At 35.0% G+C, this 57671-nt stretch carries 44 protein-coding genes and 1 tRNA gene (2 of these 45 only partly in view); 29 read left to right on the top strand and 16 right to left on the bottom strand.

Annotated elements, in window-relative coordinates:
* The 14 genes from rfbA to BGO84_RS17800 form a co-directional block, all read left to right on the top strand.
* Positions 1-852, top strand: the 3' portion of a protein-coding gene (rfbA, locus tag BGO84_RS17865; protein ID WP_135105964.1) for a glucose-1-phosphate thymidylyltransferase RfbA. The gene continues 33 nt to the left of window position 1, outside the view; the window shows 852 of its 885 coding nt (coding positions 34-885); its start codon lies off the left edge, out of view; its stop codon occupies positions 850-852.
* A 6-nt stretch (positions 853-858) separates the two neighbouring features.
* Entirely contained in the window at positions 859-1449 is a 591-nt protein-coding gene (gene rfbC / locus BGO84_RS17860; RefSeq protein WP_283687557.1) for a dTDP-4-dehydrorhamnose 3,5-epimerase, read from the top strand.
* Positions 1450-1503: 54 nt separating this feature from the next.
* Positions 1504-2568, top strand: coding sequence for a dTDP-glucose 4,6-dehydratase (rfbB, locus tag BGO84_RS17855; protein WP_291031182.1), 1065 nt, complete (start codon positions 1504-1506; stop codon positions 2566-2568).
* A 33-nt stretch (positions 2569-2601) separates the two neighbouring features.
* Complete coding sequence (locus BGO84_RS17850; protein WP_135105970.1) at positions 2602-3225, top strand: acyltransferase; 624 nt, start codon at positions 2602-2604, stop codon at positions 3223-3225.
* Between the two features lie 7 nt (positions 3226-3232).
* The gene (locus tag BGO84_RS17845; RefSeq protein ID WP_291031180.1) at positions 3233-3820 is read left to right on the top strand and encodes an acyltransferase; all 588 of its coding nucleotides are present in this window, start codon (positions 3233-3235) and stop codon (positions 3818-3820) included.
* A gap of 63 nt (positions 3821-3883) precedes the next feature.
* The gene (locus BGO84_RS17840; protein ID WP_291031178.1) at positions 3884-4717 is read left to right on the top strand and encodes an NAD-dependent epimerase/dehydratase family protein; all 834 of its coding nucleotides are present in this window, start codon (positions 3884-3886) and stop codon (positions 4715-4717) included.
* Positions 4718-4719: 2 nt separating this feature from the next.
* Entirely contained in the window at positions 4720-5943 is a 1224-nt protein-coding gene (locus tag BGO84_RS17835) for an O-antigen ligase family protein (protein WP_291031176.1), read from the top strand.
* Between the two features lie 5 nt (positions 5944-5948).
* Positions 5949-6914 carry a hypothetical protein gene (locus BGO84_RS17830; RefSeq protein WP_291031174.1) on the top strand — a complete coding sequence of 322 codons (966 nt, stop codon included), beginning with the start codon at positions 5949-5951 and terminating at the stop codon, positions 6912-6914.
* A 44-nt stretch (positions 6915-6958) separates the two neighbouring features.
* Positions 6959-8221, top strand: a complete 1263-nt coding sequence (locus tag BGO84_RS17825; RefSeq protein WP_291031173.1) for a hypothetical protein — start codon at positions 6959-6961, stop codon at positions 8219-8221.
* The gene (locus BGO84_RS17820) at positions 8214-9167 is read left to right on the top strand and encodes a hypothetical protein (RefSeq protein WP_291031172.1); all 954 of its coding nucleotides are present in this window, start codon (positions 8214-8216) and stop codon (positions 9165-9167) included. Before BGO84_RS17825 ends, BGO84_RS17820 begins: the two co-directional genes overlap by 8 nt.
* Positions 9168-9172: 5 nt before the next feature.
* Positions 9173-10132: a hypothetical protein gene (locus BGO84_RS17815; RefSeq protein ID WP_291031171.1), complete on the top strand. Its 960-nt coding sequence runs from the start codon at positions 9173-9175 to the stop codon at positions 10130-10132.
* 28 nt (positions 10133-10160) lie between these two features.
* Positions 10161-11207, top strand: a complete 1047-nt coding sequence (locus BGO84_RS17810; protein ID WP_291031170.1) for a Gfo/Idh/MocA family oxidoreductase — start codon at positions 10161-10163, stop codon at positions 11205-11207.
* 2 nt (positions 11208-11209) lie between these two features.
* Positions 11210-12085: a hypothetical protein gene (locus tag BGO84_RS17805; protein ID WP_135105986.1), complete on the top strand. Its 876-nt coding sequence runs from the start codon at positions 11210-11212 to the stop codon at positions 12083-12085.
* Between the two features lie 99 nt (positions 12086-12184).
* Positions 12185-12391 (top strand): hypothetical protein, encoded by a 207-nt coding sequence (locus BGO84_RS17800; protein WP_291031168.1) that lies wholly within the window; start codon positions 12185-12187, stop codon positions 12389-12391.
* A gap of 235 nt (positions 12392-12626) precedes the next feature.
* Here BGO84_RS17800 and BGO84_RS17795 read toward each other — a convergent pair whose 3' ends face one another.
* On the bottom strand, positions 12627-13505 hold the full coding sequence (locus BGO84_RS17795; protein ID WP_291031167.1) for a helix-turn-helix domain-containing protein: 879 nt from the start codon (positions 13503-13505) through the stop codon (positions 12627-12629).
* Positions 13506-13675: 170 nt separating this feature from the next.
* Here BGO84_RS17795 and BGO84_RS17790 point away from each other — a divergent pair, with 170 nt between their 5' ends.
* From BGO84_RS17790 to BGO84_RS17780, 3 genes are read left to right on the top strand one after another with little or no spacing between them, the layout of a single operon-like run.
* Complete coding sequence (locus BGO84_RS17790) at positions 13676-14728, top strand: efflux RND transporter periplasmic adaptor subunit (protein WP_291031166.1); 1053 nt, start codon at positions 13676-13678, stop codon at positions 14726-14728.
* A gap of 9 nt (positions 14729-14737) precedes the next feature.
* Positions 14738-17833 (top strand): efflux RND transporter permease subunit, encoded by a 3096-nt coding sequence (locus BGO84_RS17785; RefSeq protein WP_291031165.1) that lies wholly within the window; start codon positions 14738-14740, stop codon positions 17831-17833.
* A 41-nt stretch (positions 17834-17874) separates the two neighbouring features.
* Positions 17875-19116 (top strand): TolC family protein, encoded by a 1242-nt coding sequence (locus tag BGO84_RS17780; protein WP_291031163.1) that lies wholly within the window; start codon positions 17875-17877, stop codon positions 19114-19116.
* A gap of 137 nt (positions 19117-19253) precedes the next feature.
* Here the strand turns inward: BGO84_RS17780 and BGO84_RS17775 are convergent, their stop codons facing one another.
* From BGO84_RS17775 to BGO84_RS17765, 3 genes are all read right to left on the bottom strand, one after another.
* On the bottom strand, positions 19254-19724 hold the full coding sequence (locus BGO84_RS17775) for a pyridoxamine 5'-phosphate oxidase family protein (protein WP_135105997.1): 471 nt from the start codon (positions 19722-19724) through the stop codon (positions 19254-19256).
* Positions 19725-19890: 166 nt separating this feature from the next.
* The gene (locus BGO84_RS17770) at positions 19891-21489 is read right to left on the bottom strand and encodes an ATP-binding cassette domain-containing protein (RefSeq protein ID WP_291031161.1); all 1599 of its coding nucleotides are present in this window, start codon (positions 21487-21489) and stop codon (positions 19891-19893) included.
* Positions 21482-23128, bottom strand: coding sequence for an ATP-binding cassette domain-containing protein (locus BGO84_RS17765; protein ID WP_291031159.1), 1647 nt, complete (start codon positions 23126-23128; stop codon positions 21482-21484). Before BGO84_RS17765 ends, BGO84_RS17770 begins: the two co-directional genes overlap by 8 nt.
* A 260-nt stretch (positions 23129-23388) precedes the next feature.
* Between BGO84_RS17765 and BGO84_RS17760 the strand changes: the two genes are divergently transcribed.
* The 8 genes from BGO84_RS17760 (at position 23389) to BGO84_RS17725 (ending at position 33337) form a co-directional block, all read left to right on the top strand.
* Positions 23389-26355 (top strand): carboxypeptidase-like regulatory domain-containing protein, encoded by a 2967-nt coding sequence (locus BGO84_RS17760; protein WP_291031157.1) that lies wholly within the window; start codon positions 23389-23391, stop codon positions 26353-26355.
* Positions 26356-26407: 52 nt separating this feature from the next.
* The gene (locus tag BGO84_RS17755; protein ID WP_291031155.1) at positions 26408-27739 is read left to right on the top strand and encodes a DUF4876 domain-containing protein; all 1332 of its coding nucleotides are present in this window, start codon (positions 26408-26410) and stop codon (positions 27737-27739) included.
* Positions 27740-27752: 13 nt separating this feature from the next.
* Positions 27753-29366, top strand: a complete 1614-nt coding sequence (locus BGO84_RS17750; RefSeq protein ID WP_291031153.1) for a DUF6850 family outer membrane beta-barrel protein — start codon at positions 27753-27755, stop codon at positions 29364-29366.
* A gap of 49 nt (positions 29367-29415) precedes the next feature.
* Positions 29416-30291 (top strand): ABC transporter ATP-binding protein, encoded by an 876-nt coding sequence (locus BGO84_RS17745; protein ID WP_291031151.1) that lies wholly within the window; start codon positions 29416-29418, stop codon positions 30289-30291.
* 23 nt (positions 30292-30314) lie between these two features.
* Entirely contained in the window at positions 30315-30986 is a 672-nt protein-coding gene (locus BGO84_RS17740) for a hypothetical protein (protein WP_291031149.1), read from the top strand.
* 87 nt (positions 30987-31073) lie between these two features.
* The gene (locus tag BGO84_RS17735) at positions 31074-32249 is read left to right on the top strand and encodes a DUF4857 domain-containing protein (protein ID WP_291031147.1); all 1176 of its coding nucleotides are present in this window, start codon (positions 31074-31076) and stop codon (positions 32247-32249) included.
* A 7-nt stretch (positions 32250-32256) separates the two neighbouring features.
* Complete coding sequence (locus BGO84_RS17730; RefSeq protein ID WP_291031145.1) at positions 32257-32805, top strand: hypothetical protein; 549 nt, start codon at positions 32257-32259, stop codon at positions 32803-32805.
* Positions 32774-33337 carry a PepSY-associated TM helix domain-containing protein gene (locus BGO84_RS17725; RefSeq protein ID WP_291031144.1) on the top strand — a complete coding sequence of 188 codons (564 nt, stop codon included), beginning with the start codon at positions 32774-32776 and terminating at the stop codon, positions 33335-33337. Before BGO84_RS17730 ends, BGO84_RS17725 begins: the two co-directional genes overlap by 32 nt.
* Before the next feature lie 203 nt (positions 33338-33540).
* Here BGO84_RS17725 and BGO84_RS17720 read toward each other — a convergent pair whose 3' ends face one another.
* The 4 genes from BGO84_RS17720 to BGO84_RS17705 form a co-directional block, all read right to left on the bottom strand.
* The gene (locus BGO84_RS17720; protein WP_291031142.1) at positions 33541-36465 is read right to left on the bottom strand and encodes a hypothetical protein; all 2925 of its coding nucleotides are present in this window, start codon (positions 36463-36465) and stop codon (positions 33541-33543) included.
* The gene (locus BGO84_RS17715) at positions 36462-37004 is read right to left on the bottom strand and encodes a hypothetical protein (RefSeq protein WP_135106021.1); all 543 of its coding nucleotides are present in this window, start codon (positions 37002-37004) and stop codon (positions 36462-36464) included. Before BGO84_RS17715 ends, BGO84_RS17720 begins: the two co-directional genes overlap by 4 nt.
* Positions 37005-37037: 33 nt before the next feature.
* A complete protein-coding gene (locus BGO84_RS17710; RefSeq protein ID WP_291031140.1) occupies positions 37038-37721 on the bottom strand; it encodes a hypothetical protein in 684 nt (227 codons plus the stop codon).
* An 862-nt stretch (positions 37722-38583) separates the two neighbouring features.
* Positions 38584-38657: transfer RNA gene (locus BGO84_RS17705), tRNA-Arg, on the bottom strand.
* Between the two features lie 222 nt (positions 38658-38879).
* Here BGO84_RS17705 and BGO84_RS17700 point away from each other — a divergent pair.
* From BGO84_RS17700 to BGO84_RS17685, 4 genes are all read left to right on the top strand, one after another.
* Positions 38880-39260 carry a VOC family protein gene (locus BGO84_RS17700; protein WP_291031137.1) on the top strand — a complete coding sequence of 127 codons (381 nt, stop codon included), beginning with the start codon at positions 38880-38882 and terminating at the stop codon, positions 39258-39260.
* A 107-nt stretch (positions 39261-39367) separates the two neighbouring features.
* On the top strand, positions 39368-40711 hold the full coding sequence (locus tag BGO84_RS17695; RefSeq protein ID WP_252637464.1) for a hemolysin family protein: 1344 nt from the start codon (positions 39368-39370) through the stop codon (positions 40709-40711).
* Positions 40712-40724: 13 nt separating this feature from the next.
* On the top strand, positions 40725-41855 hold the full coding sequence (tgt, locus tag BGO84_RS17690) for a tRNA guanosine(34) transglycosylase Tgt (RefSeq protein ID WP_291031135.1): 1131 nt from the start codon (positions 40725-40727) through the stop codon (positions 41853-41855).
* Between the two features lie 13 nt (positions 41856-41868).
* Positions 41869-42966, top strand: coding sequence for an LptF/LptG family permease (locus BGO84_RS17685; RefSeq protein ID WP_291031132.1), 1098 nt, complete (start codon positions 41869-41871; stop codon positions 42964-42966).
* 325 nt (positions 42967-43291) lie between these two features.
* On the opposite strand, the gene BGO84_RS17680 is transcribed toward BGO84_RS17685, so the two are convergent.
* The 8 genes from BGO84_RS17680 to BGO84_RS17645 form a co-directional block, all read right to left on the bottom strand.
* Positions 43292-48754 carry an Ig-like domain-containing protein gene (locus BGO84_RS17680; RefSeq protein WP_291031130.1) on the bottom strand — a complete coding sequence of 1821 codons (5463 nt, stop codon included), beginning with the start codon at positions 48752-48754 and terminating at the stop codon, positions 43292-43294.
* Between the two features lie 116 nt (positions 48755-48870).
* Positions 48871-49809, bottom strand: a complete 939-nt coding sequence (locus BGO84_RS17675) for a fimbrial protein (RefSeq protein ID WP_291031128.1) — start codon at positions 49807-49809, stop codon at positions 48871-48873.
* A 12-nt stretch (positions 49810-49821) separates the two neighbouring features.
* Entirely contained in the window at positions 49822-51120 is a 1299-nt protein-coding gene (locus BGO84_RS17670) for a fimbrial protein (RefSeq protein WP_291031125.1), read from the bottom strand.
* A gap of 37 nt (positions 51121-51157) precedes the next feature.
* On the bottom strand, positions 51158-52129 hold the full coding sequence (locus tag BGO84_RS17665) for a FimB/Mfa2 family fimbrial subunit (protein WP_291031122.1): 972 nt from the start codon (positions 52127-52129) through the stop codon (positions 51158-51160).
* A gap of 97 nt (positions 52130-52226) precedes the next feature.
* Entirely contained in the window at positions 52227-53861 is a 1635-nt protein-coding gene (locus BGO84_RS17660; RefSeq protein WP_291031119.1) for an Mfa1 family fimbria major subunit, read from the bottom strand.
* Between the two features lie 65 nt (positions 53862-53926).
* Positions 53927-55390 (bottom strand): DUF3868 domain-containing protein, encoded by a 1464-nt coding sequence (locus tag BGO84_RS17655; RefSeq protein WP_291031116.1) that lies wholly within the window; start codon positions 55388-55390, stop codon positions 53927-53929.
* A 6-nt stretch (positions 55391-55396) separates the two neighbouring features.
* Positions 55397-55984, bottom strand: a complete 588-nt coding sequence (locus BGO84_RS17650) for a DUF3575 domain-containing protein (RefSeq protein WP_252637454.1) — start codon at positions 55982-55984, stop codon at positions 55397-55399.
* A gap of 1201 nt (positions 55985-57185) precedes the next feature.
* A protein-coding gene (locus BGO84_RS17645) for a helix-turn-helix domain-containing protein (RefSeq protein ID WP_291031113.1) crosses the window boundary here: on the bottom strand, positions 57186-57671 show its 3' portion. It continues 102 nt past the right edge of the window; the window shows 486 of its 588 coding nt (coding positions 103-588); its start codon lies beyond the right edge, outside the window — the gene reads right to left on this strand; the stop codon is at positions 57186-57188.

Raw genomic sequence — 57671 nt, 5'->3', positions numbered from 1 at the left:
ACAAGATTATATCCGATAACGAAGGGTGTAAGCAAACAACTCCTTCCCATTTATGATAAGCCCATGATTTATTATCCCATATCGGTATTGATGCTTGCCGGAATACGAGAAATATTAATCATATCAACCCCTGTCGATTTACCCGGATTTAAACGCTTATTGGGCGATGGGTCAGATTATGGTGTGCATTTTGAATATGCAGAACAGCCTTCACCTGACGGGCTGGCACAAGCCTTTATTATCGGCGAAGAATTTATCGGAAATGATGCAGCTTGTCTGGTACTGGGAGATAATATTTTTCATGGAACAGGTTTCTCCGCATCACTCAAGGAAGCAGTACGAGACGCAGAGGATGAAGGTATTGCTACAGTATTTGGATATCGGGTTGATGATCCGGAACGATACGGTGTTGCCGAATTTGATTCAGAGGGTAATTGTCTCTCTATTGAAGAAAAACCTCAGAAGCCTAAATCTAATTATGCGGTTGTAGGACTCTACTTTTATCCAAACAAGGTGGTAGACGTCGCAAAAAATATTAAGCCATCTGCTCGTGGAGAGTTGGAAATCACGACTGTTAATCAAAAGTTCCTTCAAGATAAAAGCCTTAAAGTAAAGACTCTGGGGCGTGGTTTTGCTTGGTTCGATACCGGTACTCACGATTCATTAGCCGAAGCATCTATTTTCGTTGAGGTTATAGAAAAACGACAAGGCTTGAAGATTGCTTGCCTTGAGAGTATTGCTTTGCAAAAAGGATGGATTAACCAAGAACAGATGTGTACTCTGGCTGTACCAATGATCAAAAATCAATACGGGCAATATCTACTGAAAATGATAGAAGAAATAGAACAATAAGCAATGGTGAATATAATAACAACTCAAATAAAAGATGTAGTGATCCTAGAACCGAAGATATTCGGAGATGACAGGGGATACTTTTTTGAAAGCTACAATCAAACTGAATTTAATACATCCATTCGCACAGTGCGTTTTGTGCAGGACAATGAGTCTAAATCGTGTTACGGAGTTTTAAGGGGATTGCATTTTCAAAAACCACCCTTTGCACAGAGTAAGTTGGTACGTGTCATCGAAGGAGAAGTATTGGATGTGGCGGTAGATATACGCCGCAATTCGCCTACATTTGGTAAACATGTTGCTGTGAAACTATCGGGTGAGAACCACCGTCAGCTATTTATTCCTCGTGGTTTTGCTCATGGTTTTGTCGTACTCAGCAATGAAGCTGTATTTCAGTATAAATGTGATAATTCTTATTCACCGCAATCGGAGGGGGCTATTGCATGGAATGACCCGGAGATTGGTATCGATTGGATTGTAGCTCCTGAAGATATAATTCTTTCTGAAAAGGATACTCGGCACCCATTTCTCAAGGATGCAACTGAACTATTTGATTACAACATCGATTACTATACCGAGACATCCGTAAGTATATAAATATACCTATCCTGATAGTATATTATTTTAACAAACAATCAATTGATTATAAAAATGAAAAATATTATAATTACCGGAGGGGCTGGTTTTATAGGTTCACACGTTGTTCGTCTGTTTGTGAACAAATATCCCGAATACCATATTATCAATCTCGATAACCTGACCTATGCCGGCAATTTGTCTAACCTCAAGGATATAGAAGATAAATCCAACTATACGTTCATAAAAGGAGATATTTGCAACTTCGATTTCGTTATGCAGCTATTAAAGCAATATAACGTAGATGGTATTATTCATTTGGCTGCTGAAAGTCATGTTGATCGCTCAATCAAAGATCCATTTACTTTTGCTCGTACTAATGTGATGGGTACTCTTACCCTGCTGCAAGCGGCAAAATTATATTGGGAAACATTGCCCGAAGGTTATGAGGGTAAGCAGTTTTATCATATCTCTACCGACGAAGTATATGGTGCTCTGATGTTTGACGATACACTGTTTACAGAAGAGACCAAGTATGACCCTCATAGTCCATATTCAGCATCCAAAGCTAGTAGCGATCATTTTGTACGTGCATTTCACGATACTTATGGAATGCCCGTAATAGTAACAAACTGCTCTAACAATTATGGTCCTTATCAATTTCCGGAGAAGTTAATTCCTTTATTTATCAATAATATTATTCACCGGAAGCCACTACCTGTATACGGAAAAGGCGAAAATGTACGTGACTGGCTCTATGTTGTGGATCATGCCCGTGCTATTGATGTTATATTCCATCATGGAAAAAATGCTGAAACCTATAATATAGGAGGTTTTAATGAGTGGAAAAATATAGATATAATCAAGGTTATTATTAAGACTGTCGATCGTTTATTGGGTAATGCCGAAGATCATTCTCTGGATCTGATTACATACGTAACCGATCGTAAAGGACATGATTTACGTTATGCTATTGATTCAAGTAAGCTCAAGCGCGAACTCGGGTGGGAGCCTAGTCTCCAATTTGAAGAAGGCATAGAGATTACAGTGCGTTGGTATCTTGATAATAAGGAATGGATGGATAATGTCACTTCCGGAGAATATCAAAAATATTACGAAAGCATGTATAATGAAAAATAAAATTCAAATACTTACTTACATTTTAACATATTTATGAAAGCGAATTTATTTGATATATATTATTATGGAATTATAAAGATTAATAGTTTGCTATATAGAACTATCTGGCGATCTTTTTTTGGGTCATTAGGCAAAGGTACGACTATTATTAAGCCTCGGATTATGAATCCCGCTCGTATTTATATAGGTCAGAATTGTGCAATAGAACATTTTGTGTGGTTAGGTGTCGTTCGACAGTTTTATTCAAAAGTCAAAAATCCGTATTTGATACTAGAAGATGAAGTCAAAGTCGGACGGTTTTCCGAGATATTTGCACATACCTCAATTACGTTACATAAAGGAGTCCGAGCTGCCGACAATGTATACATTTCTGATAATACTCATACTTATGATGATATCAATATCCCAATTGTTAAGCAAGAGATCAAATTTGTAAATGCTGTTGAGATAGGAGAATACTGCTGGATTGGAAGAAATGTTTGTATAATAGGTTCCACAATAGGGAAACATTGTATTATTGCTGCCGGAGCATTTGTTAGCAGAATGAATATTCCTGATTATTGTGTAGTTGTCGGTAATCCTGCCTATATAATAAAACGTTACAATACCGAGACTGAAAAATGGGAAAAGACTGATAAAAAGGGAAATTTTATCTGAAGATATTATGTTACACGAAAAATTACGAAAGTTAAAATGCAAAATATTCATTTTACTGAATCAACATAATTTCGCACAATTTGGGAAAAATGTTTTCATCTTTGATCCTCAAGTTTGGAATCCTCAGCGCATATATCTCGGTAGTAATTTATGGATAGGAGACAAGGTTTGGTTTGCAGTATCTTCGAATCGTTCCGATTCAAAGCTTGTTATTAAAGACAAGGTAAGGATTGGTCGATTTTCTGAGATATATGCCCTACAAAGCATTATTCTTGAAGATGGAGTTGAGACTGCTGAGAATGTTTATATTTCTGACAATACCCATGCATATAATGATATAAATAGGTTTATCCGGGATCAAGAAGTTAGATATACAGGAGCGGTTATTATTGGTAGCGGAACCTGGATTGGGCGTAATGTGTGTATAATAAGCTGTAAAATTGGAAAAAACTGTGTCATAGGTGCTTATTCATTTGTTAAACAGGATATTCCTGACTATTGCGTTGTTGTAGGTAATCCCGCCCGCATCGTAAAACGTTATAACCCCGATACTCAGAATTGGGAAAAAACGGACAGAGACGGTAATTTTATTTAATATACTTTCTTCTCTGTCTTTCTACACATATAATATTCCTAGAATCACAAAATCGTTTTTAATATGAAAATCTTAGTTACCGGAGCCAATGGTTACATTGGTCGTCACGTCGTGTGCAAATTATTGGATCAAGGACATGAAGTTACGGCTTGCGATGTTCGATTGACAGAAGTGGACAAGCGTGCCACTTTGCTAGAATATAATATTTTATCAGGTTCATATATTAATGCTTATGAGGACCTTGGAAGCCCCGACGTTTGTTTACATATGGCATGGCGCGATGGGTTTGTACATAATTCATCTAATCATATGGGAGATGTATCAAATCATTACAAATTTATGTGTTCGTTGATTGATGGTGGATTGAAACAGCTTGCTGTAATGGGTACGATGCATGAAGTGGGTTATTATGAAGGTGCCATTGAAGAAGACACACCTTGTTATCCAATATCACCTTATGGAATAGCAAAAGATGCTTTACGCCGTAGCATACAATTATATGCCAAATCTAACGATTGTATTTTGCAGTGGATCAGAGCATACTATATTGTAGGCGATGATTTGAAGAGTAATTCTATATTCGCTAAAATCAGAACAGCGGTACTTGAAGGAAAGAAAAGTTTTCCGTTTACATCGGGCAAAAATAAATATGATTTTATTGAAATTGAAGAGTTAGCATTACAGATTTCAGCCGTAATTACTCAGAAAGATGTTTATGGTATAATTAATTGCTGTTCAGGCAAACCTATGAGTTTAGGCGAGCGCGTGGAAACCTTTATTAAAGAAAACAACTTGGATATCAGCCTTGAATATGGTGTGTTTCCGGATAGAGACTATGATTCTCCATGTGTTTATGGCAACGATACCAAAATCAGAATGATATTATCTAATAAATAAATATGACTTCTAGTCCACTTGTTATAGAGAGAAGAGATTGGTTTGGAGTCATCCTATTATTTTTAGTGATGATGATCAGTGGCGGTAACCATTTGTTTCCTCGAAATCCTATATGTTTGTTGATAATAGCCGGATATGGTCTGAAAATTTACAGATTGAATAATGGTATAACATTAAAATATGTTTCCTCAAAATTATGGCTATTCATAACAACATTTCTTGTAATAATAGTATCACAAACTATACTGAGGCGGGATCTTGATAGTGCTGCATTAGCCGCATTATCCAGCGTTATTGCAGGTCTGTTTGTCTATACTTATTATAAGTATGAAGGAATAAATGCATTGATTGCCGATGTTACTATTTTATTAAAAATTTTCATCGTTTTAGGATTGATTTCTTTTTTACTTTATACTTTTACCCCTGATCTTTTTTCAAAGTATACATTTATAGATAGTTATGGGGATAAAAGATCCGTAAGTCATATTGCTTTTCTTTTTTATAAAGGACTGGATATCGAAGGTTTATCTTCGAGGCTTTATGGTTTTTTCTGGGAGCCGGGAATTTTTCAAATATATCTTAATATCTTTTTATTAATCCAGATCTTCTATTTTAGGCAGAAACTATGGATTGTAGCAACATTATTGACTATTTATTTGACAAAATCTACCACAGGATACTTTATCGCCATTATCATTCTGGGATATATTTCGGCTCGTTTCTTTTATAAAGAGCGAAATCTGTACAGTTCTGTATCTATCCTTTGTACAACTATTATTGCACTTTTTTTTGTGTGGAATAATATTGTGTCTGTAAATGTTGAAGAAAAAGTTGCTGGTGCCCAGTCCGGTTCTTTTTTTGCTCGTCAGGCAGATATAATTGCAGGATTGAGTATCGCAGCCGAGAATCCTGTGATTGGGATTGGCGCCAATACCGATCGATTTAAGCAGATGAGGAGTAAAATTGCTTGGCAAGGTAAATTGAGTGGTTCAAAAACGAAAGATAGCGGAACAACAAATGGCATAATAAGTCTAATGTACATATGGGGAATCCCGTTTTCTTTGTGGTATTTATGGGCATTAATAAGACAGAATATCTTATACAAGAATCGCTGGCTAATGGCTATTCTCCTGATTTTATCTCTAAGCTCTGAGCCTTTGGCTATGACTCCGTTTTTTTTACTTTTCGTTTATTCGGGACTGGATGCAAAGACAATAAATAATTAATTGTTATGAAAAAACTATTGTTCATCGGTTGGGACTATCAAATATATACGCGGGAAATGATAGAAGAGTTTCAGATATCCGGATATGATGTCACGTTTTATAATGTTGTATCATTTTCTCCGGTTACGAAACTAAGAAATCTGATTTCTAAGAAATGGGATAAGGAAGTCCAGCATTCGAGACATCAGGAAATTGTTGTAAAAGAAAAAGACAATAAATATGACATTGTATTTTTGTTATTGCCATTTTTCTCTTTCGATTGCTTACAAAACTTAAGAAATGATCATCCGAAGGCAAAATTTATATTGTATTTATGGGATGCTGCCAATGGATATATAAGAAAGGGAATCAATATATCTGATTACTTGGGCTGTTTTGATAAAGCATACACTTTCGATAGACAAGATGCAATACAATATGGCATAAACTATTTACCACTCTTTTGCGTACGGAAGTTTCAGAATCTAAAGCAAAACGAAGTTGAATGGAATAATGTATATATGGTCGGGAACCTAGCTAATTTCAGACGGTATGATGCAATTAAGCAATTTGAAGAATATTGCAGAAAAGAACAAATCAGTTTTAACTGGTATTTAAAAGGAACACTACGTAAAAATATAAAAGTTTTGCTGCAAGGGAAGTCTCTCAAGTATCTTCATACATCATCAATTAGCAATAATACATTTATCGACATGATGCAACGCTCATTAACTGTATTTGATTTTGCAAACCACATACAAGATGGCTATACGATGAGAGTAATGGAGAATTTGTGTGCCGGAAAGAAAATCATCACAAACAATCGGAATGTTTTAAATGAGCCTTTTTACTCTCCTGACAGATTTTTTGTCTATGATGATTTAGATTTTAATGGTGTAAAAGAATTTCTGAAGACACCATTATCTGATCCGTCTGCCAGATTTGAAGAATTTTACTTAAGCTCTTTTATAAAAAAGCTTGTTTCGGAATGATTTGTTTAATTATACTGAAACTAAAAGCACCTATTTAGATCAAAATGTCAATAAATATCAAAGCAATAAAGCGGATTATATTTAGTTCAAGTTCCTTATTTATTCTAATAAATTTATTTACTTCTGCCATCAACTTTATCCGTTCTATGGTATTCATGCGTGTTATGGATATGAGAGAACTGGGTATAATCAGTCTCATTCAAACATGTATAATGTTTATTGGACTCTTACAGTTTGGGTTCCTAAACGGTGGATATAGGGTTTTTGCTTATAAGAAGACCAGTGATCAAACGAAGGTTAATAATATTCTCTTTAGCCTTTTTGGTGTCATAGCATTAGCCTTATTGCTTATATGGATTATATTAAGCATATTAGATATTGAATTACTGATCAGCCCCCGGTATCTGATTTTAACGTTCATTGCAGGCCTATTTTCTTTGATATCTACTTGGCTGACAAATACCATGACTGTGAAAAAGATGATTAAAGATATTAATATCAGAAATCTCATCTCAGGTATTATATCTATAGCCTTAATTCCTCTTGTCTATCTTTACGGTATTATGGGTGGTATCATTAGTATTATGATGCAACCGATAGTTTTTGTTGTCCTGGCATTATTAATGCATAAAAGTTTAAGACCGGATAAAATATGTTTTGACAGAAAGGTAATTAAGTATATTCTATCGTTAGGATTTGTCCCATTTATGATTGGAATATTTACAATTGTCAATATTCAGATCGAACGTTGGTCTATAGCATATATACTGAATGTGGAAGAATTAGGTAATTTTTATCTTGTTTTTATATTCTCTTCTTTATTTGTTTTAGTCCCGACATCCATTAATTACCTCTTCCTTCCCAATATCATTTATTCATATGAAAATGGATTAATGGCAGAATTCAGGCGGCATGTACGTAATTATACATTAGTCTTGATGGGATATGGTATATGTGTAGTTCTTGCCGTACTTACTTCACTTCAACCATTGGTAGATATATTATTTCCAAGTCACTCAGGCAATACTCACTATGTGTTTTTGTTGATTCCGGGTTTAATGTCACAATTATTATACTACTCGGTATCTGCTACTTTAAATGCATGGAAAAACTTCACTTCATTGCTAATATCTGGACTTGTAGGAGTATTTTCTGCTATAGCAATTATCGCTATAACTGGCTCTATGCACCTGTTTAACTTAACAATAATGGTGTATATTAAGAATATATCTTATTTATTGCCGACCCTTTTCGGTGGAGTTTATATTTACAAAAATCGTAACAAGTTTAAAACAAAAAATGGGTAAAATATTGTTTATCGGGCTACCTTACCATAATTATGTAAAGGCGCTCACTGAAGAAATGGAATCACAAGGACATTCAGTCTCCTACTATCCTTTGGAATTACGTAAAATAAAAGATAAAATTCTACGCACATTGTCAACTGAAGCATATGAGAACAAGCATGAGAAGTATTATGCTGAAATAATAGAGCAGGAAAAAAATAACCAATATGACTATATTATATTCCTGCATATTCGTCTATTTTCTCTCTCCAACATGCTGAAATTGAGAGAAAATCATCCAGAGTCGAAGTTCATATTATATACATGGGATGCTTTATCTCCTGTGTTTAATTATATTCCTTATATTCCATACTTTGATAAAGTTTGTACCTTCGATCCTGTAGATGCTAAAAACTATGGACTGAACTATCTACCGTTGTTTTGTGTAAGAGACTTTCAGAATCTCCCTATTGTAGAGCCGGATACTGATGTATATATGGTAGGGAATTTGGTTAAACCAGATCGGTATAGGGCTATTCAGGCATTCGAAAGATATTGTAAAGAAAACGATATTCGCTTCAAGAAGTATATTAAGTGTACACCTGTTGTAATAATTCAATTATTGATTAAAGGTTTTATCCCTAGAGGACTTAAGCTAAGAAGCATTTCTCGATCTCATTTTATTCATTTACTACAATATTCAATAGCGACATTCGACTTTGCCAATCATAAACAGTCTGGATACACAATGAGATTCATCGAAAATATGTGCGCAGGGAAAAAGATCATAACGAATAACAAGCGTGCTATTGGTGAGTCATTTTATTCTTCCAACCGCTTTTTTGTTTTTGACGAATTGAATTTTGATGGTATCAAAGAATTTATACAAGAACCTATAAAAAATAGCGACGTTCGTTTCGATGAATTTTCTATACAATCCTTTATCAGCACCCTGCTAACAATATAAATAAAATGAAAAAGAGGTGTTTACTCATCATGCCATTAAGTTTTTATTCGATGGGCAATCAGATAATATCCGGATTGAACGAATGTGGTTATGATGTGAGAATTTGCAATGATCGTTATCCGGATAATTTATTCACAAAAGTTCTGTGGAAAATAGGCATAACTAAAACGTTATATAGAAAAACATACAATCATATAACTCGCCACTTCCTTCAAGACGAAAGATATGATATCTGTATCATTTTGAAAGGATACGGAATAGATAAAAAACTGATAGATGAAATATATAAAAAGTGTTCATGTATAGTTGGTTATAATTTCGATTCTTTTGCCTTTCATCCTTTATCACTCTCTTGGTATCGCTTGGTCGATAATTTTTATACGTTTGATTATCATGATGCAAAGAGCTATGATGTCAAAATAATAGAATTGTTTTCTGCAATAGAAAAGCAGGAGAAAAATGTAGAAAGAGTATATGATATATCTGTAATACAAAAGATACATTCCGAACGCTTGTCATATACCAATAAAATATTGCATCTGTTCCAGCCCGCGAATTCATACGTATATCTACATGAAAGTAATTATGTAACAATGGCTCTGAATTTTATCAGACATCCGTTTACGTACATTAAACTACGACGATATATACATCTTAAAACATTGTCGTATGACCAATATGTAGATGTATTATATAAATCAAAGTACACGCTTGATTTTGCTCATCCTAAACAAAGTGGTATTACTATGAGATGCTTTGAGGCTTTGAGCTGTGGAACAAAAATAATAACGAATAACAGAAATATATTTAAAAGCGGATATTTCAATCAAGAGAATACAATCGTATGCGATAACTCGTCTGTAGTCGATAATGAAATAATCGAAAAATACAAGCAGATGTTGCCTTCAGATGTAATACCCCGGAGGCGAAGTATTATAGATTTCGTAAAAGAAATAATCCAATAAATAATTCTGTGTTTTTAATAAATTCACAATGAAAGAAATAAAATTATCTATTATCGGAATGGGGCGAATGGGTATTACCCATTTCTCTATTATCAATTCACACCCTAATGTAAATATTGTATCAGTTTCCGATACTTCAAAAATTACATTGGACTTATTGAAAAAATACATACCATCGCTTCAAGTATTTACAGACTACAAGGAGTTGATTGATAAAACAGTGCCGGATGCTATTATCGTCTGTACCCCACCTAATTATCACTATGCAATATGTAAATATGCTTGTGAGAAGGGGATTAATGTTTTTTGCGAAAAACCCTTTACTCTTTCCACCGAAGAGGCTAATGAACTACAAGAAATGTTCGACAAAAAAGGTTTAATTAATCAAGTTGGGTATGTAAACCGCTTTAATGATATGTTCACAACAGTCCGCGAATATGTGAAAGAAGGCTTACTCGGTGATATTGTGAGGTTTAAATCGGAAATGTTCAGTTGCACTATTTCAAAACCCGAAACAGGTGAGAGCTGGCGTGGTAAAAGAGAGAGTGGGGGCGGGGCTGTTTATGAAATGGCTGTCCACGTATTAGACCTTATTAATTATATAATAGGCGTTCCAAATAAAGTTATTGGTACCAGCATGAACCAAATATATTCGAAGCATGTGGAGGATATGGTTTCAAGTACTTTAGTATACGATAATGGGTGTGTTGGGACATTATACGTGAATTGGAGTGATTCGAGTTATAGAAAACCTAGTAACAAAATTGAAATATTTGGTACAAATGGAAAATTACTGGTAGACCAGTACGAAATGAAGATATTTTTAAATGAACCTGTCTTAGGTCATAATTATAGAAAAGGTTGGAATACTATATACATCACAGATATCTTTAAACCTGTTCCTTTCTACGTTCGAGGAAATGAATTTACTAGACAATTATATCATTTTGCTGACAGTGTTTTAGCCGGTAAGATCGTTGGTGCTACCCAATGTACATTTGAAGACGGATATAATACGCAACGTTTGGTGTACGACATGTTCAATGACTATGATAATAAAAATAAACAAGATTAAATATGGAAAGAATAGATAAAGTCATCTTTGGGGATAATCAGTTTTTCGGGATTAATCACATGTCACAAGAGAAAGCTCAGCAACTTTCCGAAAAATTTCATGATATAAAGAATATCTACAAAGTATATGATCTTGCTTTCAAAAATGGTATTGGAGCTGTTATGCTTAATAGTAATGATCGCGCAAAAGATATATGCGAATATTTTCGTCAGAATAAATCAAAATATAATGATATTGTATGGTATCCTTCAATTCCTTATCCACACAAATATGCAAATCTGGTTGCAGAAAAAGGGATATTTCCTGCAATCAATGAAGTAATATTTTCTAATAACTCAGCAGTAGGAGCATTGTCTATGATTGCCAAAGGAGGAATGGCTGTATTAGGAAAAGATCCTATAAAGATGATGCAGATGTTGATAGATGCCGAAGTAAAAATGTTTAAGGGGTTAAATGTTAAAGTGTTATTCCTGCAAAACATCATAACAGATCTTCTTCTTGGATATGGAACAAAAGATATATTTGAAGCATATTGCGACTATGTTCGTAAGAAATATAAATTGATTCCGGGGCTTATTACTCAAAATATGCCTTATTTGAAGCAAAAACTATCTGAGTGGGGAATAGAGGAGGTTGTTATATGCAGTTCTATTAATAAGATAGGTTACCTTATGTCCCCTTCGGTAGAAGCGTATGTTGATACAATTCGAAATAATGATTCTTCAAAATATCAACTTATGGCAATGAGTACACTTGCTTCCGGAGCAATTAGTGCCCCTGAAGCTTATGAATTTATTAATGCTCTGAATATACAATCCGTTGTTTTTGGTGCTTCTTCAGAAAGAAATATCAGAGAAACTGTGAGTTTAATAAAGTAGAATTGTTTTGATTATCATTAGTTTACTGTTTAATCTCTGTTTGTCTGAATAGAAATTGATTACCATTAAAAACGAAATAAGCAAGAATTACACTGAAATATGAATTATGCAAATTTAGACCGCCTCAAGATTCTGGATTATCTTGAGAGGTGCGGTAATGAGGCTTCTGTTGTTGATATAATAGCATATTCAGGAGCAGAAAAATTGAGGGTATACAGCTTGATAACTAAAATGGAACTGAATGGGGAAATCAAAATTTTGGAAAAAACCTCTTTTGGTGCTCCTATGTATATTAAAATAGTCTAAAATATATGTCTATTCCATTATTATACATTTATATATAACCGATCAATTAAATAATTAATCAGATCTCGTGTAGAATCAAAATAGTCTCCAATCCAAGAAATACAGAAGTTCGACTATATTTTCTTACGCAAATTTGAATTTAAATTATTCTAGCCGTCTTGCTTGTGATAAGTAGGGCGGTTTTTTTTATTTTAAGGATTATCTATATAACGTTCGATATATTTTATTGAAAATCTTAATTCTTCTTATATTGTAAAGGTGTCAGGCCAGTTCTCTTTTTAAAGTAGGTGCCAAAAAAGGAAGAATTTGGAAAATTCATCTCCTCCGATATCTGTAAGATAGTCATATTTGAGCTCTTCAGTAAAGCTTTAATTGCCATAATAACCATATCGTCTATCCATTGTTGGATATGTATACCACTAGCATCCTTCACTATTTGGGATAAATATTTGGGCGTAATAAACATTTTATCTGCATAGAAACGAACACTACGTTCTTTCATATGATATTCAAATAATAAGCTGATGAAAGTTTGTAAGTATTTTTCTTTGCGGGTCAATACCTTATAGTCAATCTTCTTGTCCTGATATAGCTGCAAAACTTCAAAAATTAATGTCTGCAATAAACTTCGTGCAATTTCTTCTTTGTAAAGAAAATTTGTTCTTTTGTAACGCTTTACAATAAAGGCATGCAATTCCAATAAGTCATTCGTTTCTTCTTCACTTATCTTTAAACAAGCCATCTGATCTATTTTTTTAGGAATATCAATATCTATAATTAACTTGATATCGGAAATAAAGTCAAAAGAAAATAATAAGAACTCTACAACTAAATCTTCACTTTGCTCTACCAATTCTAAAATATAATTAGGCAGAACAACAATAATAGTACAAGGCTCAATCTTGTACTCACGTAAGTTAATTTTGATTCGTCCGGTACCTTTCACACAAATAGCAAAAGCTATTCCTTCCATAATTTGCGGATATCTGAAATCAAAAGCATAATCATCAATATTAGCACCATCATCGGATATAACAAAGTTCTTTATTCCGTGATTTGAGGTTTGATCTTTAAAGTCATCCAGCGATATTTTAGCATAATTTTCCTTATTCATGATCTTATATGTTTCATTTTGACCCTAAAAATATAAATAAATGTTGAAAACTGCATAAAAAACGAAGTTTTGAACATTTTTGGCGTAGTATTGATTTAGACAGAACCATATTATAAAGAGATCTTTGCGACAGAAATAAATAGTTGTAAAATTACTTTTTAATGAAAGTTATGGATAAATTGAAATTATTTTTTAGTAGATCGGTATTGTGTCTTCTATTTTTAGGAATGGTTTCCTGTTCCGCAAAAAAGAGTGAAGAAGCCAATTCAAGACCTGTTCCCGTAAAAATACAAACAATAAAGTATAGTGATGATATATACCAACAAGAGTATATAGGAACTGTAGAAGGTGAGAATGCGGTTGATGTTAGTTTTCAAGTAAATGGAAATATTGAACAAGTATATGTACAGGAAGGGCAAAATGTTCGGAAAGGACAATTGTTAGCCCGATTGAATACAAGTTCTATTGAAAGTATGCACAATGCAGCAAAATCGACCCTTAATCAGGCACAAGATGCATATAATCGCTTGTCTATTCTCTATAAGAATAACAGCCTTCCCGAAATAAAATATATAGAGGCGAAGACTCAGTTAGAGCAGGCGCAAGCTAATGAGCAAATTACCCGTAAGAATTTACAAGACTGTAATTTGTATGCTCCCATATCTGGTGTAGTAAGTCAACGCTATCAAGAAGCAGGTGCTAATGTCGCTCCTGGTACTCCAATTTATAATTTGGTAACTATAAATTCGGTGAAAATAAAAATAGCTATTCCCGAGAACGAAATTTCAGCAATAAAGATTGGTGAATCTTCACGGATAAAAATATCTGCGTTGAATGATGCTGAGTTTGAAGGCAAGATTCAGGAGAAAGGAGTATCTGCAAATCCGTTATCACATACTTATGATATCAAGGTACAGGTAAATAATCCCAACTCACAGATTATGCCGGGGATGGTGTGCAAAGCTTATCTAATAAATCCATCAGAAGCCTCAGGTCAAAAGAATATTATAGTTCCGTTAAAAGCCATACAGGTAGACTTTTCCGGTAAACAATTTGTTTGGTTAAAAGACGACCAAAATAAGGCCGTATATAGAGAAATAACTCAAGGTAAACTGATAGGTAATGGAGTTGTAATAGAGGATGGACTGCAAGATGGGGATAACCTAATCATTGAAGGCTATCAGAATGTAAGTCCGGGTGTAACAGTCGAAATAGCTAAATAAGAAGAAGATATGAAATCAGAATCTGGTATTATCGGCTGGGCAATGAAGTATAATAAGATTATATTGCTCATTGTAATAGTGTTAAGTCTATTTGGAATTTATGCCCTTAATGTGATGCCCAAACAGGAATTTCCTGTATTTACAATCCGTCAGGGAGTTGTAGTGGGAGTGTACCCCGGAGCCACTTCTGCCGAAGTAGAAGAGCAATTGGCTAAACCTCTTGAGAATTTCTTGTTTACATACAAGGAAGTAAAGAAATCGAAGACATATTCACATTCCAAAGATGGGATTGTCTATGTATATGTAGAGCTGAATGATGATGTAAATAACAAGGACGAGGTATGGTCAAAAATAAAACATGGATTAATGTTTTTCAAAATGCAATTACCTTCCGGCGTTTTGGCTCTTATTGCTAATGATGATTTTGGAGATACTTCGGCATTACTAATAACGCTTGAATCGGAGACCAAAACTTATCGTCAATTGGAAACTTATTTAGAAAATCTCGAAGACCGTTTACGAACTATCGAATCTGTTTCCAATCTGCGTCGTTATGGTGAACAAAATGAACAGATAAGTATATATGTTGAAAAAGAAAAACTGGCAGCATATGGTATTAATATATTGAACCTCTATCAGACGCTCATCACGAAGGGATTTATTACTACTGCAGGTAAGATTGATAATCGTGATATGGATGTGCCAATACATATCGAGAGACCCTATCAATCTGAGAAGGATTTGGAAGAACAAATTATCTATTCAGATGCTCAGGGAAATCATATTCGATTGAAAAATATAGCGAAAGTTGTTCGGGAATATCCTAAGCCTACCAGCTATACTACCAACAATGGTAAAAAGTGTCTCGTTCTATCTACTGAAATGCGTGAAGGGTATAACGTTATTCAATATGGAAAAGATGTCGAAAAGGTTCTCGAGCAGTTCCAGAATGATATTCCTAGTGATATTCATATCTATCGTGTAGCCGATCAACCTCAAGTTGTGGCTCATTCTATCACAACTTTCCTAAAAGAGTTAATGATTGCTATTGTAGCTGTTATACTCGTAACAATGATATTATTACCCTTACGGGTTGCCGGCGTTGCGGCATCTTCCATTCCTATATCTATCTTTATCTCTTTAGGGCTGATGCTTGCTTTTGGCATGGAGCTTAATACGGTGACATTGGCTGCCCTAATCGTGGTATTGGGTATGATTGTAGATAATTCGATCGTAGTTGTAGACAGCTATCTTGAAAAATTGGATCATGGTATTCCTCGTTGGCAGGCATCGATAGAAAGTGCCAAAGAATATGCTAAAGCAATCATCTCGGCAACACTGGCAATCAGTCTAACTTTCTTTCCATTCTTGGTGATGCTTACAGGGCAGTTTCTTGACTTTGTAAAGCTCTTTCCTTGGACTGTACTTATTACGTTGGGTGTATCTTTGGCTGTGGCTGTTCTTTTTATACCATTCCTACAATATTTCTTTATACGTAATGGATTACATCAGCCCGGTAAGAAGCAGAAAGAAACATTCTTAGATAAATTACAAAACGGATATAATTGGCTATTGGAAAAAGTATTTCAATACCCGAAGATATCCCTTACGATAGGTATCATTTCTATCATATCGGGTATTTACATGTTTGCCAATGTTCCACAGAAACTCATGCCTATTGCTGAAAGGAACCAGTTTGCAGTTGAAATATATTTACCGAACGGCAGCTCTCTGGAACAGACCGAAGTAATAGCTCAGGATCTTGAAAAGATTTTGAGGAAGGAGAAGACTGTCGTTTCTGTAACGTCTTTTATCGGAACGGGATCTCCTCGTTTTCAGACAGCTTATGCTCCTAAAGTGGGAGGACCTAATTTTGCTCAGTTTATTGTAAATACAACATCGAATGAAGATACAGAATTGTTGTTGGATAAGTATTCCACTGAATATGCCTATCATTATCCGAATGCCTTTGTAAAATTCAAACAATTAGAGTATGAATCAGTAGATGCTGACATTGACGTTCGTATATCGGGAGAGAATATAGCCGATCTGAAGAAAGTGGCAGACACTTTAATGACTAAATTAAAGAAACTGGATGAACCGATCAGAATTTATACAAATTATGAGGAGCCGTTGCCCGGTATAAAGATAACACTAGACCCTGTAGAATCTAATCGGTTGGGCGTAAATGAAGGAACTTTGGCGTTAGGTTTGGCTTCCCGTTTCGGGGGAACACCAATCACTAATATCTGGGAAAATGATTATTCATTGCCTGTTGTATTGAAATCCAAATGGGAGAATAAAGATCCTGTGGCCGAGGATGTATCGAATGAGTATGTTGCAGGTTTATTATCACCAAGTGTCCCTTTACGCCAGATAGCTGATGTTTCAGCAAACTGGACTGAAGGTCAAATCAACCGAAGGAACGGAGTACGCACCCTATCCGTTTTCGTTGATCTAAAGAGAGGCGAAAGATCGGGACTGGTTCAACCAAAGGTAGAGGAGATTGTGAATGCAGTGACTGCAAAATCGTTACCTAAAGGTGTTTCTATTTCATATGGAGGAGTGAAGGAATCTGATGGCGAGACAATGCCAAAACTGATTAAAGCTCTTTCTATCTCAATCGTTATTATCTTTTTCATACTTGTGTTTCACTTCAAGAAGATAAGTTTAGCTACACTCGTTTTGGCCTCTACCTCTTTGAGCATTTTTGGTGCGGCTATTGGTTTAAAGGTTATGAATGTGGACTTTAGTATAACGGCTGTGTTGGGAATTGTGAGCCTAATTGGTATTATCGTTCGTAATGGAATTATTATGTACGATTACACCGAGGAGTTAAGGCATAAACACGGTAAAACAGTATTTGAAGCATCATTGGAGGCTGGAAAACGACGGATGCGCCCTATATTCCTTACATCAGCTGCTGCATCTATGGGCGTTATTCCTATGATCATAAGTAAGAGCCCGCTTTGGTGTCCGATGGGAACAGTTATCAGTTTTGGAACTATTTTCTCCATGATATTCATCCTTACATTATTACCCCTTGCTTATTGGCTTATTTACAAGCATGAAGATAAAAATATATCTAAAGACGAAACCGAATAATTATGATCAAAAAATATATAACAATAATAGTAACAATGTGTATGATAACTGTATTTATATCTGCACAGACGAAGTATAGTCTCGAAGACTGCAAGCAATTGACTATCGAGAACAATCGAAAAATTAAAAATAGTCGGTTGGAAATCGAATCATCCAAGGAAACGAAAAAGGATGCATTTACTAATTATTTTCCATCGGTCAGTGCTTCAGCATTTGGATTCTCGGCTAAAGATCCTTTGGTTACGATGAACATGGGAGGAGCCCCGATCGGATTTCTTAAAAATGGTATGAGTGCTGGTATTACAGCGACGCAACTGATCTTTGCCGGAGGCAAAATAATCAATGGCAATAAATTGGCTGACTTAGGAATTCAGGTAAGCCAATATCAGGCTAAACTATCCGAAAATGATATGTTGCTGAATACAGAGAATCTTTACTGGCAATTGGTTTCTTTGTATGAAAAAAGAAAAACTTTGGATGTTATAGACAGTCAGATAGATCAGTTACTGAAAGATGTAGAATTGTCTTATCAGACAGGAATGATTACCAATAACGATGTTTTGAAGGTAAAATTAAAAAAGAATGAAGTCGTAAGTAATCGTATTAATCTAGATAATAATATCAAATTGGTAAAAATGTCTTTGTGTCAGCAAATGGCTATGGATTTGAGTTCAGCAGATTCTTTAGATATACAGGTTCCTAATATTGAAGACGTAGAATCACCTATAAAATATTATGTGGATCATAAAAATGTTTTACCCAATAGAGCAGAAGCAAAACTCCTTGATAAAAACGTAGAAGCCTCGAAGCTACAGACTAAAATAAAAAGAGCTGATTATTTACCCACAGTGGCTATTGGCGCAACATATTCCAGAGATAACTTTATGGATAAATGGAATACAAATGGGGCCGTTTTTGTTTCTGTCAATATTCCAATCTCCGGATGGTGGGGTGGTTCTCATGCTATCAAGCAGCAGCAAATACAAGAAAAGATAGCATTAAACAATAAGATAGATATCGAAGAACAACTGTTGTTACAAATGCAGAATGTAAAAAATGAATTGGATAATACTTATAAGCAAATATTGTTGGCTAAAGATGGTGTTGAGCAATCTACAGAAAACTTGCGTCTTAATAATCAGTATTATAAAGCCGGCACAGTAACTCTTACGGATGTATTAGATGCCCAGACATTATTACAACAGAATCGCGATAAGTATGTTGAATCGTATGCTAATTATCAAAAGAAACGGATTGAGTATTTGCAAGTAACCGGGCGCTAATTTTTTTATTTAATACCTGTTTTTGATAGGGCTGTATGATCTTATATAATAACTCATTTCATTGATAATGAATGAAAATATTTAGATTGTTACAAACCCCCTTGATGGTAAAAGGACATTTAATAAAAAATGTCCTTTTATTTATAATATTTCCCTGTGATTTCAATTGGATTTATCTCTATAATACCCGTTGCTTTCAGCATTTTTTCAGGAAAGCTCAAATGAGATAATTGAGGGGTATATTTTGAAACAACAGCATGTAGCACATTTTCTTTGAGCGATTTATCTTCTACCATTTTGGCTGTACCCAAGATAATTACACTTCTGAATGCAGTATTTGTATCACAAACATTTTCGTTATCAGGAATGATTGCACCCATTTCATCCACTTCAAATCCAACCTTATCATTCTTAGTCAAGTTTGAAATCTTTTGTCCTTTGATCAGTCCGTGGATATATATTTTTTCATCATAGACGATGAAATGTACAGGGACAACATATGGATACCCATTTTCATTGTGTGTACCTATGCGTCCAACTTCTGCTTTTTTCAATACATCATCTATCTCTATCTTCGATAACTGATGATGCTTCATTCTTCCTTGCATGATAATAGTTTTTTATATTAGTATATTACAAAAATATTTATTTTTAGGATTGTCTTTATGGTGCAGATATAATAAAAAATGATAGGCCAGATGTTGCGATCTCAGGATATAACTTGAAAAAAGGAATAAAAACCTTAAGTAAATATTTATAACTGTCTAAGAGCGTTTATATCCTTACAATTTTATCTGATACATATTCAAAATCTTTTAGGTGAGTCGCCATTAAAATTGTAATGTCTGGATATTCACGTTTTATATTCTGAAATATAGCAATAGCATTTTCGGAGCTAATACCGGCTGTTGGTTCATCCACAACTAATAGTTGTGGCTTTTTAAGCAAGGCTTGTGCCAGAAGTAATTTCTTACGCTGCCCACCACTCAGAATTTCGCCGTTCTCTCCCAACCAGCTATCTAGTCCATCGGGAAGCGATAAACGCCAGCTAGTAAGATCTACTGTATCTAGTACGTGTTCAATAGCTTCGTCCGGATTACCTTCAAAATTTTCGCGCAATGTTCCCGTTAATAAATAAGCTTTTTGGGTAACATAAATACATTCAGGAACAGGTAGATGAGACAATTCAATATTGTTATTCCAGACTAACGATCCACTTCTATGGTATTCAGGATAAAAAAGGCTGTTTAATAAAGTCGTTTTTCCTTTTCCAGTCTCTCCGAATAGTGAAATCCATTCACCTTTTCTTATTTCTAATGACACCTCTGAAGTAGTCACAGATGTCTCAGGGATCATTGCACTCACATCTTTAAGACTTAGGCTCTCCATTTTTGAATGTACGATTACAGTTTCCAGAGGTTTCTCCCCATCCTTGATAATTCTATCAACATCTTCAACTTGATGAGCAACAGCACTCTTTTCCGATTTTCCCGAAAATAGCATTTCTGCCAATTCGGCCTGTGCCATAATACCGAAAAATATCCCGATGGCTGTAGGTGCATCTATGCCATTACCATCTGAACTCCATAGTACAAGCGATGCAATATAACTAAAACCGAGTCCCGCAATTAGCTGCAACCAAAATGAATTGGTTTGTAACTTGTCTTCCAATTCTTCGAGGCGTAATAGCCGTTGTTCGTATTGTCCGATAACTTTCTCTTCCAAACTGTATTTCGATATTTCTATTCTCCCTCTAAAGCTTTGTATAAGAACTTGATTGTTCTCTTCGCGGCATATCTTTAGTTCTTCATAGAGTCTTCTGTTTTTCCTAAAAATTAATTGAGGAATAATAAATAAAAGAATAGCAGATGAAATCAAAAATTCTATTGCAATAGTTTGAGAAAAGACAATAAGAAAGAAAAAATATATACTGAGTGAAATGATTAGTGCCGTAAAAGGTAAAAGCCACAAAAGAATGTGGTTCAATATCTGGTCGATTCCATGTGTACTGTTCTCGAGTAGTGTAGAATTATTATTTACCTGTTTTTTGAAATAGGGAAATCTGGCTACGGACTGAAAAATTCTTAATTGCAAGCTCTGCTGAGCGTCTAGTGTGGCTTTGTGGTTTTCTAATCGCTCAAAGTATCTTGCAGCCGTTCTGAAAAATGCCATTAAACGGATTATAGCAGATGGTACCAGATACGAAAAGGTAGTACTTGCAGTAACAAACACCACACTACAGATCGCCAAAAACCATCCTGAGATAGCCGGAAGAGCAATAAAAGAGATCGTCCACAATAGTAGAAGAAATGTACCTCGCAACCATTTGCCAGCTAAGGGCTTTAATATATATACTCTTATAAATTTATTCATGACTCATTTGCTCTCCCCAATTTAAGTTTACGATTGTATTCGCTACATTATCGAACATTTTCTCATGAGAAGCGACTATTACTAATCGGTCTTTTGCTAATTTCATTATCTCCGGAATGATAATTTCGATTGTATCGGGATCCAGATTGGCTGTAGGCTCATCTAATATTGCTATTGGTTTTGGATACAACATCATTCGGGCAAGTGTAACTAATTGTTTTTCTCCTCCTGACAGTTGTTTGCCATTATGACTTAGTTTAGTTTCCCAACCATCGTCCTTTTTAGCAAGTATTTTATCTAAAAACTCTGGGTATTCTTGTGATTTATTCGTTTCATTTTTTAAGAAAACATTATATCTCAAAGTTTCGTCAAAAACGAAAGGAAATTGATTCATGTATGAAGAATTGGTTTTAAGCCACTTTTGCGAATACTTAGCATCCTTTCCGTTTACTGAAATGCTATTGTCCTGTAAATACAGGCTTCCGGAGCATATTTTCAACAAGGTTGATTTTCCTGAGCCCGAAATTCCCTTTATTAATACCAGTCCTTTTGAAGGAAATTGTACATTAATATTGTGTAGAACTTTCACCGGTGAATCGGGATAAGCGAAGTTCAAATTGTTAATAGCTAAATTGTTAAACTGAAGATCGATATTGATTGAAGTTGTGTCGATGCCTTCATTTAATATTGGTATTAATAATTTTGCTGCAGCCACAGCTCTGTTTCTGTCATGGTAGGCACTCACGAATTTCCGTAAATAAAAGAAAAAATAAGGAGACATCATTAGTAAAAATAATGCAATCTGAAAGTCGTAACCTTTTCCGTAATTAGGTCCTGTCATAATACCGAGAAGACTCATCCCTAAATAGATTGCAACGACAGCAATACAAATAGTAACAAATAATTCTAATACTGCTGACGATAAAATAGCCACTCGCATGACATTAGTCGTTGCTTTATTTAACTCCTTACTTTTTTCTGACAAGAAATTATATTGAGGTCTGAAGTTATCTAAATTAACTATTTCGGCAATAGTCTGAAGGCGATTATAAAATACAGCTGAATATTTCAAAAAGAGATTAATGTGTTTTTTATGAAGAGCTTCAGCACCTATGCCTATTATTATCATTTGCATTGGGATAACAATCAATGAAACCAACAGTGTAAGACCAACCCATTTTTCGATCCAAAAACTAACAACAAGTATCATTCCACTAACCAAAAGAGATGCCATTGCGTATGGAATAAAAAAGGCATAAAAAGGTTTCAAATCCTCACAAATTCTGGTAATATAGAGAGTGCTTGCTACAGAGTCTAATTTATTGTTGTTTAATAATATGGGATATAGATTTTTTTTGACTTTGGATACAATCGTATTTCCCGCTTTATAGTTGAATATCGAAGCAAAATGAGCAAAGATATATCTAGCCGTAAGAAACACTAATGAATATAGGAGAGGGTCTGGCTGAAGTAATTCTCGATTAAGCCATAAGGCTGCAAATTGTGATAAATACCAGCAAAAAACGATAAAAGATACCGCACTTAAAATAGTAAATACCGCAGCTACAATATATGAACCTTTGGCTTCTGCTATTTTTTTACTCAGCCATCGGGATGCATTATCTTGATTTGAACTCATAATGATTATCTATAATTTTCGTTCATTCATCAACAAAGATAATGAATTACTCCATGTTGTTACAACATATAGTAATGATTTTCCTCAATCCTGGTTTTATACTACAAGAAACAAATTAGGTAATATTAATAGCTATTTTATAAAAACAGAGTCGAGATACCTACTATATGTTATTAATTAGACCTAAAATACCAAGAAAATGCGATTGAAGGCCTTTCTTTCAACAACTAAATTTGCATTTCTAATATTTTATAAAATCAATGAAAAAGAGTTTATTACTCTGCTTTTTATTTTTATGCATTATTGAATCTGCATATTGCCAGTTCTACACTATATCGGGAAAACTCTTAGACAAGAAACATCAGACGCCCATAGAGTATGCTACAATCTCTATCTCAGATCTTGGCTTAGCTGTTACTTCCGACATTGAAGGGAAATTCACTATTAAAAATATTCCGGCGGGATTTTTTGAGCTGAATATTTCTATTTTGGGATATGAGAAAAAAGCATTCAAAATACAAGTAGATAAGAATAAAAACGATCTGCTTTTTTATTTGGCAGAGGATAACTTACTATTGAATGAAATAGTTGTTACTGCAGAGAAGAAAGTGGAAGATCTTACAACAGCCTATACTATCGAACGAGCAGCATTGGATCAGATACAAGTGTTGAATATCACTGAAATAGCAGCTCTTTTACCTGGGGGTCAAACCAGTAAAAAAACACATTTAGCTGGCGTTAGGGGTGCTGCTGATAGCTTCAATCTTCGCTCTAACGGAGGAAGTGAACTAGGCTTATCTTCTTTTGGAACAGTAGTTGAAGTCGATGGTGTACGAATATCCAACAATAGTCAATTTATAAAAGAAGTAAAGGGGGCTGATACCCGCAATATCGCTTCAAATAATATTGAGTCTGTAGAGGTTATAACCGGAGTTCCTTCTGTCGAGCATGGAGACTTATCTAATGGGATGATACGTATAAATTCCAAGAAAGGCAAATCGCCATTAAATATAGAACTAAGTACCAAGCCGAATACGAAATCTATAGCTATCGACAAAGGCTTCCTCCTAGGAAAGAAGTGGGGGATACTTAATACGAGTTTTGAGCATACAAAATCCAACTCCGATATAGCTTCGCCTTATACGACTTATGTCCGGAACAATCTATCTCTGATTTATTCCAAGGTATTTAATCCATATCGGAATAATCCTTTAAATTTTTCTTTGGGTTTGACCGGGAATGTTGGAGGCTATAATTCGAAAGGAGATCCGGATGCTTTTGTAGATACTTACACTAAAGAAAGGGATAATGCACTTCGGTTGAATATGAAGCTAGATTGGCTAATTAACAAACCGTGGATTACTAAATTAGAATTTTCGGGAACTCTTAATTATTCGGATCTACAATCTGAGAAGAAAGAAAACAAGGATAGTAATACTTCAACTGCTGCTATTCATACATCAGAATCTGGTTATTTTATTGGTTCTTTGTATGACATCAACCCGAATGCCGAGATTATACTGATCCCCGGAGGATATTGGTATACAACAAGAAGAGAAGATAGTAAACCTCTTTTGTTTACGGCAAAGATGAAAGCTAATTGGGTACGAAAATTCGGAGATGTTACTAATCGATTCATGCTTGGATCAGATTTTAATCGGACTACAAATCTAGGCAAGGGAATATATTATACCGATATGCGCTATGCTCCTACATGGAGAGAATATAAATATAGCGATCAGTCTGCAGTAAATAATCTGGCTCTTTTTGCCGAAAATGAGGTAGCTTTTCTCTTACCTAGTGAAACTTCATTAAAGGCATCAATTGGTCTTCGAAGTGATTTAACATATATAAGTAAATCCGAGTACGGAACAATTAATAGCTTGTCTCCTCGGGTTAGTGCAAAATATATATTCTGGAATCGTCCCAAAAACACTCTTTCTTTAATGAGTTTACGTGCAGGATTTGGAGATGCTGTAAAGCTTCCTTCTTCATATATATTAAATCCAACTCCTACCTATCAGGATAGATTGGTCTTTACACCAGGTACAACGGCAGAAAATACAACGTATTACGCATATAATACGATGCCCAGTACAACTATTTACAATCCGAATCTTAAATGGCAAAGAAGCCGTTTAATAGAATTAGAATTCAATGCTCGTATTGGACAAGTAGATATTTCGTTACTAGCCTATAATAGTAAGACAATAGCCCCTTATGCTGATGCTGCCCTATACACTCCGTATTCTTATAAATTTACAGATCAGACAGCACTTGACAATAATTTAATTCCTGAAGCTAACCGTTCATACGCAATAGATAAGACTACCGGAATAGTTACCGTTTCAGATTTGACAGGGAATTTGCCTAGCCAACAGTTAGCTTATAAAGAAAGGAATACATTTAAGACCAATAGTTATTATTACAATGAATCTGATTTTTCGAAAAGAGGGCTGGAATGGGTAATTAATTTCGGAAAAATCCCCTCTATTCATACTTCATTCCAAGTAGATGGATCTTACAACTATTATAAGGGTCTAAAAACAAAGTTGATAGCATATTCGCCCAGCCTTTCTCAAAATATGGCTGATGGAAATCCTTATAAATATATCGGTCTATATGAAGGTACAGATGAAGTTGCTAATGGCAGCCTCTCTAAAAAAATAACAAATAATCTTTCGATAAGTACTCATATACCAGCAATACGCCTCATAGTATCTCTTCGATTGGAAAGTTGCTTGTACGATTATAAGCAAAAATTGAGCGAATCATCTACCGGTTCACGAGGTTTTGTAATAGACAATAGAAGTGATTACATCCCTTCAAATTCAGAGACAAATATCTATAAAGGAGACTATTTTGTTGCTCTTTATCCTTTATATTATGTGAGCTTGGATGATATGAATACAAAAATCCCATTTAAAGAAAAGTTCTTATGGGCCAAAGATAATGATTCCGCTTTATTCAACGAGCTGGCAAGAATGGTGGTTCGGTCAAATGTCAATTACTATTTCAAACCTACAGATATATCCGCATATTTTTCGGCGAATCTGAATGTGACAAAAGAGTTGGGTGATCATGTTTCAATATCATTTCTGGCAAATAACTTTTTTAATAATGTTGCAAAGGTTAAGAATAAACAAAATAATAGTGAATATTCTTTATTCGGCTCAGGTTATTTACCTGAATTTTATTACGGACTAACTCTTCGTATCAAATTGTAAAAGGATGGTTGAGAAAGATGTAAAATAAATATAAACATATAAAAAGTAACTTATGAATTTACAAAAATTATTTTTCTTACTAATAGCAGTTCTTACAATTGGAACTTCTTGTAATGACACTGATGATAATGATAAATATCAAACTTATGATGTGGCTGTAAAACTGGTTTATCCGGATGATTACACTTCATCTGAAAATGTTATTGTTACACTCGTTAATACAACTACGAAAGCAGCATATACGGCTACAACAAACGCTTCGGGGGAGGCATCTTTTAAAGTCTCTACAGGTATCTATCAGGTAACAGCAACTGATAATAGGGCCGTTGGTGGAAGCTCTTATGTTTTGAATGGCCAATCGAATCTTACGATTGGAAATAATTGGGTTAGTGCCGCCCCGGTTGAATTAAAATTGAATGCATCCAAGACAGGACAAATAGTTATCAAAGAATTATATGTTGGGGGATGTCAAAAGAATGATGGATCGGGAAAATTTCAGAATGATGCATACGTTGTGTTGTATAATAACTCAAGTATTGATTTGAGCTTGGAAAATACAGCGTTAGGTACAACTATACCTTACAATTTTACATCTGCTAATAAATACTATTCGAACGGAAAGCTTTCGTATGAGGCAGAAGGATGGGTTCCGGCAGGAGCAGCTATCTGGTATTTTAAGAATCCGGTAAAAATAGCGTCCGGTAAGCAAATTGTAATTGCTTTAAAAAATGCAGTAGACAATACTACAACCTATAGTAATTCGGTAAATTTAGCGAACTCTGAATATTATTGTACATATGATATCTCGGGACAATATACAAATACGACTTCTTATCCTTCTCCGGCTTCTGTTATTCCTACAAGTCATTACTTGTCAGCATCGGTTTATGGAGCGGGTAATGCATGGCCTTTAAGTACTATATCTCCAACATTCTTCATTTTTAATACACAAGGAACAACTCCGGCAGCATTTGCTAGTGATGCAACAAAAAGAGAAGATTATTTCGGAAGTACGGCATTAGTAAGCTTAAAGATTCCGGTAGAATGGATTCTTGATGGTGTAGAAATAAAAGGACAAGGAGTTGATGGCGTTAAGCGACTAACATCTACCGTTGATGCGGGATATGTAACAATGATTAATGGTTTTGGGTACTCAATATACCGTAATGTAGATAAAGAAGCAACGGAAGCAGTTGAAAGTAATGCAGGGAAATTGGTTTATAATTATTCATTGGGAACAACCGATCAACAAGATGGAACAACCGATCCAAGTACAATCGATGCCGAAGCTTCAATTAAAAATGGTGCGCGCATTATATATAAAGATACCAATAATTCAACAAACGACTTTCATCAACGTAAGAAAGCTTCGCTGAAAGATTAATAAACAAAAAATAATGGCTAAAAAAGTACATAATATAACGATTCTTTTGCTTCTGATTGGATTTTGTATACCAAAAAAGCTAATTGCGCAATACGAAAAAACAGGATGGGAAAGTTATGAGTATGTACAAGAATCAAATCCCTGGCTGTATTCTGATAATGCAGCCGGGCTTCATACTATTACTATCGACAATCTTTCTTATGCAGAAGCTTATTTTAATAAGAAAAATGGTAAGTTAAGAAACTACTTTCAGTCTGATAATAGTTTCCAATCTGGAGCAGATGTGAAATCTTTATATCGATTAAATTCCAAAACAGTATTTTATGGAAATGTAAATTATAGTCATTTTGAAGGCAAAAATATGGGGGGAGCTACCTTTATTGATCCTTATGTAAGCCCATTCAACATAGTGGAATATGCAGATAGTACGCAGGGGAAAAAAGCGTTAGATATATATCATCTGACAGGGGCATTTAGTACGGAACTTGCCAGAGGATTTAATGTAGGAACAAAATTAGATTATAAAACTTCTAATTATGCCAAATTTAAAGATCTTCGTCATGAAAACAGAGAAATGGACTTGATACTCACATTAGGAGCTGCTTACCGGATATCTCCATTTTGGGAGGCTGGTATTAATTATACATATCGACGTAGGATCGAAGAAATACGTTTTCAATCATATGGGAATACGGATCAACAGTTTAACTCATTGATAGACTTTGGTGTTTTTTATGGGCATCAGGTACGATTCAGTAAAAGTGATGGTTATACAGAGGCTAATACTTTCAAGCCTCTATTTGAAGAGTTTCAAGGAATATCCCTTCAATTAAATTTTACATTATCTCCTAACATATTATTTTTTAATGAATTGACTTTGAAGTGGAGAGACGGATATTATGGTAAGCGTGGCACATCGTCTGTTCTATATACAGAACATACTTCTAAAATAAATGAGTATCGGGGGAATTTGACATTGCTAAATAGTAACGATCGCCACATACTCTCATTTAATATAAGTAGAGAATTGCTCAAAAACTATGAAAATTCATATCAAAGAAGTACGCTACCCAATGGAACTAACGTGATTGACTATTCTAGCCAAGAAGAAATGTTGAATAAGACAATCTGGAAATTTAGTGCTGGGTATACCGCATATCTTGGAGTAAAAGATTATTCTCCTATATGGATATTGAAGATTAATGGAGAAGCAAATAATATGAAGCAAACTGTTTCTATTTATCCGAATTACCGCAAACAAGATATAAATCAATGGAGTGTAGGAATGTCCGCCAGTCGTAATATTCTAAAATCATTAAATCAGTATAGTTTAACTCTTGGACTCGGTTATATTTCAGGAGGAGGTAACGAAAAGAAGGATGGAACTTATGATTCTTCCACTCAGGGATCTACCTCTGTTAGTTTAGATCGTTATATTTACCGGGAATTCGAATATCTGACGACAGACCGTGTCCGAGGAAATGTAACCTTTCGTTATTCAAGACTATTTCCAGGCAAGCTAAAAGGGTATGCACAATTTAATTATGCTTTGACAAATGCCTTTTCTACCAAATACATTGGTAAAACTTTTAATGAGCTGGCTCTATCGGTAGGAGTTGGCTTTTAATAAATAGAATAAGGAATCACTAAGAACAACTATCATAAAAGAACCAATTATGGATACAATTATTCAGTGTGACAAAATAACACACTATTATGGAACAAAACTTATCTACCAAGACTTGAGTTTTGAAGTCAAGAAAGGTAAGATATTAGGATTGCTCGGAAAAAATGGAACGGGAAAGACCACAATTATAAATATCCTCAACGGATATCTACGTCCACAAGCAGGTGTGTGTCGAATTTTTGGTGAAGAAATGGATCACTTTACGCCACAGACCAAAGCTCGTATAGGTCTTTTGCTCGAAGGACATATACAGCATACGTATTTTAATGTTGTACAAATAGAGAAATTCTATAGTAGTTTTTTTCCAAATTGGAACAGAGATGCGTATTATGAATTGCTGAAAAAACTACAGGTAACTAAAACTCAGAAGATAAGTACGATGTCTTGCGGGCAACGTTCTCAAGTAGCTCTCGGATTACTATTTGCGCAAAATCCCGATTTGCTGATTCTCGACGATTTCTCTATGGGATTAGATCCCGGCTATCGCCGCTTGTTCATTGAATATCTGAAAGAATATGCGACAGCCGAAGATAAAACAATTTTCCTTACATCCCATATAATACAAGATATGGAAATGCTTATCGATGATTGTATTATTCTCGATTATGGTAAAATATTACTTCACCAACCTACAAGTTATATCATTAATAAATTTAAACGCTATCGCTTTACAACCAAGACTGAAGAGATAGGTGTTGTAGATGGATTATGGAATACAGAAAAGATCGGATCGTTCTGGGAAACTTATTCCTTTGACGGAATAGAAGCTGTGAATCAAAAATTAGCTCCTTTTGCTGTTGCTGAGGTAAAAGAGGAAGCATTGACATTAGAGGACGCTTTTATAGGTTTGACAGGTAAATATTAATAAGAAACAGAATACAAATAGATATGATACAAGCTCTTTTATTTAAAGAATGGATTAAAACCCGACGTGTAGTTACCTTAATTGGAATTATCTTCGTTGCTCTGATTATTTACACACTGATAAACACAGGACAACAATTTCGCCTTGGAGGCGCTGTACAAATTTGGTCTACAGTGATACTTAAGGATATGCCTATTCTCCCCGGATTTGTACAATGGATTCCTTTTTTGGCTGGTCTTTTATTAGGTGTTTCTCAATTTGCCCCTGAAATGCATGACAAGCGCCTTAAATTGACTTTGCATTTACCTATGCTAGAAACAAAAATTATGTCCATCTTACTCTTTTTTGGAATAGGCATCTTATTATTTATCTTTTTGTTAAGCTATCTAGTCTTATCGTTTTCTTTTTCTTTCTATTATCCTTCCGAAATTATAAAAGCAATGATATGGGGAAACCTACCATATTTGTTTGCTGGTATTTTTGGATACTTATTCGCTGCATGGATAAGCCTTGAACCCGTATGGCGTCAACGAATAGGATATACATTGGCCTCTATTGGCTTTCTTTCTTTCCTATTCATCCGCTCCGTTTCAGGAGCCTACATGCCATTTATGCCATATCTTGTAGTTTTAATGATTCTTTGCTTTTTCTTTCCCTTCTATTCTATGTATCGGTTTAAAGATGGGGCACAATAACGGAATATTAATTGATAGAAAGTTACAGAAATGAAGTTTAAAAATATTATTTATATAATTATACTGCTGTTCATAACCTTAATAGGAATGTGGGCAATTCCTGCTTTGGTAAATAAAGCAACATATAACTCAGACCAATATCCTTTTGCCTATTACAGTACAATCCTAAAAGATATTGGCTTAATAGACTACAAAAACAAAAAGTTTCCGATGGAAGATTTGAAGGGGAACAAATATAATACAGCGCATTTCGACTCCCTGATGCCAATGTTGAATTATCGTCAGTTGATGACTGATGGGAAATTGCCGGATAGTATTAATGGGCAAAAAATAACCCCGCAGTTACTCCGATCTAAATCTGTTGTTTATAAATACAAGCCTTCAGATATAAATACTCCTGTCAATGGGCTTTATATTTTATTAGAAACTATGCCTAAGCGTGTAGGATTAGAAATTCCGAACGATGTGTTTCGTCTTAAAAATAACATTGAGTTTATAGATGCGCAAACCAATACATTGGAAGTTGAAAAAAGTAGGCTTTTTCAACAGGCTCTCGACAAAGAAGGGTTTCAGTATCCCGCCCAATGGCTTATAGGAAATCCAAATTCACGTAAGCCTTACGATGAAGGATATTTTGTGTTGGATGCTAACAATCAATTATTCCATATGAAGATGGTTAACAACCGTCCTTATATAAAGAATACAAAAATCGGGGAGAAGATCGAGGCTTCATATTTCTCGATGCTGGAAGTTGCCGATAAAAGATTCTATGGATTTCTTTTCAGCAAACAAGGCGAACTATTTATTATCGAAAATGATGGAGCTAATTATAAGACGGTGAAATTAGATATCGATCCGATAGATATGCAAAAGGACGAAGTAATCTTGATGGGCAACATGTTTGATTGGACTGTTTCCGTCGTGACACCTTTTGCTAAAAAGATTTATGCATTAGATGCCGAAACCCTAAAAAGAATTGGAGAGCATACTATTGACCGTACGCCCGGTAGATGGGACGCTGTTTCTAAATGGACATTTCCTGTATATTTAACTCTCGAAAAATCAGAGACTAGCTATATACAACCCTATTTTCACTATATAGGGATTTATGGTTTTGCAGTTAATCTAATTATAGCATTCTTGACAGTTATTTTTATAACGGCTTCTTCTAAAAGGAAATTTTTTAATGGAATATATATCTTTTTAACCGGTATAGCTGGCTTAGTAGCTTTGTTAATCTTGCCTAATTCAAAAAATAAATAAAGTGTATATGAAAAAAATTATGTTATTAGCCTATATGGCTATTTGTTTAGTTTCTTGCACAAGCAAGAGTACAGATAATAAAGAAAATGATACAGATTCGACATCTGTAACTCAAGTATCGGGTCTTGCCATGTATCCATTAGATAGCTTATTGGCTGAGGCAGACCAATTAGTAAATAAAAAAGTAATAGTTAAAGGTAGTGTAACACACACATGTAAGCATTCGGGGAAACGTTGCTTTATTGTAGGTGACAACGAAAATGTATCTATGCGGGTAGAAGCTAAAGGAAATATAGGTGGTTTTAATCGCGAATTAGTAGGTTCTGAATTAGCAATCACCGGAGTCTTAAAAGAACGTCGTTTGACTAAAGAATATATAGATCAGTACGAAAAAGATGTCAACGAAAAGAAAGTGAAGGAAGACGGTTCTGCTGAAACTTGCCAGGCCGAACTTGCTAATATTAGCGAGATGCGTGATTGGATGAAGAAAAACAATAAAGATTATTACGCCATTTACTATTTAGATGGAGAAGAATTCAGTATCGTCGAGCAGTAGAACATTGCGCCGTTGGGCAAGGATTATTCATAGGGACTTAGGATTTCTGATGGTTGGTGTAAGTCTTGTTTATGCGATTTCAGGAATTCTATTGAATCATATGAACGGAAAAGACCCGGCTTTTCATACCGAAGAGATAACTCTGCAAGCTGAAAAAGGACTTAGTTCGCAAGAGTTGACATATTGGTGGAACGATAGGAAAGATGTTCCGCCTTTGCGGAAAATTCTATCGATAGATGATCAGCATCTTAGATTGATGCTAGACGGTGGAGTCGGCGTTTACAATTCGGAAAGTGGAATGCTGGATTACGAAAAGCATAGCAAACGACAATTCGTTTATTGGATAAATAAGCTTCATTACAATAAAGTAAAGGGCTGGAGTGTAATGGCAGATTTCTTTGCCGTATCTCTCATTTTCTTTGCCTTGTCAGGTCTTATTATGGTAAAAGGGAAAAATGGTATTAGTGGACGGGGCAAATGGTACCTACTATTGGGGCTTATAATACCAGTCCTTTATATAGTGCTTTCTTGATTTATAAGTGAAAAGAGTATGTTCGTTTTTTTGAGCATACTCTTTTTATATACAACCAATACCTATTGATAATACCTTAATATTCTTAATATCAAATAATAGACAAAAAAACGTTGGTATTATTTAATGATATAAAAGCAGAGTAAATAGAAAAAGACTATTTACTCTGCATCTTTAAATATGTAGTTTTATTCGGGCTAAGGTCAGAAAGTCCCGTCTTTTTTTCGCTCTATTTTACTGCGTATATTTGGATTTACAAGTATGTAGCATCCCTTTACATTTACTTTTATCAGATTGTAGGTTGTACCGCAAGTCGTGTCGGAGGTTATTCTGCGATAATAATATGTTCCTGATCTTATTTGTGTCGGAGGAATATAGGAAGCACTGATAGCTCCGGCTATATTAAACCAGGATATGCCATCTGTACTCGATTGCCATTGATAGGTATAGAATCCCTCTCCACCTGTCACTTCTGCCGTTAGAGTTACTTGTTCTCGTACACATACCTCTAAAGATTGGTCTGCAGTACTCGGTGTGGGTAGCAAAGCTGGTGTCACTGTAACATGTATGCTATCGAGTTTCGCTATACCACAAAACTCAGGTGTAACTGATACTTTATACCAACCTGTCATATTTGTATCTACATTGCTAATAGTCGGATTCTGCATATCAGAAGTAAAACCATTTGGTCCTGTCCATGTATAATTAGTGCTCCCCAGAGTTATGCATTTAAGCTGTATTGTTCCTCCTGTACAAATCGGATTTGAACTCGCATATACTATTTTTGCCGTCTCTAGGTTTGATATCATTATCTGCTGCTTAAATGCGTTTCCACATTGGTCGTTGATACGAATTGTATAAGTCTCATCTGCTAGCCCGTAAGTAAAATGAGCAATACCGCTGGTTGTTATATCTGCAACACCTGATATTTTCACTGTATTATCTGCATTCCACAACTGATAGGTATAAGGAGCAACTCCATTCATAGCTTTCACCGAAATATTTCCGGTTGTTCCTCCTACACATACATATGCCGAAGTAGCCTTAGGGTCGAGATCTAACGGTGGAGCTGTATAAACAATCGTTGTATCACCAATAACACAAGCGGTAGAATTATTATCGGTTAATATACCTAGCACATAAGTTCCCGGTGCAGAGAAAGTAAAGGATCCGCCGGGGGCAATTACTGTTTTATCATATCCCGTAGGACCACTAGTTAAGCGGTAATATGTAGTTGTAGGATTACGTTTATACGTTATAGTACCCGTTGGAGTTATTTTCATCCCCGAACAAGTTTGTTGACTAGTATATCCAAGATCTTTATAGTTATATATCCCCGGATTATTGAAGGTCGAGACAATAGGATTTCCGCAACCATGATTCACTGTGAGAGTGTAAGTTCCCGGAGGTAAGTTTGTTGCAGGCATAGTATAAGAGGCAGATGACGATGTCATTGTTGCCGATTGTGAAACATATCCAGTCGGTCCTGTTATTGTTAAAGTCGTTCCTATTGGCCAGCCTGCATTTGCGGATATATATAAGCGTCCTTTATCTACAGTACATTTATCATCGTACGAACTGCTTGTGCTCAATGCATAACTTGTCGGTAGAGTGGATGCTATATTACGTGTAGTAGTATAAGTAAATCCATCAGCATAAACTGCAGTGAATGTATATGTTTTACCATACTCTAAAGGGCAAGAATAATTAGTCGCAGTATTAGTTAGGGTTTGGGTACATACCACCACATTATTGGGGTCGGTAATAGTCACCTCAACAGGTATACACTTATGGGTTCCGGTTGGTAGATAATAAACTAGTTGATAACTGTCACAATCAAATCTATTGGTTGTAAATGAAATGTTCCGGTTTATAGCGGAAATTGAACTCGTGACTACTGTTCCATTTTGATCTGTACACGTAACAGTATACTGAGTATCATACTCTAATGTCATTATATCATTCGAGTTGACACTGTTCAACCAGTTCGGATTATTATAAACGATATCTCCCCCTGTTGTTTTTTTTACTACAATATGTAATGGATAACAAAATAATCCATCATAATCTGTCCATGGTCTTACGGTATATGTATAGTTATTGCAATTGCGATCACGCATAGAATAAGTGAAATACGTAGGTTTTTTTATATTCGTAGTGAAGCTTTTGTAAATGTCATTACAACCTTTCAATCGTATATAAATAGCAAGACTATTTGATGAATAAAAATTAGCTATATTATAAGGAGATATATTCAATAACATTCCGCCAGACGCAGTACTGTTCCAGTCTGACCATTGGGTTGGTATCTGTCCGGCGGGAGCTGCTCCTATTTCATACATTCTATCATTATAATATCTTTTATAATCAGGATTAGCCGATATTTCAGTAGAAGAGGCAGTCCATTTTACATATCCACATGAACCTTGAGTATTATCCAAATCGGGGAGAAAAGCAGTCTGAGTAAGGTTACTAAAAGTAGGAAATCCAGAAATAGTACCCAATGTAAAATCTCTTACTGATGTATAACATCCGTCATTTACCTGTACGGTGTAATTCCCTGCAGGGTAATTTGTGTTAGGAAATGTGTAAACATTTCCACTCTTTGTGGGCGTCACCGTCTGCGGAGTAGCAACCCCTGCGGGTGCCGAGGTAATAGTAAACTCAAAATTTCCACTGCCATTGGTAACATTCAGCGCAATAATACCTGTACCACATCCTAGATATGATTTACGTGAGACATCAGAATTAAGCGATACTTCCGGTACTTTGTAATTACCTCCTACAACCAGATTTGAGAGATTTTTAACCGTACTATACTCACTGTCTATTTTACAAAAAGCTCGAACAGTCAGTTGATATGTACCGGGAGGTATATTTCGCAACACATGATCACTTTGAGGATTTATAGAAAAACCGCCCTCAGAACTAAGTCCGTATTGCACATTAAAAATATTTGTGGTATCTCCACCCAATGTTACGGTTATTTCTCCATTCGACAAGCAGGTAGAATTCTTTATTTGGGTACTTACAGTGAAGTTGGGACTACAAGTCTGTGCTCCAATTTGTGACGAGCTAAGTAAACTTATACACAAACAAGAGAATATATAAATAATTCTTTTTGTCATAATATATTTTTATAAGATTCGTCTTTAACAAGAACAATAGTCAATGTACCCTCTAATGGGAAGTTATAATCACTATTTCCATAAATCTCTGGAAAAGTAAATGTTGCAGTATTTCCTTCTATAGTCAAAGTGTACAGAGGAGATAAGGAATATGGAGAAGAAAAATTATCTTCTGGTTTTGGATCTATTTCCTTCTCAGATTCTTTAGCTGGCAATAGTAACATTCCCTCATTGATTACATTATATTCCGCGAGGTTGTTCCACAGAGTACAAGCAGCTAGCTTTCCCGATTGTATATATACCGATAAGAATATGGGATGAATGGGAAATGGCAGCTTGTTTATCCCTTTTAGAGATGTGGTGTCATTAAAGGTATGCGTCAATACTTCAGCTTTAGTCTCATAGTTACGAACATTTATTGTGGCACTACGAAACCAATAATTTCCATTAGTCTCTTGTTTTACATCCTTTACTATATTGTTTTGCGCAAATGCAGAAATGGTGCATACGCAAAATATTAATGCATAAAATATTTTCATAATTTACTAATCTTTATTTTGTACAAACTATTGTTATTTAACCTTAAAAACAATGTTCATAAACGTTTTTTCGGAATAAGTAAATTGTGCGAAAAGTTTGTATTTCAAAATCCCTGTATTACTTAATGTGATATTCTGGAAAACCGTATTATCATAATAAGGAATGAAATACTCTAAGTCATTACTAGCTAACACAGGTAAAGTTGTTGCACCCGCACCCTTGATAGACGACGCTGAATTAGTCAGTTCGAATTGTTCTCTGTAAAGAGTATATAAATCAACAGTAAACTCTTGTGTAGCTGTGTTATAAGATGGGTCTGCGGTATCTGTCGGTAGCACAATAGATGGCATATAAAAGAATTTAGGTGTAACTGCTGAAACTTCCGCAAAAAGTTTTATCCATTTAGTCCCATCATTATAATAATATCCGGGGGTTACATCGTTTATCGTAGCGGTGTTATACACAGTCATTCCTGCTACATGCGCTAGTAAAGGAGAAAATGATGTTGTTGATGAAAGTGAAACGCGTGGTAGCAGTAACCCTTTTGTAGAACTGTGGTCGGAATGCTCCTGTAAATCTAGTAACGCATTTGAATTTGGTTCATATCCCGAACCGATGGTTACCTGTCCACGTAATAAGGAAGAAGCTCCTAACATTATAACTATGAATAATGTTTTCAGTTTGCTTCTGTTTAGTTTGAAGTTTGTTGGTTTCATTTAGTAAATGTTTTAGTTTTATAATGAAATAATTAATCACTCATTTTTTGCATATATAATTCTATCCCGTATAAAAACTTCAATACCCTATATTCTCTTCCGAATACTTTCCCAAGCGGCGGTTGAAAATAAATGGGATGACAACAAATATTAAAGACAAACAAATTAAAGACAAACAAGTGGTTACCCCGTTTTATAGGGTATTGAAACTTTTGTATGGATATATATAGTTCGTGTAAATGTCTGGAGTGGAAAAGAAACATTATGCTATAATTTATTTTTCTAAAGTTTGCTATCTCATTGATTTTTCTGATTAATCAACAAATGTAATGTATAGAGCAAAGGCAAAAATTTATCGTATAGGGTATATCTCCTGTTAAGAGATATACTTCAATGTGTAATATGCTGATAACGTGTATTATATATATTCGTGGATCTATCTAAATTAAATTTATGAACATATTGCAGATTATGCCTTTTTCTTTTTTATGTCTTTTAATTACTTAAATTCAATTTATTTTCTAATTTTGTAATTAATAAAATATCTCTTAACAGGAGATATTTTTTTTTGTTTATTCTTATCTTATTTATAATTAGACTGTTGATGTCTTCTGTGACAGATCTATTTAATGATACAAAATAAATTTGGCTTGTTGTTTGCGAACATGTCTCATCTCTTTTTCTCTTGTTATTTATGTCTTCAATATATAGTATCGCTTGTGCTATGTAGATAGTTTAATAAATCAAGCGTAAAAGTTTGCAATAAAATGTTGTAATAAATCTCTGGTGTATACTCACTATAGTCTTCTAAAAAAACAGCTATACATCTTGTGATATATAGCTATTTATAATTGCTGTATTGTGATCCCGAAGCGATTCGAACGCTTGACCCACAGCTTAGAAGGCTGTTGCTCTATCCAGCTGAGCTACGGGACCTCACCTTTTGCTTTTAAGCGAGTGCAAAGATAGTACTTTTTATAAAAAGAAAAAGATTTTATTTCAAAAGTTTTCAATTTTTAGTGCTTCAATAAATTAGATGTATGTAAATCAAATCTTTATAATAATCTATATGTAAAAGATTATCAAAAGAAAAGAGATAAAGTCAACCGTTTATTTTATTCATATTATATTTGTATTCTTATTAAAAGAAAAATAATTATGGAAATAAAAGGAAGATTTGATCATTTCAATATAAATGTAACAGATTTGGATAAAAGCATCAGTTTTTATAAAAAAGCATTGGGTTTGAACGAAATAAGGCGTAAAGAGGCTTCAGACGGATCTTTTACTCTTGTATATTTGGGATATGGTGTTAGCCCTTTTTCTTTAGAATTAACATGGCTGAGAGACCATCCTCAAGCTTATGAATTGGGAGAAAATGAAAGCCACTTATGTATAAGAGTAGATGGTGATTATGATAAAATCAGAGAATATCACAAAGAGATGGGGTGTGTTTGTTACGAAAATCATAGTATGGGACTTTATTTTATAAACGACCCCGATGATTATTGGATTGAAGTTTTACCTATCAATAGATGATATATTTCCAACAATTTATTAATACTAATTGATATTGATTTATTCGTTTTTGTTAAACAAATATACATTTATATTATCTTTGTAGCTATTACCATTCATATAAAAATATGGACATTGTCATATCGATACTAATTACACTTTTATTTGTTTTTCTTAATGGTTTTTTTGTTGCAGCCGAATTTGCAATTGTCAAAGTAAGATCTTCTCAACTGGAACTGAAAGCTCAGGCAGGTAGCCGTACAGCAATCCTGTCAAAGCGTATAGTTTCACACCTTGATGCATATCTTGCAGCTACTCAGTTTGGTATTACTATTGCCAGCTTGGCTTTAGGGTGGATTGGTGAGCCTGTCGTATCTAAAATAATAAAAGAATTAATAGGGCTATTCGGATTGGAACTTGCTCCGAATATTCTTTCTACTATTTCTCTTATCACGGCATTTGTTATTATTACTATACTCCACATTGTTTTAGGCGAATTAGCTCCTAAATCGTTGGCAATACAACGTTCAGAACAGACAACATTGGCTGTAGCATATCCTTTACATGCTTTTTATTGGCTGTGTCGTCCATTTATCTGGATGTTAAATGGTATTGCCAATTTTATACTTAAGCTAGTAGGGTTACATACTGTTTCGGAGCAAGAAGTGTATAGTAGTGACGAGCTGCGCTATCTTGTTGATCAGGCTAAGGAAAGCGGAAATGTAGATAGTGCCGAATTTGATATTATTCAAAATGCATTTGATTTTTCAGAACGGACAGCACGTCAGATAATGGTTCCTCGCACTCAAGTTGTGGCTATTGATGCTAACGATTATGATGAGAAAACGCTCGAATTTGTAATAGAAGAAGGTTATTCCCGTATTCCATGTTATGAAGATAATATAGATAATACGATTGGTGTTGTTCATCTAAAGGATATATTGAAAAAAATGCGGATAAATGGAACTGTAGATATACGTTCTATTATTCGTCCTGTTTCATTTACTCCTGAGACTAAAAGGATTGGTCAATTACTGAAAGAATTTCAAGTAAAGCATCAGCAAATAGCAATGGTGCTTAACGAGTATGGTGGGGTAGAAGGGGTTATTACGATGGAAGATATTCTCGAAGAATTGGTAGGTGAGATTCAAGATGAGTATGACAATGAAATTCCTTTTGTAGAACAAACCGGAGATAATACATATTCTGTAATTGCCACTGCTGCCATCTCTGATATTAATGACGAACTACCACATCCTATCGATAAGGATAAGCAATACGATACATTGGCCGGCTATTTAATAGATAAGTTTGGTCGTATTCCTAATACTCACGACAAGCTTGAAGCCGAGGACTATCAGTTTACTGTAGTAAAGAAAAATAAGGCTTCGATAGTTTTAGTGCAACTCAAAGATCTGGCTCAAGATGAAGAATCTGAAGATACAGAACAAGCCAGAACATCTCAGATTTGAATAAAAAAAAAGAATGGATTTTGAACTTCAATATACCGATGATCAGTCTAGTGCTCGCGCAGGGTTGATAACGACAGATCATGGACAAATAGAGACTCCTATATTCATGCCCGTGGGGACGCAAGGTGCTGTAAAGGCCGTCCATATGACTGAGCTCGAGAATGATATACAGGCACAAATAATTTTAGGAAATACATACCATCTGTATTTACGTCCGGGGTTAGATATTTTACAACAAGCAGGAGGTTTACATAAATTTAATAGTTGGAATAAGCCTATTTTGACCGATAGTGGGGGATTTCAGGTTTTTTCTTTGGCCCATAATAGAAAGCTTACCGAAGAAGGTGCCATTTTTCGCTCTCATATCGATGGCTCTAAACATGTATTTACTCCTGAATCTGTTATGGATATCGAACGTACTATCGGCGCTGATATAATGATGGCATTCGATGAATGTACACCTGGCGATGCAGATTATACTTATGCAAAAAAATCGCTAGACCTTACAGAACGATGGCTTGATAGATGCATAAAACGTTTTAATGAAACCGAATGTGAATACGGTTATAAACAAGCATTATTTCCTATTGTACAGGGATGTGTATATCCTGATTTACGCAGACGAGCTGCAGAGAATGTAGCATCTAAAGGTGCGGACGGGAATGCTATTGGAGGGTTAGCTGTTGGAGAGCCTACAGAGAAGATGTACGAAATGATAGAGGTTGTAAATGAGATTTTACCAAAGGATAAACCTCGTTATCTGATGGGGGTAGGTACACCGGCCAATATTCTCGAAGCGATAGAACGTGGAGTAGATATGTTTGACTGTATAATGCCCACACGTAATGGTCGTAATGGACAATTATTTACTCGCAATGGCATTATGAATATGCGAAATCAGAAATGGGCTAAAGATTTTTCTGCAATAGAAGAAAATGGAGCTTCATTTGTTGATACTTTGTACACAAAAGCATATCTTCGTCACTTATTTATAACGAATGAAATTCTAGCATTACAGATCGCTTCTATACATAATCTGGCTTTTTATTTATGGCTTGTCAAAGAAGCCCGTCAGCATATAATAGCAGGTGATTTTTTGAGCTGGAAAAGAATGATGATTGAGAATGTTTCAAGACGTTTGTGATTAACTGAATAGAATGAAAATACTATCAATACTTGATAAGTACATAATAAAGAAATTTTTGGGAACATACATATTCTCAATTATTCTTATTATTTCTATATCCGTAGTGTTTGATATAAACGAACGACTTGATAAGTTTTTAAGTAATAATGCTCCCTTAAAAGCGATCATATTCGACTACTACATGAATTTTGTACCGTATTACACCAATCTTTTCAGTGCATTATTTGTGTTTATTGCGGTAATATTTTTTACGTCCAAACTTGCTGATAATTCTGAAGTTATAGCAATGTTATCAAATGGGATGAGTTTCAAACGATTAATGAAGCCCTATATGATTTCAGCAGGTATTATCGCAGTAGGATCATTCATTCTAAGTAGTTTCATAATTCCACCAGCCAACGAAACGCGTATAAAATTTCAGAACAAATATATAAAGGATAAAAGTGTAGATTATGCAAGTCGTATACAAATGCAGGTAGATAAAGGAGTTATTCTTTATATCGAACGTTTTGATAATAAAACACGACTAGGGTATAATCTTTCTTTAGATAAATTTGAAGGCAAGGAACTAAAATCGAGACTGGTTGCAAGCAGAATAGAATATGATACAGCATATCACTGGGTTCTTAATAATTATTCTATACGCGAATTTCATGGTATGAAAGAAAAAATCACAACCGGAACTAGGATAGATACCACCCTGAATGTTATACCGAGTGATTTCCTAGTATCTGTAAATGATTTTGAGCAAATGTCAACGCCTAAGTTGTATTCGTATATACAGCGACAAAAGGCCAAAGGGTTGGCAAATGTCGGAGGGGTAAGTATTACTCAATTCGAAATAGAATTCCATAAGCGATTCGCTTCAGTATTTTCTGCATTTATACTCACCATAATAGGCGCATCCTTATCTGCTCGGAAAATGAAGGGCGGAATGGGGCTTAATATTGGAATCGGATTAGGGTTGAGTGTAACCTATATTATGTTTCAGACGGTAAGCTCTTCTTTTGCTATTTCAGGTACGATGCCCCCAATGCTGGCCGTATGGATACCGAATATTGTATTTATGTTTATAGCTGCATACTTATATTCTAAAGCACCAAATTAATATCTACATTCTTTCTTCTTTGTAGACTATACAAATACTGATTCTTATCCAAGTTTCTTTTGTTTAGCGCTCTCTCTTTCACGACAAGTGATTGGAGCTTATGGTATATTACAAAATATTAGATGAATTACCTTGTAAGTAGACGTCAAATATTGCTCAGCACTAAATCTCTAATTATTAATAATAAAAATAGAACCTACGAATCTCACGACTCATAGGTTCTCAAAAACTTTTACAAAACTACACTACTATCTTGGTTGATAGTATATTTTAAGAATGTCTCTTTCTTTATTTTCCGTTTTAATCAGAACTATAACTCCAGCTTTTATTTCATAAATATCCGGCTAGTCTTTTTTACTGTCTGTTTATTATCTGCTACTTTAACTATATAAATGCTGTTTTGAATAAAGTAACCGTCAGTGAAGCTTTCGGAGCTATATTTCTTAACGTTTTTACTAAATATTTTTTTACCGTTCAGATCATATACAATAGCCAGACAGTCGACTTCAGACATATTGGTCACTACGATAACATTGTTATTTACCGTAATATTGATTAATGCTGAACCTTCATCATCGTCAGTTAGTACAGAGTTGCTAGAAACAATATCGAAGCGATTTTTATCTAAACTACTTTTTCCATTAATCGCATATTCTCCATTATTAACAATAGGGTAGATGTGTCCTGTTGTTAAATCTCGAAGGTATAGTTTACGATTTTCTATATCTGGAGTAACAGATAAGTTTAATGTATAATTTTCATTTATTGAAGTTTTTACATCAAAAGCTGTACCTGTTATTTGTGGTACTGTTGCTATTTGGAACTTCTCTTTATTTGTACCTGATACGTAAATCTGAGTCAAACCATTTTCTAGTAACTTGTATCCATCCCAACCATTATCAAATCCGTTTGTAGTTGCCGGATTTTCGAATAACCATACGCGGTCGGCCGATGAATCACCTATTACATCCATAATAATATGAGGATAAGCTTCGCTATTGCTACTTTTTAATAAACGCCATGCTGATTGATTAATCAATTCGTTCTTTCCTAATTTAGCGTATTTCAAAGTTATCGAACCGGATGTTTTAGCGTTCAACATGAATGTATGCATCGATAAGATCCTATCAGGTAAAGTTGCCTGACCTGCCAAGCTGAATGGTACAGCTTGATATTGTCCTCCGCTAATACCGGTAGCAGTAGATCCATTTAGCTTACGCCATTGATCACGAGTTCCGGTATTGAATAAGTATACAGTTTCTTCTTCCAATAGTCCGGTGCCAAAAGTAATAGCATCTGTTGAGATTGGGATTGCTGCTGTATATGAGTTACCGATCAAATTCATGCCTGAATAATTCACATTCGATGTTTTTGTTAATGGCACAATCGCATCACCTACATTTAGTGTACCTGTGAAATTATATATTTTGTCAGGTAAAGAAGTAGCACTATTGGTCATTTCATAACCCTTGAATGCTTTTAATTGAGTATCCGGGCTATATGGTGCAGGACGCCATTTATCTCCGCTGTAAGGCTCTACCCATTGGTTTACAGTTTCTACCCCGGTAGAAGGAAATGCAGAGCTATTTATCGGTATTCCGAAATATTGCCATTGTCTCTTATAGTAACCACAAGTTGTACATTCGTATGCTTGGTTATAGAATTCGACAGTCGCATTTACAGCTAAGTTCGTTGCCGGATTGGTAAAAATAAGTGTTCCTGTAGCTTCATCTGGAGATGTTTTTACGATGATAGTTCCTTTATCAGAGTTACTGTCGTTGACGGTTCCGTTTATAGTTAATTGATTTTGGGTTGTTACTACGAGGTTCATATCCGAGTTATTGGTAAGATCTCCAATAATTCGGTCTTTATCTAAATACAGATCATTAACAGCTGCTCCCGCACCATTTCCATTACCTGAAGGTCCGTTATTAGAAGCGGTTGCAAACTCAATATCATCTCCAGAAGCGGGAATTAATTCTGCTGTCCAGTTAGGCTCTTTAGTCCAATCGTTATCAATAGTACCATGCCAGAAATTCTTATAATTAGGATTAGGACATCTTATTATGATTGTTCCGTCAGGAACATTACATACTTTCTCTAAACGAATATCATCTATATAATAATCATTTCCTTGATTTCCGGTCAAGTCATTTCTGAATGATAATACTATATTATCTACTTTACAACTTTCTTCATCATCAGGTATAGGTACAGAGAAGTATAGTTCCAGATATGTCCAATGATTCTTTACTGAAGTATCCCAGTCTTCTAATTTTTTTGATTTTACTGTAGCTAATACTTCTCCTGTTTTAGGATGTCTTACGTCAATTGCTATCTGCGAAGGTCCATTAACAAGATACAACCAAAGTGAAGCTCTATATGAAGCACCGACTTGTAGAAGTTGCTCCCTTTTATAAAATGAATTTAAGATTTGTCCAGCATTAACAACCATTACAGCCCCATTTTCTGTATTAGAACGGTCTTGTACGGTATTGTTTTCGTTGTATGCCGGAGTCCAGAAATAATATTGATATTCACGATGCCCTAATTTTATATATCCGGGAGCAACAACTGCATAGTGATTATTATCAATAGCATATAGATTATAATCATCAGTCTCTGGATATGGCGTTCCTAAGGTAAAACTTCCGGAAGGCATATATGGTGAGGTTGTTCTACCAAAGTTGATAGATTTATCACTTGTGCCAAAATCTTCAAAAAATATAGTCTGTTCCTCACATGGAGATAGTGGTTCTGGATTTACGTGAATGTATACAGTCGCTTTGTCACAAGCTACAGGAGTGCCATTATCGCATACTTCATATACGAAACTGTCTGTTCCTGTAAATCCATTATTTGGAGTATAAGTAAACGTACCATCAATATTTAGAACTAAAGATCCATGAACCGGAGCATTAACCGGAGTAGTGTTTACTATCTGGTTATCGCCTTCGGGATCAAAATCATTCAGTAATACGTTTCCATTTACTGTTTTATTTACTTCACTATAATAAGCATCATCATTTGCATAGGTATGATTTGTCTTATCACTTTTTGGTAATACAGTAATTGTTACTGTTGCTCTGTCGCATGTTGCAGGGTCACCATCATCACATACTTCATATACAAAAGTATCTACACCTTTAAAGCCAGCATCTGGAGTATAGACGTATGTTCCGTCTGATGATATTGTAACTGTACCATGTGAAGGAGGAGTTGTCGGGGTTGTATTTATAATTAGGTTATCTCCGTCAGGGTCAAAGTCATTCGTTAAAAGATTTCCCGATAGAGGTATGTCTTGTTCGGTAACACCTGTGTCATCATTTGCTACAACATTGTTATTGATCGATGGGTCTCGTTCCGGAATAACATTGATTGTAATTGTTGCTGTTGCACATGCTTTAAGAGGTGCAGGAACATCATCACATACAGTATAAGTAAAAGAGTCGGTTCCGATAAAATCATTAGCAGGGGTATATGTATAAGTCCCATCTGCATTTATTGCAATTGTTCCACCGTTTACTGTTGTGAAAGAACCTGTAGAAGTAACGGTCTGGATATGTCCTTCCAGATCGAAATCATTGGTCAATACATTTCCGCTGATTGATTTATTCTCTTGGGTTACGTTAATATCATTAACAGCATTCGTTGTATTCGTTGGGTTTACCGTAACTGTTGAAATGTTGTTGCTTAGATCTGGATCTGATTCTTTTGTCTGCGGATATCCTTCTGCTGTATTATTATATATACCCGATTTGAGTACCTTCGCTTTAATAGTTAATACTCTTTCGTTTTTACTTAAATTAAGCGCATCATAAGGTATGTCATATACAGTCCATTTTCCGGTAATTGGATCATAGGTCGTTTGTTGTTGATTCCAAACTTCGGGATCATTACTTCCGATAGGTGAAGGCGTAACTGTTGAACCCATAGAGGCTGTATGACTTACATATTCATACCCGGAAGGTAATAAATCGTCTACCGTTATATTCTGAGAATACATCATACCTTTGTTGGCTACTTTGATCGTGAAAGTAACCTCACTTCCTATGGCTGGCGTAGAGTTGCTCACTGTTTTGACAACTTCTATATCAGACTTATCCCAGTTGAATGTAAAATTCAACTCCATCGTTTCCATCCATGACCCTGCATAAACATTAAATGTATTTTCATTCCCAATACCATTATTTCCACTAGCCCACCAGATATTCGCAGGGCTATCAGCCCCCGTAGTATTTATAGCCGGAGATTGTACATTATTATTAGCAAAAGTGCCGGATTGATTAGCTGGTACTGTAAACCAATTGGTATTTCTGTTACCGGGACCTCCTGTGTAAACTTTACTATGATCCCAATACAGTTTAACCGTGGCTTTATTCATATCTACCGGCCTGATGTTTTTCATTGTTATCCCAAGACTTTGTTCCATATCGTAGACAGGGAAATGGACCGGAAAGAAATTTGCTGATGTGAATAGCTTAATAACAGTCCCTGCCGGAACAATGTTGCCATTATCATCTTTCCCATCCCAATACACATCATAGGTTCCTGCATCATTGAAGTATCTGAAAAGGCGAACATCACCAGTAGAGTAACTTCCTGAGCCATCAATGTCTACTAGGATATCCAAAATTCCGGGAGTATCCACATATACGATAAAATATGCTTCTCCACCTGTAGCATCCGCTTTTCTTCCAAATCTTACGTCTGTAGTTGCAACCGGACCTCGTGAAGTTTTCCAAATAGATTCATCCGGTTCTGCAACAAATAAAGGATATTGATAGCGATTGGATGTTCCTTTAATAGACTTGCGGTTTTCTTCAATATTGGGTTCTCCATTCGCTAATTTCTCGTTTAGTGGTCCGGAGTCATTAGCAAAAAATACTACATAACCCGCATTCGATTTTCCAAAATTGACATACTTAATATAATAATCGTCTGTTTGTGCAGAATATGTATTATCTACGGGTACATAGAATCCAAAGTCATCGTGAAACGAAGAAGTATTTGTTTGACCGGCTGTAGTAGGAAGGCCACTATAAATACTCCAATACCTACAATATACACGGCCTGGACGCTTGGTCGTTCCAGAGGCAACCGTAACATCCCAATCGGTAATTTCCCAACCAGTGTTACCCGGACTAGCCATTTCTACCCAAAAAGCTCTATCCTGACCGGTATTGTTTGTAAACTGACCACCTGCGTTCGTATTGGTAGCACTTGCGGTTCCCGTGGTAGGATAACCTCCCGACGTTAAAGCAGAGGGTCCGGCAAAAGCTTGAGCCTGTGTCAGACTTGTATTGGTACTCGTTCTTCCTTGTAAATTACTATTAGCTGTTGTAACTGCCGTTTGTCCTGAACCTGAAAGTCCTGAAGGGAAAAATGTATTATATCCTGTCGATGAGTTATCATAATACCAAGTAAAATTGCTGGTGGTCGAACTCTTAAAGCTAAAGTAAACAGTTTCACCCGCTTTTACATAAACATAGAAGCGGTGATTCGTATCATAATTCGTAGTTGCACTAGGCCTCATCATGCTTCCGCGAGTATCGTAGCCTGTATTTCCTGCAGTATTTCCGGGAACATACAACGAACTCTGACGACTTACTGTTACAGAGCCTTTCCAGTTACCGGAACCTTCAGCATGAATATATGATACAGATATTGTAAAAAACAATAATAGAAATAATAGATAAAGGTTTGATCTTTTATGATGAGTAAAAAAGTATCTTTCAACTTTCAATCTTTGATTCGGATAAACCCGATTATGGTATTTTTTATTCATAATTCAAATAATTAACAGATTTATTGGATCGTATCCCTGATGTTTTATATTCAGCTTTTAACCAATCTATCATTAATTTACTTTTGTGGCTATATTGCAAACCTTCGTATTAATTTTTAAATTTCCACATCATATACATACCAGTGATTACGCTCAATCTTCGATGGCAGTAACAATTTATATGTTTCATCACCAAATTCAGGAGGAGGTAATGGACCCGTAGCCTGATATGGTAATTTTATCTCTATGGCACTACTTGCATTATCTCTTTCATTTATATAAGTGATTAATGTCAAGTTTGTAACATTTCCTTGATCTAAAGTATAGGATGAAACTGAGCCCGTTGCACTCCAAGCTGTCCAGTCGTTAGAACTTACAAGATTATCTGTTTTTGTAGATGGTTTAAATACATACGTATTTTTATCGAAATCAATGTATTTGTAACTATATTGAGCTTTGCTGTCTACTACAGGAGTACTATAATGTTGCGCAGAAAGTTTTACATTCAGTTGAACTTTTGCTAGAGCCCTAACTAATGATACATTATTGAGTTGATAGTTCGTATTGAAATCATGAGTCTTATTTCCGGACATTAACAATGGCGTTGTAATGTTCGCAGACCATGGGTTATTTACTGTTTGCCAAATAGCTTGTAGGTCTTCTATTGCTGATACTCCATCAAGGCTTGTTTTAATTGTAGAGCAATTTGCTACTATATATACATTTCTATTACCAGCCTCAGCCTGAGTGAGATTCAATGATATCTTCTTTGTACTACTATTCCAAGACCCTCCGGTAAATGTTACTCCTGAAATATAATATTTAATTAACGTCTGAGAACCTGTAGTCGGGAAAAGGAATACATATAAATCATTTACTGTCTGTTCTTCTTCCGTTCCATCACTTTCGGCTTTCGTTATATTTTTAATGTAATTATTTACAGTTAATGATAATTCTATATTGTTGTTATCGAATTCTGGTTCCGGGGTCTCTTCATTTGAACAAGCAACAAAGAAAAGGCTCAGAAAGAATGTTACATATATTATTTTTTTCATAGTCTTTATCTTTTATTTGCTAAAAGTTTTTACCAATGCATCGTTGTAATACACCTGAAGGTATGATCCATCTCCCACCCTAGGAATAGTGCTTAGGGTATATCCTACAGATGCAGTAGGATCAAAATTATTAAACGATTTTTCGGTCGTATTATCAGAAAACTTGAATGGTGCGACTGTCTTCAGCACAATGTCATGCGGAGCACAAGCTTCTATCGTATTGCTTATTGTTATTTTTCCGTCCTCATCAATTCCTACATTGTAGCCATATCCCATGTAAGTTGCGCTCTGCTTGATCTTCCATGGATCGATACTATAAATGATCTCGATTGTTTGTAATTTTTTTATACTAAAAAAATAATGATGGTTACGGTAAATATTATAATCTGGTTTTTCTGTTTGATTTCCTGTGGCAAAAGACAAATAATCGCTCTCAGCTATGGTACCGTCATATGTTATGATCGGAATTTCGTATAGCGTTCCGTTCAATGTTTCAATAACAAAGTAATTGACAGGCTTATGAGAGCTTGCCGACCAGCTAGGAGCTGACATCAGAGCCTCCGGCATGTAATATATAAACGAATTATCTACCTTTTTTAACGGTTTATCTTCGTAATAAATCGGTACGATTGGTGTTAACGGAGACTGTAGACTAAATTGTCGGTAAGCATTTTTATAATATATGCTTTTTACGCCCAAATTAGTTGTAGAACCGTCTATTTTTACCTCTAGTCTTGCTAGTACTCGAATAAGTTTTACTCTGTCTTCGCCATTAGGACGAAAGGGTAGGGGTGAGTAAATATTTCCGCCTTGAGTAATGGTCTGATTCTTGTATATTCGAGACATTGGGAACCCTTTTGTTTCAGTAGCATTTAGATATAAGTCTGTGTCTAAATCTCTAAAGGTATTCATATATGATTCCATAGCAGACCGCGTGGTTATGCTTTTTAAGGCTGCTATGGGCATATTAGCTACAAAATAAAAATCACGTTGACCAGGCCCCGGATTCAGTTGTACAATAAAAGACTTGTCTTTTTCTGAAATAGGAATATTTTCATCAAAGTATTCACCCACCTTTATACCGCTAGATGAATCGAAGACCAGCATAGCCAAGTCATGAACCCGGTCTTCATACTCTACATCATCTGCATTCAAAGTCTCTAATCCTTCAGCCTGGGCTTTAGTTACCGAGAGATAAACTACCGGCTCGGATTGCGGGTTCTTTTGATCATCATAAATTAGAGAATCACAACCTGCAAATGATAATGAAAGTCCTAAAAGTGATATATATATTAAGTATAATCTTGTCATAATCATATAGATTATTAAAGCAAAGAATGCTTTATAATTATAAATCTGTGCTATAGCTATGTACAAGCCAGTTGTTTACATAGATTGCGCAACTGAAATTTGTCCCGCACTCTGCACAGTAATCTTTAAGTACAAATTTTATTGTAAAATCGTTTTCACAATTCAAATTAATTCCTCCATTAATAGTATTCATCAAAATACTACCTATAAGGTCTCCGTTAAATACTTGCTGGCCTGTTTTGGGATAATTGATAGTCAAATTATTATGATATCCGGTAACAAGCTCTAACATAGAGAAATTCCATGTTACACTATTATCTGTGTAAACAGTATTTTGTTGAGGGTAATATATTACAGGGGAATTATATGGCATAGAACCGTCTATATTTATAGTTCCATTAGCCGATGATACAGCCACAGCTAAATCTTGAGGCTTTAACTCTGTGATTGTTGCATCAAATTCAACAATCACTTTAACACGATTGGTTAACTCGCGCAAATTGATTTTAGTATGCTTATATAGTGATCCACTTTTTTCAGGATCGGGCAAAAATACCGTTGGGCTTTCACCTTGCCAAATGCGTTCAGTATTGCCTAAACTAGCCGCTCTACCTTCTGATGACTTAATAGCTAACATTACATCTTTCTTTGTTGTAATGCCTGAAGAGAAAGTGCTTCTTGTAAAGTTTTCGTTTACTCCTGTCCATGCAATAAATGAGAAGTTTCCATTCGAAACAGGAACAAGCACTTCAAAATCGCGGTTAAGAGTTACATTCTGCTTGCTCACTGAAGTTACAAGTTTACCCTCTTCATCAAACGCAAACACTGTGAGTGATGATGCTTCACCTATGAATGTTGAATCTACAGCACAAGGTGTCATTGAAAAAAACTTCACATATACACCTTGGGGACAGTCTTCTAAGTCGTCATAAATAAGAGAATCACACCCCCAAAAAATTGCGCTTAATGTTAACGCGGTCATCAATATCTTAATTCGCAAATTCTTCATTTGTTGCATTTTGTATATAATTGATGTTTTAAAAGACTGGGGAAAAAGGAATCCTTACTTCCCCCAGATATAATTAGAATTATAAATTTTCTATAAATCAGATTCCCAGATCAATACTATAAGAATGAAGTTGCCGAGGTAATACAGTAACATCTACACTCATCCATGTTTCAGGAGTAGTCAACGGATCTGTTGGATCTACTGGATTTTCCGGCTCCTCTACACCTGGTACGTTTGGCCTAGGATCGGGATTCAATGGTTTTTTAGGACCATTCGGATTTGATGGATCTACCGGTTCTCCTTTTGGATTATTCGGATCTTCAGGGAACAATGGATTCCAGTTAGTTCCTAAATTTTTAAATCCTGTAATATGGATATGATATACATTATTTCTTACAACCGGAGAATTATACCATGTAGGAATATTATCAGGATTAACCCATGCATAATACAATACTTTACCTTTTACATATCTTGCTACAGTTTGTCCGGTTACACCACCTTTGCCTGGTGTTACAGCATTTGCAGCGCTCACATAAAATTTACCATTCGCTCCTACGAAGAAGTCATCACCTGCTGTATAAGTTTCTCCGTCAGCAAAAGCCGCAGCAGAAGGAGTGAATTTAGCTCTGATAAGAACATATGCAGTGTTACCCTTCTTGTAACCGGATTCATTTCCGGCTCCATAGGCGTGAGTGTTTGGTAGGATAAATTTACCGGATAAGCTAGCTTCTAATTCATCAGTTATAGCCGATGATGGATTTGTTGCATAGTCACTCATAGTAGCAACATTAGTTCCTCCAAACTGAGTTGTTGGATCATATTCTTCGAATAAACCTGAGTAATCATATTTCGAACTGGAACCTGTAATTTCGGTACCCCAATATTGAGCATCGGTAGTTGGTACCCATCCAAAATTAGGTGTTGCGAAATCAGCTTTACGTTGAAGATAAAGAGAGCTTTCTCCTTGTGCCAATACCCATTTGATTTCAGAAATTGTACCTAAGATGGTAGAACCGTTTCCTGCAGGAACATCATAAGTTAGTCCTTCTGTGGATACCATAACACGTCCAACAGTTCTTTCTACAACTAGACTAACACGGTTTTTAGGAGATGCAGCGGCAGTAGTTTCGGCAGCAGAGACATTATTAACGACATCAATTGTTTTAGGTTCAACACAAGTCATTAGAATTTTCTCGTCTGTTGTTCCATTTTTTATAGCTAATTTTTCGGCAGAAGTACTTACAGTTGTACTTGTACCCGAATTAGCTATATACAAAGCAGCTTGAGCATATGCATTCTCGAATTCAGCAACAGGTGTTTTAGCCAAAGCATTTTCAACCTCTGTTGTTCCATTTATTAATACATAAACCTTTTTAACTCCGGCAGTTGTTTTAATGGCAGCCGATTCTTGAGGAACTAGAGTCACCTGCCCACTTATTACTTCTTTTTTATAATCCGTTCCTACATTAAAAGATTGAGCAGTTACGGAAGCACCGTCAATAAGATAAATAGCCACTTTGGTAATGTCATCTCTTCCCGCCCATTCTCCAATCAAACGATAGTCGTCCGGTAAACTTTTTCTTGTGTTCGAAGACATACTAAGAGTGATACTAACATTTGTAGTAGCCTCTTGTTCAGTAGGTGAATTTAAATTATTATCATCGCTACAGGCTGTAAAAGCAAGCCCTAGGACTAGTACAGCTATTAAGAATAGTTTTGCTTTTTTCATTCTTTTTAAATTATTACGTCATGTTTTACTTTCTGAAATTTTACAATTAAATATTTTGCTTATATTTATTTTATATTGATTGCTTTTTGTAGTGTTTCAAGATTTTTCTTTCCATCGACGCTGCCACTATCGGCTGCTTTTGCAAAATAATCTAAAGCTTTCTCTGTATTTCCTTTTAATATATAGGCTACACCAAGGTTATTCCAAGCTTTAGGATTACGTTCTATTTTATTTAGACGGTCAATTGCAGCATCTAGATTTTTACCTTCAATATCTGCAGCGGCAGAGTTCATTATAGCGATATCACTTTCAGGATACAATCTTACTGCAATATCAAACACTTCTCTAAATTCTTTACTGCTAGTTGGATAGCTATGGGCTACCAGATACATTTCATTCAAACTAAGTAGTTTTGGGTTCGTTTTAATAATCTGTCTGGCTTCTTCAACATTAAATGGACGGACAACATAAGCAATAGCATATTCTGTACGGCGTAATGGAGGATAATATTCGTTCAATAATGTACGGTAGGTTTCTCCATTCGATAGCCTCTTTAATTTTGCATCGCGAGCATCAGGGTTTGAGGTCTTATCTATTATGTCTAAAATAGCTTGTTTATTAGATAAATTAGATGCAAAAACAGCATTTTTCAACCCTGCCCAATCTTCTCCAAAGCCCTCCACAGTAAATTTATTGCGGGTGATACCAAATTTTGTAACAAGATAGTCGGCAAAAGAATTAGCCCTGTTTTCTGATAGTACTTTGTTATGCTCAAATCCACCTTCGGGAGAAGCATATCCTGCGATACTAAATTCAGTTATCTGTAGATCATTATTGTTTTGTATTTCGCCAATAACTCTGTCTACTTGATCGAACTCTCTCTGATTGTTTCCAAAATCACGAAGTAGCTCATAACGATCGACAATATAATTAAATGTTGCAGTATGTCGGTCTTTTCGAGCTTTTACCTCTACTTCAGGCACAATAAATGAGAGTTGATAAGATGCTAGATCTCTTTTTGGTAGTATGTTTTGTGCTATTAGCTGATCGTCTGATACGGTATAACAATTTGCACAACCAGAGGTTGTTCTCAACATAGATATGGAAGCATCGTCCATCCATGCTCTGTAAGGTACAGATACATTATAGTCTACGGATTGAGCTGTGTTGTTATTTCTTTTTATTATAGTATTAGGCTCAGTACTAAAACGAAGATCTTTTCCGAATGCGCTGTTACGATTCAATATTTTATTTCGTAAGCTCCCTGTAACAACGACAGGAGGGAGGCTTAGACTATCCAGTTTGTTTTGATTAGACTTAAGTATTGGAGTTAAAATAACCATGTCATTTCTATTTACATGTATTTCATCCAGAATGACATCCATTTTAATAGCAACTTTATTATCTTGTTTAATAAAATGCTCTCCAGATATTTTAACTTGCTCGGATTGTGCTTGTGAGTGTACAGGTATTATAAATCCTGCCAACGATACAAACAAATATATTTTTAAGATTATTGTTCTTTTCATGAATCTTTATTTTAAGAAATAAATAAAAGATAGGCCTAGCTTGGTTACTCCCCAATAATTATAATTTCCTTCATCTAACTTTGTACCGCATTCTTCGCATGGATACTCATCATAATGAATACGAGCATAACCGGCTCCGATATTGAATTCAAAATTCCAACGGTTACTGATTACCCATTGATAACCATAACTTATACCGCCTCCGTATAGATAACCTTCATACCTTTTATCTTTAAGGACATCTAAACGTCCGATAGGAATATCCCAGCCTCCCACATTGAATTGAGAAGCATGTGCGTGTATTCCTAAGAAATGTCCGTTAAATGATTCACAAAACCACCAACGGTATTCGGGTTGAACAAGCCAATGCTTAAAATTCTTATTATCGGAAAAAGAGAATACATTTAATCCTCCGCCAATTTCTAGCGTACTCTTTTTACTTAAACCAACTTCTAGCCCTAAGTTAGGCGTTGTGGTTGCCCAATAAGCTAGATTTGTTTTTATAGCTATTTCCTGACTTTTTACAACAGTAGAAAAGCTAAAAAAAATCAAAAAGGCTAAACAGGCACTTCTTAATTGTTGATAAATATTCATTTTCTTGAGATATATAATGACCAGTGTTTTGTTAATAAACTCGAAAGGCATTTCCTGTAATTTTATAAAAAATAAAACCAATTAACTCTATTTCTTTACTGTTATAGCAACATTTATCCCTACAGTTTGTCTCTAAACCGTGTTTAATATAAAATTTGCGCATATTTGTAATCTTTTATTCTATTATTTGTAGCCACTATTTATTTGTATTTCATAAAATTTAGAAAATCTTTATTGAAAATTAAATAATTAAAAGGCTGTTTATGTTATTTTGCTTTGTACAAATATCTATTTATATAACTTTATTATATGTGCATTTTTGTAGAATATTGCAGTTTTTGGTTTCTAATTTCCATGTATTTTTACATTGTTATACCATAATGTGATGCGAGTTAATAGTTAAAATGCAGAAATTGTTGTTTTATTTATTTAATTAATATGTAAATGCATTTTATGATTCTTTAATACATATATGTATTTTAATTTATTTTATAAATAGTTCAGATAAAGTGAAAACTTATTTTGCTGAAGAAAAAATGTCACAAAGTCAAATTACCTCTAATTATTTTAGAGGCTTTTCTACTATTTTTTAAAGTTAATTGTTATATGTTAGTTGGTTAGCTGGATGGCGGTTACTTAGTATTGATATGTGTAAATGAAAAACACCTTACACTATTATTTATAAATACTGTGCAAGGTGTATGTTGTCAATTTTAAATTGTATCTGATTTTCTTTTCGTTTTTTGTATATATATAATGTCGAATTAAGGATGTATAGTATTAATAATATTTTTTTGTTCTTTAAAAAAATTGTGCCTTTGAATTTCTCCGCCAAAAGTAATAAGGGTAGAGTATCTTTTTAATGATTCAATCCATTCATTATGGACATTTCTAATGTTTTTATTCTGAGAATTCATACCACTGATTCCATAAATAGCGAGATGTGCCAGAGAGATACCATTACCTTCAAGTAATATATACGATGATTCAATATCTACATTTGATAAATAAAGGAATAGGTCTGCTTCGTTTGCATATTGTCCTGATACAGTATATGTATATAATTCGTTTAACAAATCGTTTAATTCATCTTTTAAAGAGATTAAATCATGTTCATCTAGTAAATTGAGATTATAGAAATAATTGATTTCTCTAATAATAGACGAGAATATATCATGACTGATGATGACGCTGGAATGTCTTATTTTTTTAGTTCCGAAGTTAATATTTTTTGAGTGTTAAAAACCTCTTTATCAATAATAAAGTCTTTGAATGGTAGAGGTTGACTTTTCTTAATTTGATAAGCGTATTTAAAAAGCCTGAGCTTTGATAAGTTTTGATGATGTAAATAAAATAGATAAGGCAGGTTGCTAAAAGCACACTTTAACACAGAATCTTTGGTTTTGTTTATATTCTTGATGATTTTGATATCATTCTCCAATGTTTTGGTATATGCACTGTTTATCTGGTTTGCATCTATTAAATTAATCTCAAAAATAGCTTTCTCATTTATTTGGGACCCAATAATATTATCAACCGAAAATGATAAAGTCTTGGCAATCAATGAAACTTCGTCAAAAGAAAAGCGAACTTCTCCTCTAAGTCTTCTATAAACCGACTCTTTACCAAGACAGAGGATGTCTGCAAGAACTGAAGCTACTTTTTCTTTGTCTGATTTAGTTAGTGT

Source organism: Dysgonomonas sp. 37-18 (assembly GCF_001899125.1).
Lineage (GTDB): Bacteria > Bacteroidota > Bacteroidia > Bacteroidales > Dysgonomonadaceae > Dysgonomonas.
Note: the sequence above shows the minus strand (reverse complement) of the source record. Positions and strands in the feature narration are given on the sequence as shown.

What these genes read in the sequence shown, in the direction of transcription:
- rfbB (WP_291031182.1), top strand. Translation starts at nt 1,504, where the DNA reads ATGAAAAATATTATAATTACCGGAGGGGCTGGTTTTATAGGTTCACAC.
- BGO84_RS17850 (WP_135105970.1), top strand. Translation starts at nt 2,602, where the DNA reads ATGAAAGCGAATTTATTTGATATATATTATTATGGAATTATAAAGATT.
- BGO84_RS17845 (WP_291031180.1), top strand. Translation starts at nt 3,233, where the DNA reads ATGTTACACGAAAAATTACGAAAGTTAAAATGCAAAATATTCATTTTA.
- BGO84_RS17840 (WP_291031178.1), top strand. Translation starts at nt 3,884, where the DNA reads ATGAAAATCTTAGTTACCGGAGCCAATGGTTACATTGGTCGTCACGTC.
- BGO84_RS17835 (WP_291031176.1), top strand. Translation starts at nt 4,720, where the DNA reads ATGACTTCTAGTCCACTTGTTATAGAGAGAAGAGATTGGTTTGGAGTC.
- BGO84_RS17830 (WP_291031174.1), top strand. Translation starts at nt 5,949, where the DNA reads ATGAAAAAACTATTGTTCATCGGTTGGGACTATCAAATATATACGCGG.
- BGO84_RS17825 (WP_291031173.1), top strand. Translation starts at nt 6,959, where the DNA reads ATGTCAATAAATATCAAAGCAATAAAGCGGATTATATTTAGTTCAAGT.
- BGO84_RS17820 (WP_291031172.1), top strand. Translation starts at nt 8,214, where the DNA reads ATGGGTAAAATATTGTTTATCGGGCTACCTTACCATAATTATGTAAAG.
- BGO84_RS17815 (WP_291031171.1), top strand. Translation starts at nt 9,173, where the DNA reads ATGAAAAAGAGGTGTTTACTCATCATGCCATTAAGTTTTTATTCGATG.
- BGO84_RS17810 (WP_291031170.1), top strand. Translation starts at nt 10,161, where the DNA reads ATGAAAGAAATAAAATTATCTATTATCGGAATGGGGCGAATGGGTATT.
- BGO84_RS17805 (WP_135105986.1), top strand. Translation starts at nt 11,210, where the DNA reads ATGGAAAGAATAGATAAAGTCATCTTTGGGGATAATCAGTTTTTCGGG.
- BGO84_RS17800 (WP_291031168.1), top strand. Translation starts at nt 12,185, where the DNA reads ATGAATTATGCAAATTTAGACCGCCTCAAGATTCTGGATTATCTTGAG.
- BGO84_RS17795 (WP_291031167.1), bottom strand. Translation starts at nt 13,505, where the DNA reads ATGAATAAGGAAAATTATGCTAAAATATCGCTGGATGACTTTAAAGAT.
- BGO84_RS17790 (WP_291031166.1), top strand. Translation starts at nt 13,676, where the DNA reads ATGGATAAATTGAAATTATTTTTTAGTAGATCGGTATTGTGTCTTCTA.
- BGO84_RS17785 (WP_291031165.1), top strand. Translation starts at nt 14,738, where the DNA reads ATGAAATCAGAATCTGGTATTATCGGCTGGGCAATGAAGTATAATAAG.
- BGO84_RS17780 (WP_291031163.1), top strand. Translation starts at nt 17,875, where the DNA reads ATGATAACTGTATTTATATCTGCACAGACGAAGTATAGTCTCGAAGAC.
- BGO84_RS17775 (WP_135105997.1), bottom strand. Translation starts at nt 19,724, where the DNA reads ATGCAAGGAAGAATGAAGCATCATCAGTTATCGAAGATAGAGATAGAT.
- BGO84_RS17770 (WP_291031161.1), bottom strand. Translation starts at nt 21,489, where the DNA reads ATGAATAAATTTATAAGAGTATATATATTAAAGCCCTTAGCTGGCAAA.
- BGO84_RS17765 (WP_291031159.1), bottom strand. Translation starts at nt 23,128, where the DNA reads ATGAGTTCAAATCAAGATAATGCATCCCGATGGCTGAGTAAAAAAATA.
- BGO84_RS17760 (WP_291031157.1), top strand. Translation starts at nt 23,389, where the DNA reads ATGAAAAAGAGTTTATTACTCTGCTTTTTATTTTTATGCATTATTGAA.
- BGO84_RS17755 (WP_291031155.1), top strand. Translation starts at nt 26,408, where the DNA reads ATGAATTTACAAAAATTATTTTTCTTACTAATAGCAGTTCTTACAATT.
- BGO84_RS17750 (WP_291031153.1), top strand. Translation starts at nt 27,753, where the DNA reads ATGGCTAAAAAAGTACATAATATAACGATTCTTTTGCTTCTGATTGGA.
- BGO84_RS17745 (WP_291031151.1), top strand. Translation starts at nt 29,416, where the DNA reads ATGGATACAATTATTCAGTGTGACAAAATAACACACTATTATGGAACA.
- BGO84_RS17740 (WP_291031149.1), top strand. Translation starts at nt 30,315, where the DNA reads ATGATACAAGCTCTTTTATTTAAAGAATGGATTAAAACCCGACGTGTA.
- BGO84_RS17735 (WP_291031147.1), top strand. Translation starts at nt 31,074, where the DNA reads ATGTGGGCAATTCCTGCTTTGGTAAATAAAGCAACATATAACTCAGAC.
- BGO84_RS17730 (WP_291031145.1), top strand. Translation starts at nt 32,257, where the DNA reads ATGAAAAAAATTATGTTATTAGCCTATATGGCTATTTGTTTAGTTTCT.
- BGO84_RS17725 (WP_291031144.1), top strand. Translation starts at nt 32,774, where the DNA reads ATGGAGAAGAATTCAGTATCGTCGAGCAGTAGAACATTGCGCCGTTGG.
- BGO84_RS17720 (WP_291031142.1), bottom strand. Translation starts at nt 36,465, where the DNA reads ATGACAAAAAGAATTATTTATATATTCTCTTGTTTGTGTATAAGTTTA.
- BGO84_RS17715 (WP_135106021.1), bottom strand. Translation starts at nt 37,004, where the DNA reads ATGAAAATATTTTATGCATTAATATTTTGCGTATGCACCATTTCTGCA.
- BGO84_RS17710 (WP_291031140.1), bottom strand. Translation starts at nt 37,721, where the DNA reads ATGAAACCAACAAACTTCAAACTAAACAGAAGCAAACTGAAAACATTA.
- BGO84_RS17700 (WP_291031137.1), top strand. Translation starts at nt 38,880, where the DNA reads ATGGAAATAAAAGGAAGATTTGATCATTTCAATATAAATGTAACAGAT.
- BGO84_RS17695 (WP_252637464.1), top strand. Translation starts at nt 39,368, where the DNA reads ATGGACATTGTCATATCGATACTAATTACACTTTTATTTGTTTTTCTT.
- tgt (WP_291031135.1), top strand. Translation starts at nt 40,725, where the DNA reads ATGGATTTTGAACTTCAATATACCGATGATCAGTCTAGTGCTCGCGCA.
- BGO84_RS17685 (WP_291031132.1), top strand. Translation starts at nt 41,869, where the DNA reads ATGAAAATACTATCAATACTTGATAAGTACATAATAAAGAAATTTTTG.
- BGO84_RS17680 (WP_291031130.1), bottom strand. Translation starts at nt 48,754, where the DNA reads ATGAATAAAAAATACCATAATCGGGTTTATCCGAATCAAAGATTGAAA.
- BGO84_RS17675 (WP_291031128.1), bottom strand. Translation starts at nt 49,809, where the DNA reads ATGAAAAAAATAATATATGTAACATTCTTTCTGAGCCTTTTCTTTGTT.
- BGO84_RS17670 (WP_291031125.1), bottom strand. Translation starts at nt 51,120, where the DNA reads ATGACAAGATTATACTTAATATATATATCACTTTTAGGACTTTCATTA.
- BGO84_RS17665 (WP_291031122.1), bottom strand. Translation starts at nt 52,129, where the DNA reads ATGAAGAATTTGCGAATTAAGATATTGATGACCGCGTTAACATTAAGC.
- BGO84_RS17660 (WP_291031119.1), bottom strand. Translation starts at nt 53,861, where the DNA reads ATGAAAAAAGCAAAACTATTCTTAATAGCTGTACTAGTCCTAGGGCTT.
- BGO84_RS17655 (WP_291031116.1), bottom strand. Translation starts at nt 55,390, where the DNA reads ATGAAAAGAACAATAATCTTAAAAATATATTTGTTTGTATCGTTGGCA.
- BGO84_RS17650 (WP_252637454.1), bottom strand. Translation starts at nt 55,984, where the DNA reads ATGAATATTTATCAACAATTAAGAAGTGCCTGTTTAGCCTTTTTGATT.